The following is a 57,671-nucleotide window of genomic DNA, read 5'->3' as shown; positions in this document are numbered from 1 at the left end:
ACAAATTCCATAATCTCCTTTTTGCCTCCATAAGCACCCACCGGCATACCTCCTCCGATTATTTTTCCTAGAGTGGTCATATCAGGAGTGACACCGAACAATTCCTGGGCTCCCCCTTTGGATAGCCTAAAACCAGTCATCACTTCATCAAAGATAAGAACTATCCCCTCTCTGTCACAGATTTTTCTTAATCCTTCAAGATAGCCTTCTTTTGGAATAACTAGCCCCATGTTTCCTGGTACAGGCTCCAATATCAAGGCTGCAATTTCCCCTTTGTTGGCCGTAACCAACTTTTCTATAGCCTCAAGATCATTATATGGGGCCAAAAGTGTGTCCTTAGCTGTGCCTTTGGTCACGCCAGGCGAATCCGGATTTCCCATAGTAACCGCACCTGATCCTGCTGAAATCAAAAAAGAATCACCATGTCCATGGTAATGACCTTCCATCTTGATGAATTTATCTCTTCCCGTAAAACCTCTGGCAACCCTGATGGCAGACATGGTAGCTTCTGTACCGGAATTTACCATCCTTACTTTTTCAACAGAAGGCACCATAGCAACGATCAGTTCTGCAATTTCCACCTCCCTTGCTGTAGGAGCTCCAAAAGAAGTTCCATTTTCCATTGCTTTGATTACAGCCTCCCGGATCATCGGATGATTGTGTCCCAAAATCATGGGACCCCAGCTGTTGATCAGCTCTATATAGGCATTATCATCTTCGTCGTAAATAAAAGCCCCGTCAGCTTTTTTGATAAATATCGGGTCACCTCCTACTGCACGGAAAGCCCTTACAGGAGAATTGACTCCCCCTGGGATATAGTTTTTCGCCTTTTCAAACAAGGATTTACTTTGGGTAATCTGCATGAATTAAATCTTTATATTATATTTTTTGAATTGATCTTTATGATTGGGAAAGGAAAAATCCCTTCTCTGAATTATTTAATCTGATTCTTTGGGTCAAGTGAAACTTAGTCGTTTTAAAAGGTGGTAGACAAATGATGGTGGGACTTAAGTTAAGTCTTCAGTGAAGCAAAATTATTTGATTTCTACCTTTCCTTTTTCCAGTTTTAACACAGGAACAAACTTATTGCTTGAACTGTTTTTGAAATCCAATCCGTAAGTAACCACTCCATCCCAAAATCCCTTTTTGTCCAAATTTGCTCTAAGGTCAAAGCCGTCTTTGCTATTGATAGCGCTACCTATCCACTGAGCAAGTTCATACCCTAAGTGGGTATTGAATGTGGGGTAGGCGGTATAATTACTATAATACTTATCTCTGAATGAAGTCACTCTTTTGTCTCCAAGTCTGAGGGTATTGTTCCCAATAAAGTGGAAGTTTTCTGCCTTTATCATTTCAAAATTGGCAAAATTAAAATACAGCCAGCTGTCCATCACCAGAATCGGTGTGCTGATATTCTGGGATTCCAAAAAACCCAAAGCTGAAGATCCTATATTGGGATCATCTGTCAGAAGGATTACCAGGTCTGCAGAGGAATTATTTTCGCCATTAAGATGTAGGTTTTTGAAAAAATCTATCACTGATCTTCCATTCACATTTTCAGACCTGATGATATCAAAGCCAAACTTCCTCCCCTCTTCTTGGATTTGCTTAGCAAGTGTCTCGTCTCTCAAGGCTGAAGAATATGCCAAGGCAATCTTTTTACCTGGGATATTTTTTCTGGCAAACTCTACCACACCATCGGTGATGGCACTTACTGAAGGACGGAAAAGATATGCATATTGCATTCCCTGCAGTTTGTCATCTACATTGGAAAGTGGATTGATGAAAGGAATTTTACTGGTTTCAGCAAAATTACTCACAATTTCTACTTCCTCAGGGTATATAGGACCAACAATCACATCTGCCTGTCTAAGGAAGGGATCATTGAGTATGCTTTCCACCTTTTCATTGTCACGGGCGGTATCAAAAGTTTTTAAATTTACTTTGACTCCATTTTTTCTCAATTCTTCCACCCCAAGCAGAATCCCCCGATAGAGTTCAAAGACAAAGTTTCCTGAGCCGAGATTTCTTACGCCACTTGCTCCTGAGTAGTTGAAAGGCAACACTAGGGCGATATCCAAAACCTCTCCATTTTTATCAACTAGGGAGCCTATGTCTCCGGAACGGTTAATTTCAGCATACACTTCCCTTTCTTCAGAAGAAAAAATGGTTTTTCTATCCAATTGAGATTTCAAGGCCAGCATGTACCCGGAGTTATCATTGAATTTTTTCACGTTTCCCATCAAAAAGTCAAGGGGTGCGTCCTTCAAAAACTCAAAACTGGCGTTGGCCACCTCCTGCCTGAGCTTAGAATCGCTTATGGAAGATGCAGTTTCCAAGGCTTCTTTGTATTTCTTTTCCTGAAAGTATGACAGTGCCAAGAGGTATTTTGCATCTTCTGATTTGTTCCAAGCTCTTCGCTCTACCAAAGGCTGAAGTGTATTTCTTGTCAATTCAAATTGCCCATTCTGATATGCCGCAAATGCATAGTGATAGCTGGCATAATTGGAAAGCTGGCCAAAGCTGCTTTTATCCAAAAAAGGTTGAAGCAAATCCATAGCATCCTTGTAATTGCCGTAACCAATCAATGTCTTGGCTCTTTTGTATTCACTCAGTTTATCTTGGGCTGAACTGCTCGCAAAAAATGAGACTAAAAAGAGGAGAAGAAGGAAAACTCGTTTCATAAATAATTTTTTCTATTACTAGGGCAAATTCCGTTCCTTAAACAAGGCCTCGAATTTAACCCATTTCTTGCCAAAAGAAAAGAAAAATGCCACCTACAAGAGGTGGCATCGATTCCATTCTTTTAGATATCTTATTCCCATTCTATGGTAGCCGGTGGCTTGGACGATATGTCATAGACTACTCTATTGACGCCCTTTACCCTATTGATGATCTCATTGGACATTTTGCCCAGGAATTCATAGGGCAAATGGATCCAATCCGCTGTCATCCCATCTACAGATCCTACTGCCCTCAGTGCCACAACCCTTTCATAAGTCCGCTCATCTCCCATCACTCCTACAGATTGGATCGGAAGCAATATTGCTCCTGCCTGCCACACTTGGTCATACAATCCGTGATTTTTTAGCCCTTGGATAAAAATGGCATCTACTTCTTGGAGGGTTTTGACTTTTTCTTCCGTGATATCCCCCAAAATCCTGATTGCCAGACCCGGTCCGGGGAAAGGGTGTCTTCCTATGATGGTTTCCGGTATCTCAAGTGCCCGTCCTACTTCTCTCACTTCATCTTTGAAAAGGGTATTGAGAGGCTCCACTACAGAAAGCTTCATAAAATCAGGCAGTCCGCCCACGTTGTGGTGGGACTTGATGGTAGCCGAAGGACCTTTGACTGAGACGGACTCTATGACATCAGGATAAATGGTTCCCTGCCCGAGCCATTTCACACCATCGATCTTATGTGCTTCGTCATCAAAAACTTCTATAAACACCCTGCCTATAGCCTTTCTTTTTGTTTCCGGATCAGAAATCCCCGCCAAGGCTACATAAAAACGCTGTTTGGCATCTACTCCAATTACATTCAGGCCCAAAGTCTTATAAGACTCCAATACTTCTTCATATTCGTTTTTCCTAAGTAACCCATTGTCCACAAAAACGCAAGTAAGGTTTTCGCCAATGGCTCTGTGGATCAAGGTAGCAGCCACTGAGGAATCCACCCCTCCTGAAAGTCCCATTACAACCTTATCTGATCCGATTTTAGCTTTTAGCTCTGCGACCGTATTGTCGATAAACATGTCAGAAGTCCAGTCCTGAGCACATCCACAGATACCCACTACGAAGTTTCTGAGCAAGTTTTTCCCTTCCAAGGAATGGGTTACTTCAGGATGAAACTGTATCCCATATGTCTCTTCATTCTGAATTTTGAAAGCAGCCACCTTCACAGAAGTAGTACTCGCAATCACATCAAAGCCAACGGGCAACGTTTTTATCGTGTCACCATGAGACATCCAGACCTGTGAACCATGAGTCATTTCTTTCAAAAGATCATAATGTAGGTCTATGTGATCAAGATTTGCCCTTCCATATTCTCTTATTTCAGAAGGAAGCACTTCTCCTCCATATTTTTGTGCCAAAAGTTGAGACCCATAACAAACGCCTAATATGGGCAATTTGCCCCTTAATGCATCCAAATCAAGATCTGGAGAGCCTTCATCTCTCACCGAACAGGGACTTCCTGAAAGGATAATCCCTTTAATATCCGGGGTGATTTCAGGAACATTGTTGTAGGGGTGGATTTCGCAATAAACATTAAGTTCCCTTACCCTGCGGGCAATCAACTGTGTGTATTGGGAACCAAAATCTAGGATGAGTATCTGTTCTGCCATGCGCAAAGGTACATAGGCATCCTAAAAGGAAAAAGGATTGCCGAAAAATTCAGAAGATTATTTTGCCTTCCAAATTCAAACTCAATCAATCCTGACCCTAAACGCCTTTCTTGGGTTGAGGATGAGCATCAGCTCAATGTCGCTTTGGGTAAAACCTTACTCAAATAGACTGGGAATAAGTTCGTCAAAAAGACTTGTATACCCCTTAAACCCGCATTGATCGGCTTCTCTAGGACTGAACCAACATGCATCATGGGAAAAATACCAAAAAGCTCTTAATTATCCTCTAAGTTACTGTTTTCCCCTTCAAAAAGTGTTTCCAATGCCACTGCCTGAATTTTTTCTACTTCTTCCAGATACCTTCCAAAAACAGCCGTACTACCATGAGTGAGGTAAACCTTTTCGGCCTCCGAAGCTTTTATGGCAGTGATCAACCCTTCCCAATCAGCATGATCCGACAAAACAAAGCCTGCATCAGCCGCACGCCTTCTTCTGGCACCTCTGACATTCATCCAACCAGAACAAATAGCGGTGCGATACGGGGAAAATTTCTTCATCCAAGGTGTCCCCATTGCGGAAGGTGGAGCGATAATCAAAGCCCCCTGAAATGCTGATTTAGGAATTTCTTGTGTCACTTTTGGGATATCCGGAATTTCCAGTCCACTTTTCAGAAGTGCCTGATTGGTGTTCCAAATGGCTCCATGAGCATATACTGCACCAATGGAATAATCCAAGTTGGCCAAAATCCTCTGGGCCTTGCCCAAGGAGTAGGCAAAGACCACTGAGTTAAACTCTTTTTCTGCATTTATACTCCACCAAAAATTCATGGCTTCAAAAATCTTTTCCTGTGGTTCCCATTTGTATATCGGCAACCCAAAGGTGCATTCCGAAACAAATTCATGGCACTTCACTGGCTCAAATGGTGTACTTAAAGCATCATTTTCTGTTTTGTAATCCCCGCTAATGACTGCTATTTCTCCTTTATACTCCAACCTGACCATAGCAGATCCCGGAATATGTCCTGCTGGATGAAGTGAGATTTTAACTCCATTTTCCAAAAAATGCTTTCCATAATCCACTGTTTCAATAGAAATATCCTCTCCAAGCCGGAGCTTCATCACTTCTTTGGACAAGTGATGCGCTAAGTAATGCTTCATTCCCCAGCGGGAATGGTCTGCATGCGCATGCGTAATAACTGCTTTGTTGACCGGCCTCCATGGATCAATGTACAAGTCGGCTTTGCTACAATACAGGCCTGCAGGTGTCAGTTCTAGCAGCGACATCAGATTTCCTGTAATGGTTTTCCAGGTTTGGGATAGCTTAGCCTTGCCAATTTTTTCCCAAGGTAATAGGTATCCAAACCTGAACAGGTGACGGTGCCTAATTTTTCAAGATCGAGTGAACCATCTGCGTTCAGCCCTTTGTCTTCTACATATACATGCTCAATGCTTCCTACTACCAAAACTGTCTCATTGACTTGAAGAGTAATGGACTCTAACAGACTACAGGCAACTTTTACCGGACTGGATGCTACGAATGGAGCAAAAAAGTTATCAAAGTATACTTCCTTTAATCCCACCGCCTCAAACTCAGATTCTTCGTACCTGGCCGCTGTCTGATGGGCTTCTTTGTAAAATTCCTCTGTGACATGATTTAGAGTAAAAAAACCGGTTTCGAGGATATTTTCCAGTGTGTGCCTCTCTACAGTGTGCGGCCTGAACAAAACTCCTACTGTAGGTGGTGTAGCACCAATATGAAAAACCTGGCTGAAGGGCGAGAGGTTGGTTGTGCCGATTTTATTTTTTGTCCCAATCAGGTTGAGACTTTTGTAACCTGAAAGAGAATTGATCAGGTCTCTTCTAAAAAATGATTCAGCCTCCAAAATGGAGGCTTTGTCAAAATGTCTGATCATATCAATATCGCTTCTTCAATGGAGTTACAATATTTGATATCCAATCGGTCAATGATATTTTCCGGATTGTTTTTCATGATTTGCTCCTTTGCTATCATTACCATTTTTTCGAACCACTTTTCCTCCGGAAGAATCTTTCTATGCTTGGTTATTCCTTGATCAAGCATTTTGTTTTTCCAATGTAAAAAGTACCATTCCATACTTGGCTGATGGAAGGCTCTTAATGACCTTTTATCAAAAATAAACTTTTCATATTTCCCATTCTCTACTATGGAAGTAATTTGATTAAAAGTTTCCTTAAAATCATCAATAGGAATATAATCTGCCAACAATTCACAAATAATCGTACCTTTTTCCAGGTTGGAGTAGACTTTGGCATATCTGGCCTCAAAAAGCATTTCGAAATTATTGGATTCTATTGCATTTGCAGTGGTATTCATGACACGCTATGATAGATTGGTTAATGAAATGAACGGTTTTTGGTGTTCTTACCATTGGAAACTTCCTCTTTAAAGCTCCCTAGATTTTCTTCTAAACGAATCGCATAGTCCAGGGTTGTCTTAATCAGCTCTTGTTGTGACTGAATCTGCTCTTTTAACCTGGACAATTCTTTGTTCATATCAGCCAATTTGGCCTCATATTCTCTTTTCAGGCGCTCTTTCTCAAGCTTCGCCTTTTCCAATTCTTCCTTGAAAATCAAAAATGATTCCGGTGGAGTCCTCATAATAATCGTACTTTAAACTCTTGGGACTATACCCATACTAATACTACACAATTTTGAGTTCAATTGTTTAAGATACAAGCGGAATGTTTTTTTACTTTTTTTCATTTTACCGAAGACATCCCGCCATCCACATGCAATATCTGACCAGTCATCCAAGCTGAATCTGATCCTAATAAGTACATAGCCGCAGAAGCAATGTCTTCAGGCTGACCATATCTTCCTAGAGGATGCCTTTTGTCAGAGGCAGCTTTTTTTTCCTCTGTCCCTAATAATTGAGAAGCCAACGGGGTCTCTGTGAGAGACGGCGCAATGGCATTCACCCTGATTTTATTAGGTGCCCACTCCGCAGCCAATGACCTTGTGAGTCCTTCAATAGCTCCTTTGGCACTTGCTATAGAAGCGTGAAAACCCAAGCCAACTTGTACGGCTACCGTACTGAAAAGAACTACTGATGCTGATTCAGATTTTTTGAGACCTTTCATAGCTGCTTGAAGAACTTTTACTGCTCCTAAAAAATTTACTTCTAAATCATTCTGGAAGTCAGTTAAAGAAAAACGGTGAAATGGCTTAAGGTTTATAGTTCCGGGACAATATACCAAACCATCAATTTGATCAGGAAACTTACCTGAGAAATCATCCTCTGATGTGACATCTATTTTTTGATCTCCTTCCGCACTTCTTGAAAATGAGAACACATTGGCCCCTGCATTTTGAAGATTTTCTACCAAAGCTTTACCTATACCGGAATTCCCTCCTATGACTATTATATTCTTATTTTTCATAACTTTTCTTTAAGTATAAAATCAAATTGGGAGCATAATTGTTTGTCACATTGGGCACTGATTTCTAAAAAAAATCCAAAAAAAGTATGAAGAATCAAACATAAAAAAAGCCAGACTTTTTAGCCTGACTTTCTGTTGGTTTACTTTTCAATTTAATGTTACAAGCTGATATATTTCATAAACTCAGCCTTGGAATTTTCATCAGTTTCAAACTTACCGCTGTAAAAAGAAGTAACCGTACTGCTATTTACATCCTGAATGCCTCTGCTTGACACACACATGTGATGCGCGTCTATCACAACTGCCACGTCTTCTGTGCCTAGAATCTCCTTTAACTCATTACCGATCTGCATAGTCAGCCTTTCCTGAACTTGTGGACGTTTGGCAAAATACTGTACAATTCTATTGATTTTGGAAAGTCCAATTACATTGCCATTTGAAATGTAGGCCACATGAGCTTTGCCATAAATAGGAACGAAATGGTGCTCGCAATTGGAAAAGAAGGTGATATCTTTTTCCACCAACATCTCTTTGTACTTATATTTATTCTCAAAGAGTTTGACGTCTGGTTTATTTTTTGGATCCAATCCGCTAAAAATCTCTTTGATGTACATCTTGGCCACTCTTCTAGGAGTACCTTTCAAGCTATCATCTGAAAGATCCAGACCTAAAACATGCATGATTTCTTTGAAGTGCTTCTCTATCAACTCCATTTTAAGTTCATCATCCATCTCAAAGGCATCCTCTCTTAGTGGAGTATCATGAGAAGTTCCAATATGTTCATCTCCGATTTCGTCTATGTCGTGGGTCAGATTAATTCCCATCGTATTCAACAAAGTTTCTTTCTGTTTCATATAGTCGTATGATTAACTCAAATTTATTATCAATTTTTTCTCTTAGAATATTCCAAATAACCACCGCAATATTTTCCGCAGTAGGGTTGATATTTTTGAATTCTTTGGTATCCAAATTCAGATTTTTATGATCAAATCTATTCAAAACGTTGTCTTTGATCAGATCGCTGAGGATTTTCATGTCATAAACATATCCTGTATCTGCATCTACCGGCCCTATCAATTTGACAATCAATTCATAATTGTGTCCATGATAATTCGGGTTATTGCATTTTCCAAAAACTTGCTTGTTTTTTTCGTCAGACCAAGAAGGGTTGTGTAATCTATGGGCGGCATTAAAATGCTCTTTTCTATATACTGCTACTTTCATTATCTAACAAACCCTAAGAAAGGATTTTTTGTTTAATTTTTATATTTTTTCTTTAAACAAAATCAATGATCAACTGATTTTGAACACACAACACATCAGAATAATTTATCGACAATTCAGACTGCATAACATGAATTGTTTCTCAAACAGTTCCAATTTAAATATTGGCCAAATCCTTCCATTTAAACCCAAAATTCTTGCCTTCCTAACGATTTGATTTGCAATTCCTTAATCAGAAAGCTTTATTTGAGGTCAAAGTAAAAAAACTTTATGCGGATCACCCTAATTCTGTTTTGTTTTTTCCTAAACCTTTATCATAATAACACTTTATCAATTAGCGTTGAGGAAGAGTTGTCAAGCAGCAATAACTCAGGTTACCTAGATCTGCTAATCTCCAAAAATACAGCCAAAGACACAGCTTTACCACAGTTAAGCGCACTTCAGCTTGCTTTTGAAGGGTATCAAGCCATGATCTCAAGTGAAATAATAAGTAAGAATGCTCCTTTGACTATAATCGACTATTCTCTTCCTTCTACACAAAAAAGATTGTGGGTCATTGCTCCTGCCTCAGGTGAAATAATATTTCATGAATATGTAAGTCATGGAAAAAACTCAGGTGATCTACATGCAGAAAAGTTTTCAAATGCCCCCTCTTCATTTCAAAGCAGCTTAGGTTTTTTTGTCACTGCAGAGACTTATCAAGGCAAACATGGCTATTCCCTTCGTCTGGATGGTATAGAGCTTGGGATTAACGATAAAGCGAGGGAGAGAGCTATTGTGGTCCATGGTGCAACTTATGCCAATGCTGATTTTATCGAAAAAACAGGACGTCTGGGAAGAAGCCTAGGATGTCCCGCCCTTCCAACTGACAGTTCAACAAAATTTATAGATTTGGTAAAAGAAAAATCATGCCTTTTCATCTTTGCCAATGATCCTGAATACCCTGCTGCTTCCAAGATTTTGAAAGGTTAATTTTTTCTTGGCTGCTTTAGTGCTACAAAAATTTCATTGTCTCTGGAATAAATATCTCTACGGTAAAAAAGCTTTCCTTTTGAATCAGACCAATACGTCAGATACAGAATGACTACGGGAATCTTCCTGTTGAGCATTACCGTCCTTTCCCTATCCTGCTTCATGGCAATCCGAATCTGGTCATCCGTCCATTGGGAATCATAAGAAAGGAGCACTTTGGCAAGTTCAAAAGGTTTTTGAATTCTGATACAACCATGACTCAAAGCCCTGTCTTCTCTTACAAAGAGGCTTCTGGAAGGAGTGTCGTGAATGTATACGCTGTACTTATTGGGAAACATAAATTTCACCAATCCCAATGAATTTTGCTCTCCAGGTTCCTGCCTTACTGTGTAAGGAAACTCTCGGGGATTTACCTTACTCCAATCTATTGATGATGGGTCCACCTCCCTGCCTGTGGAAGTCAATAATTTCATATTTTTCTTCCTGAAATATTCCGGATCTTTTTTGGCTGCAGGTATGATTTCCCCTCGGGTGATGGATACAGGTACAGTCCAAGTAGGGCTGAAAACAATGTAAGACATCTCCGCACTGAACTGTGGAGTGGAATGATAAGTCTTTCCTACAATGACCCTAGAAGTCAGTAAAGTGTCTCTACTCTGAATGTAGTCCAGCTGGAAATTGGCTGTATTCACCAAGATCAACTCCCTATCTTTGATATCATCAGGAAGCCACCTTAGCCTTTCAAGATTGACAGAAGCTTGGGCTATCAGGTCTGAAGGGCTTTGATTAAGTGCATGAAGAGTACCCTGACCGATCACTCCATCCGGTTCCATTCCATGGCGAACCTGAAGCTGTTTGATACCATTTTCGGTGAGCTGATCATAAACCTTTTCTTCTGATTCAAAATCATCCAAAAAACCCCAAAAATGGAGTCTCTTTCTGATTTCTGGCAAGGAATTGTGACTTTCACCTAACTTGATGGATTTATCGGCCTTTATGCTTTTCCATTTTCCGAGTTTAGACTGTAAAAATTTAGCCTCATAGTCAAACATATGCCTCAAACCGTCCCGCATTTTTTTGTAAATAGAAAAAGAAGGGTAAAAAGATTCAATTGTTTTCCTCAGTCCACCATCCTGCAAAGCCTCCTGTAACCTGACGTCAAACTCAAGCTCAGGCATATTTCTCTGAATATTCCAAACCGTCTTAAGGGCTTCGGGGTCTACCTTCCCCATACTCAAATGTGATGCAAGCATCATAAATGCATCAGAAAGCAGGACATCAGCTCCAGCCAACAAAATCGAATCCGGTTGATTCCCCAATTTTTGGTCATTCTCCAGTCGACTAAAAAGCTCATTGATCGCTTCCAAATGGTAGTCTTCTGGCTGAAGACCATCAAATTTGGCCTGATGGATTTCGTAGCGCATTTCATAGGCTATTTCCAAAAGTTTACCCCCACTGCTCCAAGCAGCATTAAATTCTCTAAGCGTATAGAACCTATTAAGTACAACGGAACTGAAGAGTTTTTGTCCTCTTACTAGTCTGACCTGCTCAGGATGATCCTTTTCTATCAGACTACGGATCAATTCGGGCAACTCAGTCGGAACTTCATTTGCGTAGCATAAAGAATTACAAAAAATGAATATGGTAATAAAAAGAATTTTAGAACATCTGGCCATTGGATCATGCTGAATTACCTCAACATATTACAAGTATCCTACTAGATTTCAAAGTCTCTGTAATTATTATTCGTTGTCCAGAAATCCATTAACATAGCCAAAAAATCATTCATTCTATGCAATGGAACCATATTAGGCCCATCACTTAGCGCATTAGCAGGTTCTGGATGGGTTTCTATAAAAAAGCCATCCACTCCGGCAGCTGCGGCAGCTCTGGCCAAAAAAGGAATCATTTTTCTATCTCCTCCACTGCTCCCTCCTTGAGCACCTGGACGCTGCACACTATGGGTCACATCAAAAACTACCGGGCAGAAGTCCCTCATAGTTGCAAGATTTCTCATATCAACCACCAATTCATGGTAGCCAAAGCTATTCCCTCTTTCTGTCAAAATCACTTTTTCATTGCCGGTGGATTTCACCTTATCCACAGCATACTTCATGTCAGAAGCCGCCATAAACTGGCCTTTTTTGATTTTCACTGCTTTACCTGATTTACCGGCTTCAAGCAACAGATCTGTTTGGCGGCATAGGAATGCCGGGATCTGAATCACGTCTACTACCTTGGAAGCTTCCTCCACTTGATGGGTTTCATGGACATCTGTTACTATCGGAACTCCTATCTCATTCTTCACTCTGGAAAGAATTTCCAGTCCCTTTTCCCAGCCCAAGCTACGGAAAGAACCAACAGAAGTCCTATTGGCTTTGTCCAAAGAGGCTTTGAAAACATAGTGCATTCCCTGTTTATCACAAATGGCCTTTAGCTTGCCTGCTACATCTATACAAAGTTCTTCATTTTCGATGACACATGGCCCTGAAAAAATCACTGGTAAACCTGCACCGATTTTAATTTCTTGAGATATGTCCACTGATTGAGAAAATCTATCGAGGTTCATTTATCGGCATATTTATCTATGACCATTTGGAGTAAGCCCTTGGATTCCAAAATCAGATCTCCTACTTCCCTGAATACACCATGCCCCCCCTGCTTGGAAGACACAAAATCAACTTCATTCTTGACGTAATCAAAAGTATCAGCCGGACAAATCGAAAAACCCACTTTTTTGAGCAATGGTAAATCTATTAGGTCGTCTCCTATGTAAGCTACTTCATCATAGGATATTTCCAGAACTTCTAAGATCTCCCTGAGTTTTTTATCCTTGTCCCATATCCCATGATAGTGAAAGTCAAATTTCAATTCTTCAAACCTATCTTCCACAACTTTGGATTTTCTGCCGCTAATTGCTCCTACCAAAATCCCATTTTTTTTCAATGGGTGAACCACAAAACCATCTTTGGCATTGAATCTCTTGTACTCCATTCCCGAATTGTCATAAATGATTCCGCTGTCAGTCAGCACTCCATCTACATCGGTCACCAGGAGCTTGATCTTCTCTGCCTTTTCTTTTATTTCAGGATTTAGGCCTGTAAAATATTCCAACATCTTATTTCTTTTTCTTCCATTGAACGGAGTATAGATCCAATCTCCTCTGCTCTAGGTTTCGCACACTTCCTGCTTTTCTTTGCTTGGTCAATAAATCCAAATCCACATCTGCTACAATGGTGGTTTCTGCATTCTCAGCAGCTTGTGCCACAGTGGCGTCATGAGGAAAGGAAAAATCCGAGGGAGAATAAATTGCAGACTGAGAATATTGTATATCCATGTTTTCCACCCTTGGCAAGTTACCAACAGAGCCGGTAATTGCCACATAGCATTCGTTTTCCACTGCCCTGGCCTTAGCACAGGTATTCACCCTAAGAAATGCGTTTTTGGTATCTGTCCAGAAAGGTACGAATAGAATATCCATTTCCTGTTCGGCCAGAATCCTTCCTAATTCAGGAAACTCTACGTCATAACAAATCAGAATACCTATTTTACCGGCATCCGTATCAAAAACTTTAATACCATTACCGCCCTGTAGTCCCCAATAAGCTTGCTCGTCAGGGGTGATATGAAGTTTGTATTGCTTGTCTATAGTACCATCTCTACGGCAAAGGTAGCTGACATTTCTCAACTTTTTTCCGTCATATTCAGGCATACTTCCGGCAATGATATTGACATTGTATGAAAGTGCGAGATCACTCATCCTGCTGATAATTTCATCTGTGTAATCCGCAAGATTCCTGATAGCTTCGGAAGCATCCATGTCATTAAATTCAGCCAAAAGAGGTGCATTAAAAAATTCCGGTAAAAGACAAAAGTCTGACTTATAACCCGAAACGGTATCTACAAAAAATTCTACTTGCTGCATCAGGTCATCCACACTATTGAATCTCCTCATTTTCCACTGGACCAGACCAAGTCTTACGATTGACTTTTTATTACCTATCAGTTTTTCGTCCTTTTCGTAATAAATATTGATCCACTCCAAAAGTGTCGCATACGCCCTTGAGTCAGTATCTTCCGGCAGGTATTTGGTGATTACCTTCCGTACGTGAAATTCATTGGCCAACTGAAAAGACAAAACAGGATCAAATATCTCCTTGCTTTTAACTTGATCAATGTACTTTCTCGGAGTCATTTGATCAAAATATTTGGAATAGCCCGGAATCCTACCTCCTGCAATAATTGATCGGAGGTTGAGGTTTTCACAGAGTTCCTTTCTCGCATCATACAGCCTTCTTCCCAATCTCATCCCTCTGTATTCCTTATCCACAAAAACATCAGTGCCATACAGGGTGTCTCCATTGTCATCATGGGTATCAAATTTCCCATATCCGGTAATTTGATCATAAGTATGATTGTCTCCAAACTTGGAATAATCCACAATAAGACTGAGGGCCGCGGCTACTACTTTTCCATTATCTTCTATACAAATCTGCCCTTCCGGAAAGGCCTTGAGCTGATTTTTGAGTTCCTGCTTGGTCCAGGCACCTCCTTGATCCTTGTAAATAGATACCATTATTTCCCTGATATCCTCATAATCGGACAACTTGATATTTCTTAGCTTTAGTCTATGATCTAATTCTTCTCTTTGCTTACTCATGACACAAAATTAACCAAAATTCAAACAATAATTTTAAAACCATCTTCTTAAGGTCAACAAACGAAACTATATACTGTTTTTCAAACAATTATTTAGCCAAGGGATTAAATAATCTCCAGAAAGTTTAAATTTAAAGCTACTAATAGGAATTCAATACTTATGGGAGAGCAATTTTGGGATTTTAAGAAGGGAAAAATAGGGGAGTTTTTGGAATTTTTCAATGACCTGATGAGTGTCAAGCTTTTTTCAATCGGAGATTCCAGCCTTACCATTGGCTTATTAATTACCTTGATCATTTCTGTCACCATACTTTTTTTACTTTCAGAATGGATCAGAAGGGTTTTGGTCAACAGAGTATTGAAAAGATACAGAATTGAGCGTGGAACTAGGCAGTCCGTTGGAATCATTGTGAAATATATCCTGGTCATTGCTGGGTTATTTTCGATCATGCAGACCAATGGCATTGATCTTAGTGCATTTGGAATTCTGGCAGGTGCATTGGGTGTAGGTATTGGTTTTGGTCTCCAAAACATCACCAATAACTTCATAAGTGGGTTAATCATCTTGTTTGAGCAACCAATAAAGATTGGAGACAGAATTGAGGTGGGAGACATCAATGGGGATGTAATCAAGATTTCGGCAAGGTCAACAACAGTGGTCACCAATGACAATATAAGTGTCATCATACCGAACTCCCAGTTTATTGATAGCCAGGTGATCAACTGGTCACATAATGACCGGAAAGTTAGATTCAATTTTCCAGTAGGGGTGTCTTACAAAGAAAATCCGGAAAAGGTAAAGAAAATCTTACTTGAAGTAGCAGATCAAAACGAGCATATTCTAAAGACTCCAGCCCCAGATGTTCTTTTTGATGAATTTGACGACAGCAGCCTCAATTTCATTCTCAGGGTATGGACCAGTGAATATGTCAACAAGCCCAGGGTACTGAAAAGCCAGCTTTATTTCGAAATATTCAGAAGGTTTGGGGAGGAAAATATAGAAATCCCATTCCCTCAGAGAGATATACATATCATATCCGGAGCAGAAAAATTGAATAATTGATCTTTTTTCCATTTCTTTATTGCGCATTTGTTCCATTTAATTCACCCGGACCTTATGCCTTAATTTCCAAGGGATGAAAAGGGTAATATTTTCGTTGATTTTTGCGCTGCTTTCTTTGGAAGTGGCTTCCCAAAGCTTTTACAGATATCGCTTTGAAACCCCTTGGTCAATTTCTGCCTCAGCTGGTCCTACTCAATATTTTGGAGAACTTTATTCGCTATGGAAATACAATGAAGGCATACAGCCGGACTGGAATGTAAATTTTGCGGTAAGGAGGGTCTTGGGCACACATATCAAGGCAAGAGTGGAAGGCACCTATTATGAAATTTCAGGTCAAGACCCTCCGGCAGATCCACGAAGCCTTAGGCAGCCTAGAAACTTACACTTCAGAGCACGCAACTGGGAAGCATCTGCCATTGGTGAAATATATCTGAAGCCAGTACGTCAATACAACATTACCAGAGACTTTCTCAACTTTTATGCTTTCGCAGGAGTAGGAATTTCTACCAATGATCCCGAAGCCAGGCTGAGAGGGGAATGGGTGCCTTTACGCCCTTTGCAAGTAGAAAACAATCCTTACAATAAATACATTATCGTATTTCCGACAGGCATAGGAATGAAGTACAAAGCCAATGTCTGGGCAGATCTCTTTCTGGAAATTAACTACAGATGGACCCTGACAGATTATATGGATGATATCTCAGCCTTCAATGTAAGTGAATTTTACCTGGACTTGGTAAGGGACTACGGTACTAACGGTGAAGGCCCTAATCCGGACAGGTTGAGGCTGGCCATAAGGAACCCGGATTTTATCCGTGAAAACGGAGAACCCGACGTGGACAAAATCCTAAGAAACAATGGCAGGGTAAGAAGAGGGTCAGGACTTACAGAAAGATATGATGGCTACCTCAGTATCAATGTAGGGGTTGAGCTCTATTTATCACAGGACATCTGGGACAACTGGATCTTCCGAAATAGGATTTACGAAAAAAGATTCAGATTCTGGTAATTACTATACTACCGCTACGCAAAAGAAGAAACCAATCAGGGATTTTTGCACTATTTTGATACTTATTTTTTTATCTTCAAATTCTCAATCACAAACCCGAAAACCTATGAAAAATTTCTCAAAGTACTTTTTTGTATTTTGGTTCTTTGCTTTTCTCCTTTTTGCCTATTGGCAGCTAAATGACCCTGACCCAGAGATCTGGGCTCCAATTTATATTGGTGCGGCTTTGTTTTCTGCTTTGGCAGTCAAAGGCAAGCATCCCTTGATACCACTTTCTATTGCCATTATTGCCTGTATTATCGGTGCCATTTATTTTTTCCCGGATTCAGTGACCGAATGGGTCAGTTATGAAATGGAACAAAAAGACCTTACTATGAAAACCCAAGAATCTGAAGAGGCTAGAGAAACATTTGGCTTGTTGATTGTGGCAGCCGTACTATCTTTCTCTGCTTTCTTAGGTTGGAAAAAACAAAAAACTCAAAGCCAAAAACTATGAAAAAATCACTGTTTATTATCACAGCCATAATGTGTTCATTATTCTGTCATGCCCAAGAAAGTCAATTTTTTGAAATGAGACAATACACCGTGCACGAGGGGAAGATGCAAGATCTAGTAGACCGATTTGAGAACCATACGCTGAAGCTTTTTGAAAAACATGGAATTGAAAATGTAGCCTACTTTCTTCCTCTAGGGGATAATCCTGAATACCTCACCTTCATTCTTGGATATCCTGACAGAGCTGCACGTGATGCTTCATGGGCAAGTTTCGGAAGTGATCCTGAATGGAATCAGGCCCGGGAAGCCTCTGAAGAAAATGGGCCCTTGGTCGCAAAAGTTACGCAGACTTTCATGAATATAGACAAAGAACTCAGCCCCCAAGGTGTACTGATGCTACCAGAAAGCGGTAAAGTATTTGAATTGAGGACTTACTATATGCTGCCCGGAAAAGTAGAAAACATCCATAAAAGATTTCGGGACCACACCAGAAAACTCTTTGAAAATCATGGAATGACCAATATTGCGTATTGGTATACAGATGAAAAAGAAGGAAATCAAAGCCGTCTGGTCTACCTTTTGGCCCATGATTCTGAAGAGGCCGGTAAAAAATCATTCTCGGAATTCGGCAAAGATCCTGAGTGGGTCAAGGTCCGGGATGATTCGGAAAAAGACGGAAAAATAGTCGAAAAGATAGAGTCAGTTTATTTTAAACCTCTGGGTTTTTCTCCCTTAAAGTAAGCTGATTTATTCTTCCAAAAAATATTGAATTTGCGATTAAGCGTTTTTCCCTTTCCCAGACCCCAGGGCACTCATACACAACCAAACTATTTGTATCAGTGACTTAAAAAACCAGAACGGAAAATTGTCAGGGGAAGACAATCCAAGATTCAAAACGAAAAGAGGCTGTCTCTCGATTCAGAGACAGCCTCTTTTACTTTTCATTAGGCTTAGATCACTTGGCTTTGAACTCCACTGAGTAGAAAGCTGCCATTTCACTTTCGCCTTCTTTAGGCTTAGAGATTATAAACAATTTTTGAGGCTTGGAGTCTCCAGATTCATTTAGGTTGAGTTGCAACATACCCATTGGTCTGCCTTCAGGCCCCATTCCTTTTTGTGTTTTGAATGTTCCTTCTGCCAACTTATTTCCAGTTGGAGAATCCTGTCTGATTTCTATCTGATACCCAACTGTAGTCGCTTCCTGACCACCTCCGATCAAAGTCAGAGACTTCACTCCGGTCAAATCTACTTCCGGCAATTCGAAGTAGCCACTTCCTTCTGATGGCGCAATAAGTAAAGTCCTGCCACCAAAAGACACATTGTTAAAGCCTTCGTAATTTTTGACCTGTGAAAAATCCATAGAAGGACTCCTCAAGGTAACAGCAGTATTACCAGTCAATGGCTTAATATTTTCACTTCCTCTATCTGTAAAACTGGCCGATAGCACAAACACACCATTTTCGCTTGCAGGCTTACCCACGAGAGGGTCTACATTACCTTCAGCCGGAAGTGATGGCTTTTCTTCTGCCCCTCTCCTGCCAAGACTGGTGATGTATGCTACTATTTTGCTGGCATCAGAATAAGAAAGTTCCGGGTTGGCAGGCATGACCGTTTCTCCCCAAACACCTCCTCCACCTTTTTGGATTTTATTGACAAGATAATCTGTCACGTTCGGATTTCTCCTGTACTTTCTTGCTACTTCTGTATAGGAAGGACCTATGGAAGCTTCATCTTCTTTGTGACAGGTTTTACAGGTCAGAGAACTGATAAGGCTCTTTCCGGTCATGGCATCTGTCATGATCAAGTGGCCTTTTGAAGCTTCTGCCTGATCAAGTCCAGAAATGTAATCTGCAGATACATAAAGCGTAGACAAATCACTTCCTGCTTCAGGATCGTCAGGATCATTTACGGAAACCGTATATTTGACAGGACTTCCAGGGAAATAAAATGTCTGATTTCCTAGAAGCTTGATATTCACTTCAGGAGCAACGTTACCGGCATAAACCGACACAATACCACTTTTTGCGCTAAGGTTGCTCGGATCCTTCACCTCCACTTGCACATCATAGTCTCCCACTTTGTCAAAAGTGTGTTGCAGTTTAGGTTCTGATGTAGTTTTGACTACTCCGTTACCCAAATCCCACACATAAGTCAGAGGGTCATTTTCAGGATCACTAGCATCTGCTGTAAAAGTAGCGGTGAATGGCAATGAGCCAGAGGTCTTGTCCACAGAAATCCCCGCCACCACTGGAGTTCTATTACCGTCATTGAAATCTACCCTAAACAATCCGGAGTCGGGATTTTTGGTAAACCAGCCATTTCCATACTCCAAAAGGTAAAGTTTACCATCAGGCCCCACTTCCATATCAATCAATCCGTTCAATTTGGTAGTGGACATAAATGGCTCCATTTTATCGAAATCTCCATTCGGCTTCATGGTTACTACCTTAATCCAACCCCTCACCCATTCATAGATGAAGAGCTTTCCATCGTAATAATCAGGATATCTTGTATCCTTCGGAAACATGTCCGTATAATATACCGGACCTGCCATGGCGTTTCTCCCTCCTGTACCTACTTGAGGGAATTCTGCTGAAGCACCATAAGGATACCAGATAAATGCCGGTTCAGTAGGAGGCAGTTCTCTTAACCCTGTATTATTTCTGGAATTATTGATTGGCTTGGCAGGGTCATAGGTAATACCTGAAACACCAGTTCCATAGTCATACTCTACATAAGAGTAATTGTCTGCAATAATATAAGGCCAGCCGAAATTACCTGCCTTTCTGGCCTGATTGACTTCATCATAACCCATGGGCCCTCTTGTATCCAAACTGTCAGCACTGGCATCAGGTCCTACTTCTCCCCAATAAAGAAACCCTGTTTTCTGGTCAACTGTAATCCTATATGGGTTACGGTTGCCCTGCACATATATCTCGGGCCTAGTTTTATCCATACCTTTTGGATACAAGTTCCCATCAGGGATGTCATAAGAACCATCAGGATTGACTTTTATTCTGAGGATTTTACCTCTTAGGTCATTGGAATTACCTGAACTCCTTCTCGCATCAAACTGCTCAAATCCGGGACGATCATCCAAAGGAGCAAACCCTCTGTTGACATAAGTACTATTGGATTGGTCAAAAGGAGTACTGTTGTCACCTGTGGACAAATAAAGTAATCCATCTTTGTCAAATGCTATTGATCCACCGGTATGACAGCAGATGTTTCTCTGGGAGTAAAATTCCAGAACCACCTTCTCAGATTCCATGTCCCAAGTATCATTTTTAAAAGTAAACCTTGACAGCCTGTTGATTTCTTTATCGCCACTAGGAGCATAGAAAACGAAAACGTGCCCGTTGTTTTTAAAATCCGGATCTTTCTGCATTCCCATAAGACCTTCTTCGGCATTGACCCCGCGTATGTCCGTTTTCCAATACACATCCAGCTTGGCTACTTCTCTTGCCGTACTGTCTCCGTTCTTATAGAGTAATACTTCTCCTCTCCTCTGAGCTACTAAAATGTCCAAGTTCGGCAAAATTGTAAATTCCGTTGGCTCGGTGAATTCACCCATTACCAATGCTGTCTTCTCAAACCTATTTTCTTCAGGTACTCTTTTTGTTTTGGCTTTGGAATAATCCAGTTTCTTATTGTCTCCCATCGCATACTTGATGCCTTCCAAAATGTGCTTTAGAAAAAGTTCTTCCTGAAAAGATTCAGAGGTATGACCGCCAGCTGTATAAAATGCCCTTCCACCGTCAAAATCATGATACCAAGCTACCGGGTGATGCCCCATGGCGTAACCTCCCTGATAACTGTCTTCGTCTATATCCATCAAAACATTGACATCAGGGTTCATTTGCTTAAAGCTGTACCACTCATCTCTTCTGTTCCATATTTCAGGTAAAAATCTGGTAGTAGGATGCGTACGGTCCGTCACATTAATGGAACCATCCTGTACATTTGGATGAGGATCTCCCATCCCAGGGTGATTCCAGAAATATGCTCCGGCAAGTCTATTGTACCAACCCCAATGATATTCTGTATCTGTTGCGGCATGAATGCCTACATACCCCCCACCTGACTGAATGTATCGCTCAAAATCAGCTTCCTGATAGTGATTGAGCACATCACCTGTAGTGCTGAGCCAGATCACGGCTGCGTATTGGGCCAGATTTTCTTCGTTGATCAGTTCTGAATTAGTAGTGGTATCCACCTGAAATCCATTCTCTGCACCGAGTTTCATAATAGCAGCTATTCCATCAGGAATAGACTCATGGTAAAAACCGGCCGTTTTGCTGAAAATCAAAACTTTGGGATCTCCGCTTCTTTTATTGCTACAGGAAAAAAACAAAAACGGGAGAAATACAAATGCAAGAATGCATCTTGTTAGGCATTTAGAGGTTATCATAGGTTTAATAGTTTGGGAGAAAGATAATGGGAAATATCCTTTACTAGATAAACTAATCTTATCAAAGGAATATACATATTAGGATTGGTAGTTGTAAACTATTTAATCCCAAATAAATACCCAATTCATTAAATTAACAAACATCATTGTGTGTTTTTTACATTTTGGAATATATTTGAATTCTTTAAACCCTAAAATGATGAAAACAAATAATTTGGCAGCTGTCTTACTGTCTATCATAGCATTTTCTTCCTGTGATTCCAACAATGTTCAAGAACAGGAGTTGGAAGAAGGAATAACTATAATCACACAAAGCAAGGGAGCAACTCTAGGCTACTCGAAAAACTCCGGAATAAATCTTTTGGATAAAGATGGGCTTAAATTTAAAGACCTGAACAAAAACGGAGAAGTTGATCCTTACGAAGATTGGAGACTCAGTTACGAAGAAAGAGCCAAAGACCTGGCTTCAAAGCTTTCAATAGAACAGATCGCAGGCTTGATGCTATATAGCTCCCACCAATCCATCCCTGCAGCATCTGGCGGATTTGGAGCTGGAACCTATGACGGCAAAAACCTGGAAGAAAGTGGTTTGCCATCTTATTCCCTTTCCGACCAACAAAAGAAATTCCTGACTGAAGACAACCTAAGACATGTACTGCTGACAAGGGTGGAAACCCCGGAAGTGGCCGCAAAATGGAACAACCAGGCCCAAGCATTTGTAGAAGCACTTGGAATGGGCATCCCTGCCAACAACAGTTCTGACCCAAGACATGGCCCAGTGGCCAGTACGGAATACAACGCCGGTGCAGGGGGAGCTATCTCCATGTGGCCAGAATCTTTGGGTTTGGCAGCCACGTTTGATCCAAGCTTAGTGGAAAGATTCGGAGAAGTAGCATCAATAGAATACAGAGCTTTAGGTCTGACCACTGCCCTTTCCCCCCAGATTGACTTGGGTACCGAACCAAGATGGAACAGGTTGAAAGGGACTTTTGGTGAGGATCCTACCTTATCCACCGATATGGCGAGGGCATATGTTGACGGGTTCCAGACTTCCAAAGGAGAAAAGGAAACGAACAATGGATGGGGCTTTCACAGTGTCAATGCAATGGTAAAACATTGGCCTGGAGGAGGCCCTGAAGAAGGTGGCAGAGACGGGCATTTTTCCTATGGAAAATTTGCGGTTTACCCAGGTGATAATTTAAAAGATCACCTGAAGCCATTTACGGAGGGAGCATTTAAACTCAATGGTAAAACCAAATCCGCCACAGCAGTCATGCCTTATTACACTATTTCCTATAATCAGGATACTAAAAACAAACTTAACACCGCCAATGCCTTTAATGAATACCTGATCACAGATCTCCTCAGGGGAGAATATGGCTATGAGGGGGTAGTTTGTACCGATTGGGGAGTAACTGGCAACGAAGGCCCAAACCCGGAAGATTTTAGAGGAAAACCTTGGGGAATGGAGGAAAAAACAATTGATGAAAGGCATTATCAAGTCATCATGGCCGGCGCAGATCAATTTGGTGGTAATAATGACATCAAACCTGTCCTAGCGGCATACCAAATGGGAGTTGAAGCGCATGGTGAAGAATGGATGCGAGCACGCTTTGAAAAATCAGCTGTAAGACTTCTCAGAAATATATTTCAGGCCGGGTTATTTGAAAACCCTTATTTGGATCCTGCTGAAACCAAGGCTACAGTAGGTAAAGCAGACTTTATGGAAGAGGGCTATCAGGCCCAGCTAAAGTCTGTAGTGATGTTGAAAAATAAGGAATCCATCCTTCCTCTTAAGGAAAAAACTAAGGTGTATATCCCTCAAAAATTCATCCCTTCCACTACCAATTGGTGGGGAGTAAGGTCAGAAGAAAAATGGGAGGATGCTATCAGCTTGGCCATTGCCAAAAATTATTTTGAATTGGTCAAAAGCCCGGAAGAAGCTGAAGTCGCTTTGGTCTTTATGAGTAATCCGGAATCAGGTACAGGATACGACCCTGAGGACAGAGAAAAAGGAGGAACTGGCTACGTTCCTATCAGCCTTCAATACGGCCCATACAGGGCTGAACATGCAAGAGCCCAGAGCATTGCTGCCGGAGACCCGGTAATTGCCCCAACAGTAACCAACCGAACTTACAAAGGAAAAAACATTACCGCTGCCAATTTCAAAGAATTGGAAACCTTATTGACTACCAAAAAAGCAATGGGAGAAAAGCCAGTAATTACAGTCATCCAAACCGGTAATCCTTTGGTTTTTTCGGAATTTGAAAACCAAGTCGATGGAATTTTATTGCACTTTGGAGTGCAGGACCAAGTGGTATTAGACCTTTTAACGGGAAAGACAGAACCGTCAGGGCTACTACCCATACAAATGCCTGCAAACATGAAAACTGTAGAATTACAATTTGAAGACGTGCCTCATGATATGGAATGCCATGTGGACGAACAAGGCAACAAGTACGACTTTGCCTTTGGACTCAATTGGTCGGGAAAGATTGAAGATGAGCGCGTAAGGAAATACAAGAAAAAATAATCCAAATTGATTTAAAAACCACCAATAATAAAAAGCCGGGATGATTACCCGGCTTCTTCATTTTGCTCTTCTTCCTGTTCGAGATAGACCCTGTTTCCGCAAACTATCCTATCTACACGGATAGGGCGTTCGTTTGTACTCTTTGACCAGTAGTTCCCATCTGCGTCCATCGAGATTGACCAAAGCTTCCCTTCTTCATCCCTGTAGGTAAATACACCTGTTTTTTTGTTCCTTCGAATGTCCTCATTGATTTCATAAAACCATTCAGAACCATCTTCAGTACGCAAAAACACTTCACAGGTAGTATTGATTTTTTCATACTCCATACAGCCAGATAGCATTATCAGGCTGACAAATAAAAAAAACTGTACACTTCTCAACATTCTTACTGACGATTGGGCGATTGATATCCGCGCCTAATTTAGAGAATACTTATGAAGTACAGGTAATTATGGTTCAAATTCCATCATAAATCATAAAAAAACCCGGCAAGCACGTGGCATTACCGGGTTGAAATATAAATGTATTTTGTATTAAGGCATCAGTGCTGCTACACCAGGGAGGGTTTTTCCTTCCATATGTTCCAAAAGTGCTCCTCCGCCCGTAGAAACGTAAGACACTTTATCGGTAAATCCGAACTTATTGACTGCAGCTGCTGAATCACCTCCACCAATCAGTGAGAACGCTCCGTTTTGTGTAGCTTCAGCAATGGCTTCAGCCACAGCAACTGTACCGTGCACAAAGCTGCTCATTTCAAAGACTCCCATAGGTCCGTTCCAAAGTACGGTCTTCGAAGATTTTACTACCTCAGCAAATAGCTTTCTTGTCTCAGGCCCGATATCCAAGCCCATCCATCCATCAGGAATTTCACCAGCTTTGGCCAATCCCTGCTCGGCATCATTGGCAAACGCTTTGGAAATAACAGTATCCAGCGGAAGGATGATCTTTACACCTTTATCTTCTGCCTTTTTCATCAATTCCCTTACATAATCTATTTTGTCTTCCTCACAAAGTGAGTCTCCAATAGTTCCACCTTTGGCCTTGGAAAATGTATATGACATCCCACCACCTATGATAAGGTTATCTACTTTTTCCAGCAAGCGTTCGATGATCAAAATTTTGTCCGAAATCTTGGCACCACCCATAATTGCTGTGTAAGGTCTCTCTGGATTTTCCATTACCTTGTCAGCATTTTCCAGCTCAGATCTCATCAAATAGCCTGCAGCTTTGGTTTCAAAAAACTTGGCAATCACTGCTGTGGAAGCATGTGCTCTGTGCGCAGTTCCAAATGCATCGTTCACATACACATCTCCCAGCTTGGAAAGCTTTTCAGCGAAACCTTCATCTCCTTTTTCCTCTTCTTTATAAAATCTCAGATTTTCCAGAAGTAGCACCTCACCGGGCTTCAATCCAGTTGCAAGATTTACTGCCTCCTGACCGATACAATCTGGAGCAAATTTTACACTTTGATCAAGGTTTTTTTGCAAAGAATTGACCACGTGCTTTAGAGAAAAAATATCCTCCGGACCTGATTTCGGCCTTCCTAAATGGGACATCAAAACGACAGAACCTCCGTCATTCAAAATTTTCTGTATGGTAGGAACCGCAGCCCTTACCCTTGTATCATCTGTGACATTCTGGTGATTGTCCAACGGAACATTAAAGTCTACCCTGATCAGGGCACGTTTTCCACTAAAATCCAGATTGTCTACACTTTTGATTCTTTGATTCATGGTTGTGTTATTATAAGGTTTGATAGTCTATTTTATTTACTATTCTATTTTTTAAAATGAGGACAAAATCAATCTGATTCTGTCGCAGCTGCTCTTCTCAGTCTGTCATTTACTGCACGGCCCAGTCCTTCTTCGGGCAAAAGCTCCGATAAAATTACAGAAACATCCAAGCTATCCAAAGCCCTCATGGCAGCAAATAAATTTTTGGCAGCTTCATGTGTGCTTCCGGTGTCGCTCAGGCTGATTTGTCTATTTTCTGACAATTTTGGAAAATGCTTCCCAAAACTCAATACTCCAAAATCTGTACCCGAGAGAAGATACTTGTCGACCATTTCATTTAATTCTCCCAAAATAAAAGGTTTGGTCGGTGCATAATGGCTCTTCAGCATTCCAGGAGATTTGGGGTTGCTACTGGAATGTAACACCACTTGGACTTTTCCGACCAGGTTTTCAATAGCCTGAATTTCTAACCCCCCAAGTCTGTACACTTTGACCTGACCATCTTCGAGCCCTACAATCGTACTTTCCAGTCCTACTTTGCAGCTTCCTCCATCCAAAATGTAAGGGATTTTTTCTCCTAACTGGCTTTCAACATGTTGGGCAGTAGTGGGACTGATGTAGCCAAAAGGATTGGCGCTTGGTGCTGCCAGCGGAAAATCCAGCGTTTCAAGTAAAGACTTTGTCAAAGGATGGCTTGGAATTCTGACAGCTACGGTTTCCAGACCACTGGTCACCAAATCAGGTATAATGGACTTTTTGGGCAATAATAGGGTCAAGGGACCTGGCCAGAACTTTTCGGCAAGCTTTTCCAAAGGCGCCGGAATATGAGTCACAAATCGACTCACTTTCTCAAGGCTGTCCGTATGAATGATCAAAGGATCAAAGCTAGGTCTGTTTTTAGTCTCAAAAATCCTGGCCACGGCATCTGCATCAAGTGCATTTCCTGCAAGACCGTACACGGTTTCGGTCGGTATTGCCACCAAGTCTCCTTTAAGTAAAAGAGACTTGGCCAGGCTGATATCTTCACCTATTTCCGCCATTAGTCCTGACAAAATTCATCCACCCATTCTTTGGCTTCAGGAAAACCAAGGCTCAAAGCCATTTTGAGGTTGGTACAACCATCCTCTTTTTGACCAAAAGCAGACATTTGTGTGACTCCAAGTAAATAGTAAGCGGCTCCATTTCTGTTATCCAAATTGACAGTGGTCACAAGAGACTCAATTGCCCCTACAGGGTCGTTATTTGCCAATAAAGCCTTGGCTTTATTGAAATGCACCAGTGGTTGTTCCGGATTGGCCTGCAAGACTACATCAAAATCAAAAATGGCATCTTCATATTCTTCGAGGGCCAGAAGCGCCAAACCTCTGTTGTAGTAAATATCACCTTGCTGCGGATCCAAACCGTTGGCTTTGTTATAATCCAGTACCGCATCTTTGAACTCCTTCTTTTCCAAGTAGGCATTGCCCCTATTGAAAAAAGGCTTGTATGAAGTATCATCCAGGTCAATGGACGCAGTAAAAGCCTCGATTGCATCATCATACTTTTTCTGCTGATAAAGGGCAACCCCTTTAGCATTGTACGCAGAAGTATATTCAGGATTTTTATCCAAAGCCCTGTCAAAATATTCAATAGCCTTTTGGTATTCGCCTTCTTCCATCTTTACAATTCCTTCTTCAAAAAGTTCTTCATCAGATGGACTACAAGACATTACTATCAATATGGGCACTAGCCAGCAGAACAGTTTTTTCACAATCAGTTATTTTTTTGCGCAAAGATAAGGAATTAAAAAGCATTGGAGGCAGAGGACTCCATTTTAGCCCTGAACTTTTGAGGAATAGGCACGGGCTTCATATCTTTCATTGAAACCGCTACCATTACTGTCTCAGCATGGGCAAAAATCCTTTCCCCCTGATTTTTGGCCATACCCATGATGACCTGCTCCATTACAAATGAGGTATTGCCTACACTTTTGATTCTCACATATACCAAAGGCTCATCAAATGCATGTATAGGCTGCTTGTAGGCAATGTTGATATTGGCCACCACAGTCCCTATATCCATCACATCCCAGCCACAGACTTCATACAGAAAAGAAGCCCTGGCATGTTCAAAAAAACTGAAATAAATACCATTATTGACATGCATGTATCCATCTATGTCCGAAAAACGTATCTGAACCGGTACTGAAAAAGAAAAAGAGGACTTCACATCCTCCAAGCTATATTTATCCTTCATGTAATCTTTTTTGATTAAAGTAAAATTTCCGACTTACTGGTTTTTTCAAGCATTCTTAAGATGGAGGCATTGTGGTGAACCAGATCTGCCACAGCGTCAAAAGGCACCCAAGCTAAATCCTTGCTTTCTGCCGATATAGTCAATGGCTCCTGAATTTCTGCCTCGATTAAAAACCTTACATCATAATGAAAATGCTCCGGAGTTTCTCCCTTTTGGGGAATGACATGCCTGTCAATATCAAAAATCCCTCTATCCACTAGCCTCAGAGAGGCCAGGCCACTTTCCTCCTCAGCTTCCTTCATGGCTACCAATTGCAGGTTTTCCTCTCCATCTGCATGTCCGCCAAGTTGAAGCCACCTGTTCAATTTGCGATGTAGGGTAAGCAGGGTATGGGTACGTCTTTTATTGACTATCCATGCCGATGCAGTAAAATGTCCATGAAGTCTTTCCCTGCCAAACGCCAGTTCGTCATGGGTCAGATCCACAAAATCCCGGATAAAGGCAGCCTCTTCCTCAAATGGAGTTCTGTACTGCTGGAGGTTTTTTCTTAGAGTAATTCGGTCCATAATCAGGATTGAGATATGAATAGATGGTCTATAAATTCTTCAAAAGGAAATGCATCTTGATAAAGGTGGTCAGAGTAAACGGTGACCAACACTTTCAAGTAGCTGGGTTCATCGTTAATGCTCACCTTTTCTACGCTGACATTTCCGTAGAGTTGGCTGATTTTTTTTGAAAAATCAGCTGCGCTTAAAGGGGGTTTGAAATATTGCTTTTCGGTAGTCCTGACTTTGTCATTTACATCTTCAATCTTACGGTCAAGACTTACCCTAGTGTACCCCAAATCTACTATTCGCCTACCAAAAGCAAAGAAAAGATTGGAAAAAGTTTTTTCTGTAAGAGGTGCATCGAAAGAAACGGCAAATCCATTTGCATAGGGGGAGTTCAGTATGTGTACCTCAGGAGTATTGTTCATTCCGGAAGTTTTGAAATGGTAATTCTTGGAAATCAATGCCATGGTATTTTTCCCTTCCGGGGATTCCATCCACTTTTCTACCGTTTCTTTGTTTTCTTCTGTCTGAACAAAATTTTCCTTTATGTTGAGGTTTTTATCCTTCTTTGGGAAAAGCTTCCCCAACACGTCATCTATAAATGAAGCCATCAATCTCTCAGTTTATATACACCATCAGGTTCACAAAAAATCAGCCCTTCTTCCTCCAATTCTCTCAAAACCCTTAGCGTGTAATTGTCTCCTTTCAATCCCGGTACTTCCCGGATATTCTGTAATGAAAACAGTATTCCTCCCTTTAAAGTTTGAAGGATCTTCTGTTTGAGCTGATCATCCTTTTGACCCAAGGCCTTTTTTTTGGCCAAACACACATCACAGATCCCACAGATAGCTTCTGTATTTTCACCAAAGTAGTTAGAAATCTGGCTTGCCCTGCAGGATTTATCTTCCCGGATATATGCCACCATCGCAGCAGCCTTGGATATGGTATTTTGTCTTCTTTCCTCTATCCTTTTCAAATTGAGCGGCAGCCTGCCGGCATCATATCTTTCGGTCATGAAAGTGATCTGCGGCTGGTCTTTTCTTTTGGAATAAGTCAGAATGCCAAAGCCGTCCAACTGCTCCAAAATCCTGATCAGGTCCTTTTCAGCCAGATTCATCGATTTGGCCAACTTTGACTCCTGAATTTTTATAAACTCTACAAAAAGCTCACCGCCATAGGTTCTGAGCAACATTTTGATTACAGGCTCGAGTTTGGCATTTGCTATCTGAAACTCATACAGCTTACTTTGACTTACATCAAACTTGAGAGAAGAAGGAGAATAGAAACTTTCATTCAATGAAATCAAGCCCTCCTCCTGTAGCACCTTCAGAGAATTATAGGTACTGAGCAGGTCGAGCTGGTAAGTGTCTACAAATTCGGAAATGGCAAAATCAAAACTTGCCATCCCTCCACTGCCAACAGCTATCCGGTAATAATTGGCGAGGCACTGGTACACTCTTTTGAGGAAATCTTGAGGCGGATAAGCCATTGCAGCCCTCTCCTCCAAGGTTTTGATATCCTGCTCATTGGTAAGAAGGACTGCGTAGGCTTTCAGTTCATCTCTTCCGGCCCGACCAGCTTCCTGATAATAATTTTCCAGATTTTCGGGAAGGTCAAGGTGTACCACAGTACGTACATCTGCTTTGTCTATACCCATCCCAAAAGCGTTGGTAGCTACCATCACCCTGATTTTTCCAGATTTCCAGGCGCTCTGTCTCTCTTCCCTCACACTATTGTCCAATCCTGCATGGTAGAAAGTAGCAGAAATACCCACTTGGCTAAGAGCCTGGGCTATATCTTTTGTTCCTTTTCTGTTTCTAACATAAAAAATAGAAGTTCCAGGGACCTTTTTAACTATTTCTATTGCTTTCTCCAGCTTGTTTTCCGCAAACCTCACTGTATAGCTTAGATTCTTTCTTGAAAAGGATTTTACAAAAACCGAGGGGTTCTTTAACTCCAATTTTTCTATGATATCTTCCTTGACTTTAGGAGTAGCAGAAGCTGTAAGTGCCATACAGGGTACAGCTGGATGAAACTCCCGTATTTTGGCGATTTCCAAATACGGAGGCCTAAAGTCATAGCCCCATTGGGAAATACAATGGGACTCATCCACGGCTATCAAATTGACTTTCATCTTTTTGAACCGTTCTATAAAAATCTCTGTTTTGAGCCGCTCAGGGGAAACATACAAAAACTTATAATTGCCGTAAATGCAGTTATCAAGAGCCGTACCTATCTCTCTTTTACCCATGCCGGAATAAATGGCAACGGCCAATATTCCTCTTTTTCGGAGGTTGTCCACTTGATCTTTCATCAAAGCAATCAAAGGACTGATGACCACACAAATTCCGTCCATGGCCAAGGCTGGCACCTGAAAACATATTGATTTGCCTCCACCTGTGGGAAGCAGAGCAAGACAATCCCTACTTTCCAAAGCAGACATGACAATATCCAGCTGCCCAGGTCTAAAGTCGCTGTAACCGAATACGTTTTGGAGAATATGGTATGCCTTGGCCTTCAAATTACCAATCCAATTGTTTTTTGTCCAAAAATGCAGCTATCCCCTTTTTACAATCAGCGCTGCCTCTAGCCTTGGCATTCATCGAAGCAGCGTACTCCAAGCCTTCTTCCAGGCTCTTTTCCTGAACCCTGCCTATCATTTCTTTTGTAAGGGCCATAGACTGACCTGAGTTTTGTCTGATGAGTTTTTGGGCGTATTCGTTCACGGTCTTATCCAAAATGTCAGCCTCCACCACCCAATTGATCATCCCCAGATTTCTGGCCTCTTCCGCAGATACAAGATCTCCATCCAGCAGGAGTTGCTTGGCTTTTCCTTCTCCGATTTTCCGGATCAAAAACACCTTGACAATAGCTGGTATAAAGCCGATTTTCACCTCCGTGTAGCCAAACTTGGCTTTTTGGGCAGCAAATGAAAAGTCACAAACGGTAGCCAAACCACAACCTCCTGCCAATGCATGGCCCTGAATCTGGGCAATGATGACTTTGGGCGAAGTATAAATCCTGTAAAACAACTCTTTCAGGCTTCTGCTGTCTTCCAGATTTTCCTCATAGGTATTTTTCTGCAGCGACTGAAGGTAAGCCAGGTCAGCTCCGGAACAAAAAACCTTCCCTGCAGCTTTGATCACAATCACCTTTACATTAGGGTCTCCTTCCATCAAGTCAAGACTTTCCTTGAGGGAAGCCACCATGACTTCGTTCAATGCATTCCTTTTCTCAGGTCTGTTCAGTTCTATATATCCTATCCTTTCTGCAAAAGAGGTTTTGACCGGTTGATCCATACTATTTGGGTTTAGTTTTCAGATTAATGTGAAAGATAGAATTCCACCCACGCTCTTACAAGTTTAGGATTATTTAAAATAGAATTTTATGGGTGGAAGGTATTTGTTGAAGACTATCAGCATTACCAACTGAAATCCATTGTCCATTTTTCCAGACCATGCGGGCATCTTCTCTCTTAAATTCCAAATCCAGACCAGGAGAAAAAGTTGGCATTTTTTGGTTGGGAAAAGCAAGAATAAGATCACTACTGTAAGAAAGCGCTACCAAAGGGTAAATCTTTTTGGCTCCTGACCTGCTTCTATAGGGTATGATTTTGTAGCCCAGTGTTTTGTCATCCAGTTCGGAATAATGATAAAGGGAATTCCCTTTCCAATAGTCCACCGTGACACCTTGAGGCAGTCTGACAAATACCAGCTCATTTCTGGAATTGTCTTGGAAGAAAAAAACCAGCCTTAGAACCAAAAACAAGGTCAAAGCTCCTACTGTCATGAAGGAAAAGTGCTTTTTTCTGAAATAGAATGCCATAAAAACCAAGGAAAGTAAGATCCAATACATAAAAACTTTCCATCCTGGCAAGTAAATTTCTCTGACTCGGGAATAGGGCAAATCCTGAATCCAAAATACTACCAGATTCACACTCAGAATACAATACTCTGTCATCAATGATAGGAATTGGGAAATAAGCGGAACATCGGCAAGCAGCATCATAGGAACTCCAAAACACATGATCAAAAAGGCGCCGGGTATGGCTATGAGGTTGGAAATCATGAAATAAACCGGAAAAGTATGAAAGTAGTAAGCCGAAATCGGGAAGGTTGCGAGTTGTGCAGCAATACCCACAGCAGTGATTTGCCATAAATATTCTACTGCAGGATACTTAGGAATCCACAATCGTACTATGAGCGGCTGAAAAACAATAATCCCGATCAAGGCCACATAGGACAACTGAAATCCTACCGAATAAATCAAATCAGGATCAAAGACCAAAAGTACAAAGGCAGATAAGGCAATGGCATTGAAAATGGAAGGACTTCTGGACTTCATCTGTGCGAGTGCCATCAGGGTAAACATTGTTGCAGCCCTCATCACAGAGGGAGACATCCCGGTCAACAGGGCATAAACCCAGATCAAAACAATGATAAAAGACAAATAGCCAATTCGTTTTACCTTCTTAAGCCGGTAAGGCTTGATGAAAAGAAAGAAAAAACCATAGATAATGCCCACATGTAATCCTGAAACAGCGAGAATATGCATGGCTCCAGCAGTGGCATATGCTTCACTGACCTCCTTTTCCAGGTTCTTCTTCTGTCCTAAAAGCAATGCTTTTGCAACCTGAGCGGCTTGGGGATTATGGATTTTCTGATCCAGTTTTCCCATTACCGAAGCCCTCACTTTTGCAAAAAACTGATGAACAGGGTATTCATTAAAAAATCCAATTCTTGCAAAATCAGTCCCAACAAAGTGCTGATGCGTGATTTTCTGCCTTCTCATAAACGTCCTGTAATCAAACTCAAAAGGTACTGTAGGCGCAGCTATTTCCTCTGGGCTTCCTTTCACCAATATGACCTCACCACTTTTCATCCCTTCCTCTGACCTGTGGTAAGCAATGATTTCCCCATCTGATCTCACCCATCCTTCATCTGTCAAAATCCTCTTGATTTTAAGCCTGTTGGCGATCGAATTTGGCTTAGGCTCATCCTGATCCAGAACCAAAGCCATATAAGCCAAAATCGGCTTTTCAAGATTGACAATATGCGCTTCTCTATTTCTTAGGTCATTTTTCCCAGTCAAAAACAATCCCAAGAAAACGAGCTGAATGGCCGCCAATACAGGAATCCAAACTTTGTGAAGGTATACTTTTTTGATTTTATTGGACCAAATCAAAAATGAATAAACCATGAAAAAAAAGGCTAAACCATATATCCATGAAGAGGGAGGAAAAAATGCCAGATAGGGGTAAGCAATGATCCCGAGGATCAGGAAAAACACATACCGTAAAAATGGAAATTCAGAAAAAATCATGCTTTGAAAAGTTTGACATAAATTTACTGAATTCCATAAAAAAAGGGAGCCATTCAGCTCCCTCTACCTATAAATTAAACGGATAAGTTTATCAAAATCTGTATCCAACATTAAATCCTGCCTTCAGCTCAACAGCTGAAAACCTGTTGGCCACCTCTGAGGAAAAAGCCCTACTTACGGCTGCAAATGGACCAAAAGCGAAATTGTTCAGGTTCCACCTGTACCCGGCCATCAATCCAATGTGCCCGCTGTTTAGACTGGTCACTGATGTGGTATTGTCTATTGCTTCTGAAAACTCACCGAATCTGTATTTGAAAAATGGAGACACATGCAATTTCGCAATATCATTCCCCGCAAAATAGAAGTTGTAGGAAACCAAAAACGAGGTCGCGGAGAAGTTTCTCCCATCACCTGCAGTTCTGTATCCAAACCTATCATTAAGATGGATCTCGGCACCTATAGACTGGTCATCAGCAAAAAACTGCTCATATCCGACTTCCACAGACCCCAACAGGATGGTATTTAAGAAATTCAGCCGCACTTCTCCCCTAGGGTTTTCCAAGGAGGTCTGTTGTGCAAAAACTGAACTTTGAAATAATGCTAGAACAATTGCAGTAAAGAATAACTTTTTCATAAATAGTTTTAGTTTAAAATCACGGATATCTTACAAATACAGTTCCATTTTGTAGTGAAGGATATTACACTCTTCAAACATGTCACCCACTTGCTTGAATCCAAATTTGGCATATAGGGGTATGGCAGTCAATTGGGCATGGAGATATAGTTTTTTTCCCTTGGCCTCAGGATGTAAAGCAATATCCTCCAGCACCGATTTTACAAGAGCCTGCCCTACTCCCTTACCTCTTTCCTTTTTCAAAACGGCAAAGCGTTCCAATTTGATGCCTTTTTCAGTAAATCTCCACCTAGCCGTCCCCGACGGATTTCCGTCTACTCTAGCCAAGAAGTGGATAGAGGTATCTTCAAACTCGTCATATTCTTCCTCAGGTGCTACCTCCTGCTCAATAACAAATACTTCCTCCCTGATTTTGAATATGGTCTCAAGATCTTCCTTGTTCAGGACCTTTGTCACCACGGTGGTAGTCTCTTCTTTCATTTCTTTGTGATTCGTCTTTTTCGTATGCTTCAATAATGGACTTAACGAGCTTGTGCCTGATGACATCTTTGCCACTGAGATTTACAATTCCGATGCCCTTCACTTCTTTCAAAACATGCAAGGCTTCACTTAATCCTGACTTTTGGCGTCTGGGCAGATCCACCTGCGTCTGATCGCCCGTGATAATAACCTTGGAATTTGGCCCCATTCTGGTCAGAAACATTTTGATCTGCTCTGAAGTGGTATTCTGTGCTTCATCCAGCAAGACAAACGCATCATGCAATGTCCTTCCTCTCATATATGCCAAAGGAGCAATTTCGATTACCCGGGTTTCCTGATAAAATTTAAGTTTTTCGGAAGGAACCATATCGGCAAGTGCATCATATATCGGTCTAAGATACGGATCAAGTTTTTCCTGCAGATCACCTGGAAGAAACCCTAGGTTTTCACCAGCTTCCACCGCAGGACGGGTGATGATGATCCTTTTGACCTCCCTGTTTTTCAAAGCCCTTACAGCCAAAGCTACGGCAATATAGGTTTTCCCGGTGCCTGCAGGACCCAAAGCAAATACAAGGTCATTTTTAAAACAGGCTTCAACAAGCTTTCTTTGGTTGGCTGATTTAGGTTTTACCACTAGGCCTTTGTTTCCGTAAATGATGACATCATCCTTTCTGTTTTCTTCGAAAGGAGTGCCTTCCAAGGCAATGTATTCCTTGACGTTATCGGGGGTCACATGGCCAAATCGGTGAAAATGCTGTAAAAGCATGTTCAGAAGATCATTGATCCTCAAGATCTCAGGTGCACGGCCCTGAATCCTGATTTCATTGCCCCGGGAAACAATTTTGCTCTGTGGAAAAGCTGCTGCGATTTGACGTATATTTTCATTTTCTGCACCTAAAAAGTCCAGCAGCGGAATATTTTCTAAAGTAATTACTTTCTCTACCAACCTGATATATTTGATTTATAATTTGTACCTGCGGCGTAAGGAATAAATTTCTATTTTTGCCCTCACCTAGTACAAAAATATAAAATTTTAACGGACTTGCTTGTATGGCATTGATAACATTCACTTCGGACTTTGGAGACAGAGACTTTTATGTACCCGCTGTAAAGGCCAAGATGTTGTCAATCAATCCCCAACTTACGATTGTAGACATCACACATCAAGTGAAAAACTACGATGTGGCGCATGCTGCTTTTATCCTTAAATCGGTCTACAATGAATTCCCTAAAGGGACCGTTCACCTTGTCGCTATGAATGGAACAAGTAAAACCACAGATGGTTTTATAGGCATCAAACATGATGAACATATTTTCCTTGGACCAAACAATGGGATGCTGTCCTTATTGTTTGATACAGAGCCGGGAATCATAGTGCAGTTTGCTGACATTCACCTCAAGGAAAGCACTTTTCCTGCCAAGGACATTCTTGCCCCTATTGCAGCGAAAGTAGCTTCTGGCGCTGCAATTCATGATTTTGGCGGCCCACTGCCTCAAATCCGTAAAATGATCCCTAGACATGTAAAGGCAACAAAAAAACAGATTATCGGACATGTGGTTCGGGTGGACAATTACGGAAATCTAATCACCAATATAGAAAAGAAAGTTTTTGATATGCTTAACCCGGGGAAATTCACCATTCAGATTGGCCGGGAAACTTTACAGCAGCTCCATCAGTCTTATGATATGGTCGATCCGGGAGATTGCTTTGCTTTTTTCAATAGTCTGGGATTACTGGAAATCGGCCTCAACGAAGGGAATGGTGGAGATTTGTTGGGTTTGAAGCATGATAGTCCGATATTCATTCATTTCGAAACAGAAGAAGGAAAATTGTTATGATCAGGGTAGTAAGAATGATATTTGAGGAAAATCAGGTAGATGCATTTCTGGCAAACTTCCATCTCCACAAGGAAAAAATCAGAAATTTCCCCGGCTGTCATCATTTGGAGCTTTGGCAGGATGAAAATGAAAAAAATATTTTCATGACTTACAGCCACTGGGACAATGAAGAATCCCTGAACCAATACCGTGATTCTGAACTCTTTAAATCTGTCTGGAGCTACACTAAGAAGCTGTTCAAAGAAAAGCCAATGGCCTTTTCAGCAAAAAAAATTGAAGAACTGCCTTAAATAGGCTTGCAGAGAAAAAAAACAATACTCATATTTGCATCCCGTTCAGCAAGGAACGGACAGTTCACCTGCCCAGGTGGCGGAATTGGTAGACGCGTTGGTCTCAAACACCAATGCCTTCGGGCGTGCCGGTTCGACTCCGGCCCTGGGTACAAAATCAATGAAAAAAGGGCTTTACGGTGGCGTAAAGCCCTTTTTTGTTTTGAAATTATTCGGAAGGTGTACCCCGTCAGAATGCACCAAACGCAATGTTTTCTTTTTTCAAGGCTCAAAAATCACCTTTTGTTCAGAAGAATTCATAAAGTCTAAGCCAAACTCCGTACAACTTTATTCTTTCAAAAAGTCCAATGTAAAAAAGGAAACAGAATTTTATTAAAGCAACCCATTTCTTTGCATACAAGACAGGATGTAAACTTCTGTGTTGCCAAATGCCTCCCTTTTTTTTATCCTGTTCCAAAATGGAACCACAAGATCAAAGTTTATTGCTAGACCTTTTCCAAAGTCTTGAACTTTGGAAAAGCACCTGCCACTTTATTTAGTTTAATTTCAAATTACTGATAAACAATCACTTTAATGTAACTTCATCCGGACTTATCGGTTAATAGAGATGTAACCAAACGACCGATAGAAATGGAACAAGTATGTGCTAAATGTAATTATTGGGAGCCTCAGGCACCAGTAGTTGCGAATAAGGAAAATTATGGTGAATGCAACAAATTGAGCCATATAGAATCAAAAATGGATCCTGACTACATCATCCCTGTATTGAATGATGGAAAGCCTTTGGACCCTAACACCAAAAATATAGAATTTATTACTGGTGCTAATTTTGGCTGCAATCAGTTTGCAAGCGCTTAAAAATTTATAACGACCTAAAACTCATAAGAGCCCGGGATTCGCCGGGCTTTTTTATTCTTCAAAATTAAAATCAGCTTCTTTTTTCAATGTGATTACAACTACTCCATTTTTACCTTCTGCACCATACAATTCCCAAGCTGAACTTCCTTTGATCACTGAAACAGTTTCAATACTCTTTTGATCCAATCCTATAGTATCGGATCTTTTAAATTTCTTCTCTTTACTGCCCTGCTTGACTATAATAACTGGCTCACCTTCAATGCCTGAGGTGATAGACACCACACCTGTACCCCCTTGTGCTTTGGAAGTAGCAACAGTTTTTTCATTTCCCTTATTCACAGTCCCAAACAGTTTCCTATCATTTACTGGACTATATCTCAAAATTTTCAATTCCTCCTGCTGACTCTCAGTAAGCTCATTTTTTATGGCTACTAGGGTATTAAGCTGTTTAATTTTTAATTGATTTTCCAAAGACAAGACTAAATCCATTTGCCTTTGAACAGCATTTTGATCTATTCTTTTGGCCGAAAGCATTTTTTTCAGCCTTTCATTTTCATTGTCCAAATCCCATTTCAAACTCTTGAACGCACCTGCATTCTGATTATGGATTTTCTTAATATTTTCTGCTTGCTGGTCTGTAAGAGAAATAAACTCTCTATTGTCCATTACCAAATCAGCTGAGAACAAAGTCTCCTTAAATATATCCTGTGCATGGCCCTGAGCTATGACCAACATCAAACAAATCGTGAGTAATTTTTTCATGGTATATAATAGTTGGTTTAAAATTCTGTCAATAATGAACTGCTGGGAGCTTCCCATTCATCCAGGCTGGATTTGGTCTCTATCACAAAGTGCTGTTCCTGATTCTCATCCTCTACCAGTGTGATGATAAGTGTATCGTATTCCAATTGGTAATCTTTTTCCGAAGGCAGTAAAAACCACAGTCCAAAAACAAAGGTGGCTGCAACGCCAATTGGCAGTAAGCTCCACAAGGTAAATTTCCTTTTTTTACCAAACTCAAATTCAGGAACCCTTATATCCTTGTCTTTTTCTTTCCATTCCGAAAAAAACAACTCCAGTTCTTTTTCTTCTACACTATCCTGCTTGTTCATGAGTATTTTTTTTTAGAATCAATGTCTTGAGGTTTTTCTTTGCCCTGTCGTAATGGGTCCTCACTGTACCGATGTGAAGGCCCATTACTTCAGCAGATTTTTCCAGCGTCAATCCATGGTAAAAAACCAACAAAAGGACTTCTCTTTGTTTTTCCGGAAGCAATTGGATCAGTTTTTCATGATTGTCATCTGACTTCTCATGAACTTCATCTGCTATCAGTTCCGTATTTGTATCCAGAGATGTCAAGAGGCTTTCCGATTTTAAATTCTCCAAAGCGGTATACCTGATTACAGCATAAAGCCATGTTTTGGCACTGGACTGTTCATTAAATCTGGCCTTGCCTTCCAGTATTTTCAAGTACACCTGCTGAAGAACTTCTTTTGCCAGGTCCCCATCGAAGCGACAGCACTGCCTCGCCCAAAGGAAGGCTTCCGTATGCAGTTCTTTGATGACTTGTTCCAGTTGGTTTGGCTTCATATATATCCTTTAGTGTCAAAAAGCTACGGATATATGACATCAACTCCATATTTTTTCAAAATTTTAAAAACTATTTCTTTTGGCTTTGCAATCTCTTGCTAAACACCAAGAACAACAATCCGCAAGCAATCCAGGCAGGCAAAGTAAAGAAAGAGAGAAAAATACCGAAATAAACAGAAATGCTGTAAAATACAGCCATGCTGATCAGCCAAGCGGCCAAAACGGCCCAATTAAATGTTAAGCCTTTATTTATGGCGTAGTCTTTCCCAAACCCCATTTTATCCGCAAAATAATGTTCGAAAAAGATCACCGCGCCTACAGGTGCCAGGATAAAACCATAAACGGCCACGAAGTCCAGCAATTTCATCGCAAAAGCCGGAAAGAGTCCTGCGATAGTCGCGATCCCTCCTGTCACCAAAGTAACTTTCACTGTAGAGCTTCTTGGGAAAATAGCCTGAAATGCCAACCCCGCCCTATATATCGTAGGATTGGCAGTGGTCCACCCAGCAATGACTACACAGATCAGACCTGCAATTCCGACCACTTCATAAGCCAATGGTCCGGGTGCCACAGGTGGTATGCCTCCACTGGTAAATATCGCTGCAGCTTCCGGACTTTTGAGGTACAGCGCAAACATCAGACAGGCCGAAATCCAAGCCATAAAGTGCCCCACATACATCCCCGCAGCAGTGGTCCATCCTACTGAATTTTTATCGGCATAGCGCAATACGGACAGGTCAGACATACCCAAGTGCATGGCCGCATTGCAAAACCAAGCAAAGAACAGTACATGCCAAAAGGTGAATTTTATCTGTCCGGGAAATGGCTCTGAACCCTCTCCCCATACTGCCCAAAGGCTACTCCAAGAATCAACTCCCAAACGGTTGGCGGCTACGATTCCGGCTATCAAAAATACAGCAATCATAAATGGAGCCGCCCAATTGGAGAATTTCGCAACGGTATCATAACCTCTGGCTGCCACAATGGAAATCACCGCCCCAACAGTCAATACCACCAAAACCCAAGAAAGGCTATTGGGAACAGTATCGGTCAAAGCCGGCATGGGCATGTCAAAAGGAATTCCAACCGCCGTGGCTGATACGGTGATCATGGCCCCGGCCAAAAAACAGAATAAGAGTCCATTGGCCAGATTGTAACCTGTCACAAGTTTTTTACCGGCGATTTTTTCCAATTTATAATACAAAGTCAAGCGCTCAGCTGTTGCAAGTGGAGTGGTTACATATCTCCAAGTCAGCACAGCCAAAAAATTCCCCAATAGCAAGCCTACTATCAGGTCAAAAGCAGATACCCCGGCCGTCAAAAACAAAGGCCCTATCACAAACTCCGTCCCCGCAGCGTGTTCCCCGGCATACATGCCCAGAAATTTTTTCCAACTTTTGTGATGGGAAGAAGGGATAGGTTGGCGTTCAAACTCGCCTGAAACAGTCCCTTCCTTTGGGGAAGTAGTTTTTTCCATAGGTAATTTCGGGTTGAAATTGAAAAATACAAAAATCCTATGGGTTATGGTATCCTGTGATGTCCTGTTTGGTGTTTTACCCACTCCAGACAATGGTTCAATTCGTTAAATGGAAGGATTTGGTTACAACCAATGGAATATAATTTTTGCTCTCCAGGCATTTCATTGACCTCTGCCCTTTAATGAGATATTTCAAGATGCTTAGGAAAGGCTAATCAGTATAGGGGATTGACATGACCTAGAAAATTTCAAATTCTCCTTTCAAATCATCCTAAATCTATGGCCTGAAAGGCCAACATAGCAAAGAAATGGGTAAAGCCCATTTCTAAAATCAAACAATCATTTTTCAATCATCACGGGCCTGAAAGGCACGGACAATTCTCAAGCTTGAATTTAAACGGTTAATATCACTTTCAAACTTTTTTTTCTGGACTTCATCTTATAATTTATCCTTACTAACAAATTTCATTTATTAAGAATCTATATGTATTTAATTCTTAATTTTTAAAGTTAATCTTCTATGGGACAATCACTTGCTAAAAATTACTTACACATCATATTCAGCACCAAAAACAGACAACCTTTTATATTGCCAGAATATGAAATTTCTCTATTCCGATATTTGGGAGGAGTATGCAGAAACCTTGAATCTCCATCCTTAATAGTTGGAGGACATCTTGACCATGTACACGTCTTATGCCTGCTCTCCAAAAAATTAGCCCTGATCAAAATGGTGGAAAATCTTAAAACTGAATCTTCAAAATGGATGAAAACGCAGTCCGATTACCTGAAAAATTTTTATTGGCAAGATGGCTATGGTGCATTTTCTGTAAATCCATCACAAGTGGATATTGTAATTGATTATATAAAAAATCAGAAACAGCACCATGAAAAGAAATCGTTTCAAAATGAGTATAGAGCTATTTTAAAAAAATTCAAGGTGGAATATGATGAAAGATATGTTTGGGACTGAATAACTGGAAACTTTAATAGTTATATCGGCCTTTCAGGCCTGGGAAATGTTACTGGTGATAATCCAATTAGCGTTGGGCTGCACCCAACTCTATATTATATTGGCCCTTCAGGCCTAGGAAGAAAAGAGGTTTATTCACCTTAATTCGTAAAGTTTAACTCTATCCGAAGGTATTTTGAACTAATAGTGCAGAATTGATAAGATGTAAGCTTAGCATCAGTCTCATGAAAAATCAACTATTAAAGTATCCTATTCAATTTCTACCCCCCTTTTCTATCAACCAAAACAATTTCTGATCATTTTAAAAATGGCTCAAAAAAAGGTCTATCATCCCAGCCTATTAATTTTTCCCTTTTACTTTCAGGTGGGCCACTAAATCATGGAAGTATTTAGGACTCCATATCTCCAATTTTTTTTGATTTTTGATAAATCGACTGATATCATTTTTAGCATATCGAAAATGTAATAAAAAAATAAGATAATCGAAAAAAAACCGATTATCCTATTCAATTTCTACAAAGACTCCCTTACAATCACCCTAAACCCATTTTTGATCATTTTACCTTCTTTGCTCAGGATCATTTCAGCACAAAGCCTACCCATCACATTAAAATCTGTACTCATCACTGTGATTCCTTTTTGCAAAACCTCCTTTAGCGGAGTCTCATTATAAGACAAAATACCGAGATTTTTACCGATTTCAAGACCTGGGATTTCCCGCACTTTTTTGATGAGATTGACAAGATCTGTCTCTTCAATGACAATATAGGCCTCCTCATTCTGCGGTGAAACTTCATCAGAGATTTCCTGAATCACGTCAAAATCCAGGTTTTCCTCAAACGCATATTTTTTGAAACCGGAAACGATATTTTGCGGATAGGGGTAATTGGAATGGAAAGGAAAAACCAAAATAAGTTTCTTATACTTTCTCAGTTTGGAATTAAGCTTTTTCAAGGCTTCATAAATATCGGTTTTGAAATCCTGATAAATGGCCCCAAAGCAGTCCAAACCATCAGGCTTATTGTCTAATAAAACCAATTTTTCTGAGGGTAGATTTTGCAGCAAAGCGTAAGCCTTCTGCTCTTGCTCTTTTTTGAAATGGGGCATTACAACATAAAAATCGAAGCCCCCCTTCTGTGTCTCCAGGATTTTCCTTAAAAGCTCGTATTCACAATGATGTACTTGAAAATTGATTTCCGCACGTCCTTCTAGGGTGGTCACAAATGAATTGAAAATCTCCTTTTTATAGGCACTCAACTTATTGAACAACAAAAGAACAGTGTATTTAGAAAGGTCATTGTGATGACTGATATAATAGCCTTTCCCTCTCACTGATTCTATGATGCCTTGTTTTTTCAAAATGGCATAAGCCTTTTCGACCGTATCTCTCGAAAGGTAATACTCTGCACTTAAGCTATTGATCGAAGGGATTTTATCTCCAAATCGCAACACTTCTGAAGTAATCAGGCCTTTGATGGCCTTGACGACCTGAATGTATTTGGGAATACTCGAACTATCATCAATGTTTAAATTCAGCTTCATTTAGATTGCAGTTTTAAAAAAGTAAGAATAGGATAATTCATAGGGAAAACAAAACCCTATCCTCTACAAGAATCAGTATAGTACAGGATAGCCTCTTTGACTTGACCCTTTATATTTGATCAAATCTTGAATTTCCATATCCATCTCAAACTAATATGAAAACAAAACCACAAACCTTTAAGCATGTATCCTATTTGTGGGATGAAGAAAAAGCAGCTTCCTTGGGCGATGATGAGGTTGCCTTATTAATATACCGGTCCAATATCCTGGGAGCTGACTTGAGAATTACTAATTACGGAGGTGGAAATACCTCTTGCAAAACCATGGAAAAAGACCCCCTTAGCGGAAAAGAGGTGGAAGTCATGTGGGTAAAAGGATCGGGGGGAGATATCGGTACCTTAACCAAAACCGGTTTGGCTGGGCTTTATGTGAACAAGCTACTTTCACTGGAAGGGATTTACCGTGGCATTGAGCATGAAGACGAGATGGTGGGACTTTTCAACCACTGCATCTACGACCTTGATTCCAAGGCCCCTTCCATAGACACGCCTTTACATGCTTTTTTACCCTTCAAACATATCGATCACCTGCATCCTGATGCAGCCATTGCCATCGCGGCATCCAAAGATGGAGAAAAAATCACTGCAGAATTATTTGAAGGGCAGATTGCCTGGGTACCTTGGCAAAGACCGGGTTTTGATTTGGGACTGCAGTTGCGGGATGCATTGGAAGCCAATCCCGGTATCCGAGGAATCATGTTGGGTGGACATGGACTTTTTACCTGGGGCGATACGGCTCACGAATGCTACATCAACAGCTTGGAAGTCATTGAAAAAGCTTCTGCTTTTCTGGAAGAAAACTATGGCAAGAAAAGACCCGTCTTTGGAGGAGAAAAAGTAAAAGCGCTTGCCCCTGCTCAAAGAAAGGATCAAGCAGCGAAATTAGCTCCCTTACTGAGAGGTTTGGCCTCAAGCTACAACCGCATGATGGGCACATTCAATGATTCAGAAACGGTATTGCAGTTTATCAATTCCCATGATTTGACCAAATTGGCACCTTTGGGAACTTCCTGTCCAGACCACTTTCTAAGGACCAAAATTGCCCCATTGGTATTGGATATTCCGGCAGAGCAGGATTTAAGTGACCTGTCTGCATTGAAAAGTCATATTGAAAAGCTTTTTGCCCAATATAGAGAGGGTTATAAAGACTATTACGAAAAACATAAGCGCAGCAACAGCCCTGCCATGCGTGACCCCAATCCGGTCATCATCCTTTGGCCTGGTGTGGGGATGTTTTCCTATGCCAAGGACAAGCAGACATCAAGGGTCGCTTCAGAATTTTATATCAATGCCATCAATGTGATGCGGGGAGCAGAAGCCATATCGGAATATGTCTCTTTACCACTTCAGGAAGCTTTTGATATAGAATACTGGCTCCTCGAAGAGGCCAAGCTCCAACGTATGCCCAAAGAAAAGGCATTATCAAGAAAAGTGGCTTTGATCACCGGAAGTGCAGGTGGAATAGGAAAAGCCATCGCAGACAAGTTTGCCGCAGAGGGTGCCTGTGTGGTCTTAACAGATATTGATGGAGATCGCTTGGATAAGGCAAGAAAAGATTTCGGAAAAGACGTGGCCATCACTGTAAAACTCGATGTGCTGGATAATGACACGATTGCTCAAGCCTATGCAGCAGCCTGTTTGGCCTTCGGCGGGGTTGACATCATTGTCAACTGCGCCGGATTGGCCATCAGCAAACCCCTACTAGAGACCACCGAAGCCGATTGGGATTTACTCAATGATGTGTTGGTCAAAGGACAATTCAAAGTTTCCCAGGCAGGAGTGGCTGTATTGAGGACTCAGGGAATGGGTGGTGACATTATCAATATTGCATCCAAAAACGCATTGGTTTCCGGACCAAATAATGTAGCCTATGGCACTGCCAAGGCAGCCCAAGTACATATGTCTCGCTTGTTGGCAGCGGAACTCGGCCCAGATAAAATACGGGTCAATGTGGTCAACCCCGATGCGGTGATCGAAGGCTCCAAAATCTGGGAAGGCAAATGGGCAGAGGGAAGGGCCAAAGCCTATGGCGTGACTGTAGAAGAATTGCCAGCATTCTATGCCAAGAGAACTTTGATGAATGAGATCATTTCAACAGAGGATATTGCAAATGGGGTATTTGCATTTGTTGGAGGAATTCTTTCCAAGTCAACCGGAAACATTTTGAATGTGGATGGGGGTGTTGCGGCTGCTTTTGTGAGGTGATTAAAGTTCTCGCAAAGGCGCCAAGACGCTAAGATAAAACAGTGACACCAGTTATCCAGCGTCATTCTGAGTTATTAAAATTGACATCTGCAGACCCGTCATTCTGAGATTTTAACATTTAGGGAATGTTCAGAAAGGGTAATGACAAAATTACGCGTCATGCTGAGCGGAGCTTGCGGAGTCGAAGCATCTCCCACATGGTAGGAGATTCTTCACTGCGTTCAGAATGACGATCCCTCCATATCTGTCATTGGTAGTGAGGAACGAGCGAAGAATCTCCTGCACTCAAGTCCAAAAGACCCTTCGCTTCACTCAGGGTGACGAGCCGCCCCGATTTATATCAATGGTAACCGGAGCTTGCGGAGGTGGAAGCCTGTCCCGCAGCATTGCGGGAGATCTCCTTCCTTTAAAAGTAGGAGACTCTACACTACGTTCAGAGTGACGATCCCTCCACACCTGTCATTGGTAGGCTATAAAATTAAGCATTTAAAGAAAGGAAATGCCAAATGTTAAAATCTCGAAATGTCAAGAAAAGCTATCTTCCAAATAATTCCTTAAATTCAAATTAAAACAATTCTCACTTCGTGCCTTTGGTGTCTTAGTGGCAATAAACAATAACCTATTTCACTTCGTGTCTTTGCGCCTTTGTGGCAAAAAAAATATTCTTAGCGCGCTTTGCGCCTTCACCAGAAACCATGAAAATAACCGCCGATCAAATCCAATCCACCAATAAACCCAGAGAAGTCTCCCATTCCCGTGAGTTTAATTTCCTGGCTGAAAACCTGGAAAAAAAAGGGCTTAATGTGGAGCAACTCATTCAAAAACTTCAGGATTTTCAAATTGCCATTCCTTCTTGGGCTTTGGGCACAGGAGGAACCCGTTTTGGACGTTTCTCAGGAGGAGGAGAACCTGCTACTTTGATTCAAAAAATACAGGACATCGGTATCCTTCATACTCTCAACCGCTCCAGTGATTCTGTCTCCCTGCATATTCCATGGGACATCCCTAAGGACTATGACGCCATTCTGCAAGCAGCAGCTGAAGTAGAAATCGGTTTTGACGCAGTCAATTCAAATACCTTCCAGGACCAGGCTGACCAAAGTCTATCCTACAAATTCGGTTCTCTTGCCAATCAAGACAAATCCATCCGTGAACTGGCTATTGAGCACAACAAGGAAGTAATCCGGATCGGTGAAAAACTGGGTTCCAAGGCCCTGACGGTTTGGTTGGCGGATGGATCATCCTTCCCCGGCCAACACAGTTTCCGCAAAGCCTTACAAAACACCCATGAATGCTTACAGGAGATTTACCAAGATCTTCCAATCGACTGGAAAATGCTGATCGAATATAAGCCTTACGAGCCCTACTTCTACAGTACGGTCATACAGGATTGGGGTACTTCCTTTTTGTTGGCCAATAAGCTTGGAGAAAAAGCTTATACCTTAGTAGATCTGGGCCATCATCTTCCCAATACCAACATTGAGCAGATAGTGGCTACCCTGATGACCGAAGGTAAATTAGGGGGTTTTCATTTCAACGACTCCAAATACGGAGATGATGACCTGACCGTGGGTAGCATCAAGCCTTACCAGCTCTTCCTGATTTTCAATGAACTGGTAGCCGGTTTTGAAGAAACTTCCAATCCTGCGCCGGCATGGATGATTGATGCCAGCCACAACCTGAAAGATCCTTTGGAGGATTTGTTGCAATCCGTTGAAGCCATCAAACTGGCCTATGCACAAGCTTTGATCGTAGATCAAAATTCTCTTCATGCAGCACAAGCATCCCATGATGTGGCTATAGCTCAGGAAATCCTACAGGATGCGTATAGAACTGACCTGAGACCTTTGGTCAGGGAAGCCATCCGACAAAGTGGTGGAGCCATTTCTCCTATCCAAACTTATCGGGACCTGAAAGTAAGGGAAACGCTGATCAAAGAAAGGGGCAAAGACAGTAAAGCCAGCGGATTGTAATATGGAACCCATCAAGGTAACGGCCATATTTGACATTGGAAAGACGAACAAAAAGTTCTTCCTTTTTGATCAGGATTTGAAGGAAGTCTACAAGGTGTACCATCGCCTGGATTACACACAGGATGAAGACGGAGATGATTGCGAATCCATTCAGGCACTGACCCAATGGGTCAAACAAACCTTAAAAGAAGCTTTAGCTTTACCCCAATTTTTGGTCATCAAACTCAATTTTACGACCTATGGGGCTTCATTTGTACATATTGACGAAATGGGAAGTCCTGTAGCGCCGTTGTACAATTACCTGAAAAAGTATCCGGAGAATATTTTAGAACAGTTTTATTCCAAATACGGACCATCTGAAAAGTTCAGCCAGGAAACTTCCTCTCCTGCCTTGGGCATGTTGAATTCCGGGCTTCAGCTCTATTGGCTCAAGTATGCCAAACCTCAAACTTTCAAGAAAATCCACCGCAGCCTTCATCTTCCCCAGTACTTTTCATTTCTTTTTACGGGAAAAGCAGTATCAGAATATACGAGCATAGGCTGTCATACAGGCTTATGGGATTTTGCCAAAGGAGAATATCATCACTGGGTCAAAGCCGAAGGGATCGACAAAATATTACCAGAGGTGGTGGACACTACGACCAGTTTTCCCAAGACCTTTGACAGGCACAGCATGAGTATAGGCGTGGGAGTACATGATTCTTCCTCCGCATTATTGCCATATCTGACCAGTAATACCGAACCTTTTGCCCTGCTGTCCACCGGTACCTGGGCTATCAGCATCAATCCTTTCAACGCGTCTCCCCTGACCACTGAAGAACTCCGAAAAGACTGTCTGCATTTTCTCAGCAAAAAAGGTCAGCCTATCAAAATCAGCCGGTTATTTATAGGAGAAGAGCACAAAGTTCAGATCGAAAAACTATACGCGTATTTCCAATTGGAAAGAGGTTATTACAAAGCATTGTCATTTGAAAAGAAGCTTTACCAAAAAGCTAAATCCAAAAACCGCAAACGGTTTAGGTTTGAATTCTTAAAACCTGACATCTATGGTATTGCCCAAGCCAATGAAACGGACTGGAAAGGTTTTACCGACTTCGAAGATGCCTATTATAGTTTTATCCATGAACTTACTGAACTGCAAGAGGCTTCCCTAAATCTCGTCTTAAAGGGTACTGAGGTAAAAAAACTCTATATAGACGGTGGCTTCAATGCCAATCCAATTTTTGTAGAAACCCTAATGGACAAGCTTCCGGGAATCGAAATTGAAACCACGGATTTTGCTTTAGGGACGGCGTTGGGGGCGGGGATTTTGGTGAATTGAAATCGGAGTGAAGTGTATATACCTAGAGTGATTATGAATAAGGTGGGTATTGTAAAGAAAAATAGTAGTTATTTTTTGGTATTTGAAGAATGCCAAGTTCATTAGATTTTTCATTTTAGGTTTTCTATAATCCATTGTGGAAGAGGGATAAAATTCTCATCCTCCCAAAACTCATCATTGAAATCCGAGGCGAAATCACTTACAAACGGTCTTACCAAACTGCTAGCAGGAAAAAATTGCAAATCAGAGGGGATTTCCTGGGAAATAAAATACATAGTCAACCTTTCCGAGATGCTACCTGTACTAAAGTTAGAACGAGGATATTTTGTGAAGTTTAAATACCATTTATTTTCAATCACTTTTTCCATTAAAGATTTTGGGGTGAAAAATTCCACTGTCACTTCTCCTAAGCTTTGCTCATTCTCTTCAAGATATATGACAGCTTGTTTTTTGAACTCTTCCAAGCTTAAAGTCAATTTTCGATAATTGATGTGGCTAATGGAAATTTGTTCAGCACCCTGAGGAATTCTGAGTACAAACCTTCCATCCTCATTACTAATCGCTATAAATTCGGGAAACTCTGATATATAAATATGCGAAAAGGGAATTCCCTCTTGGGTTTTGCCAGAAAGAATCTGTCCTGTTAACATACTCTGGCAGTGGCCTGACAAACTAAAAATAAAAAGCGATATTATAAGAAATACTTTTTCTCCCATCTTCTAGCAATAGTTGCTTGAAAGAACTATTCAAAAATGAAAATTCTTTCAAGCAACTAATTATTTTAAATTATTACATTATGGCAATAATAACTGTAGCCGCTACGGTTGCCACTGCTCCTGCCCAGCATTGGGCCTTACATCCACCACGCCCTTTTATTTTATTCCCATCACCATCTGTAAAAGTTGAATGACAACTTGCTACGCAACTTGATTGAATGCGGGTAATAATTCCCCCATTTAAATCCTCAGAAAAGGCAAGAAAAAAATCTTCATCTAGAATTGTTTGATCCAGAATATTATTTGTAACCTCTAATAAAATCAATTTTTCATCCTCAATATCAGGTATTACAAACTTAATAAATCCTTTTACAACTTCCCCATTACTATCGATTGAATGAATTTCAAAAATTTCTTCATCTATTTCTATTTCAGAAATCTTAAGATTTTCATGTTTAAATTGAATTTCACCAGGTAAATTAACGCTAACAAAATTTAAATCAACTAAATTCTCTTCGACATTGGTATCCTTTTCCGTGCAAGATCCAATAATTAAGACCAAACCAATCAGCAAAACTAAAATTTTTGAGATTTTCATATCATTAATAATTTCGTCCTATTCCGCAAAATGCAGGGCAGGAACACACTCCCTTGTAAGCCAATGTCCGGATAAAAAATTATTTAAAACTAAGTATTCATTATTTTATTTCCAGAATTAAATGGTGCCATAACAGTATTTTTGGACGCTAATTGTACTTTGCCAAGACATCAAAACCAAACAACATTCTAAAATCTTCGTTTAGCCCCCCAGAACCAAACTGATTTATAAGTAAATATTGTGATTTACAGAATTAAAAACTTTTTTTGTAGTTTTTAAAAAAAGTTGGAGTGCAATTTTAACTGAATAGAAAATAAAGCTTCCTTTTCTAGCGGTTCGTTACCGAACTCAGAAAAAAGGATTTCCAGTCTAATTTTCTTTGGCAAAAGAATGATTTAAAAATTCGTGATAGCTATACTCGAAATTTGTAATTTCGAGTATAGCTCCCTCGGCCTGAAAGGCCGTAATACCCTAGAAATGGGTACAGCCCATTTCATGTATGGAGCGAGGATGGATGCTGGGCCTGAAAGGCACGAATAGTTATTTTAGGCTTGGGCATCATAAGTAGTAATAACATCTTTGGGCAAGCTTTAATCCAATGGCCAATTGCTACTATAATACTTAATCGCAGAAATCATATGAATTCTGCGATTATGATCGCTATTTTTATATAAATTTTGCGATTAGAACTGTTTAACACTCTAAAAAATTTCTTAATCCAGTAAATTTCAACCCGCAAGGCTATCTTCCCCACAAATTGACTCCATGGAGAATTTTTACCTCAACCCGATTCGCCAAAAAATCCTGAAAAATCTCCGGGGCATCAAAATCCAACTTGGTTCCATCACAGTAATACTGGGATTGATTGGTAGAACTCATCAAGGGAGACTGGATTTCAATCACCTCTCTGGAATTGAATTGATACAAAATGATCCCGCTTTCCGGGGTGTCTTTCATCAGTTCATACTGCTCTTTTAACCAAGTGAGCTGGCTTAATGCATCGGAGGTTTCACAGGCAGAAAGCTGATTATCAACGGGCTCCTCTGTCGCGCAACTCCCTAAGCACAAACATGCAATCAGCATGAAAATCAAGATTTTTTCACTTTCAATTGATTTTATCATAGTGTTTTGGAGAAATCTTAAATTATAGACAATATAGCCTTACCTTACCCGCTCTCTGGTAAACCTATTTCCAAATACAATCAAAACTACCACCCCTATCAAGGTTACCATTAAGCCTAGGCCATCTCCTAATCCAGGTTGACCCAACCATTTCCCCAGAAAACACCCTGATATAGAGACCAATCCCATCACTACAAAAACTACACATCCGAAAGTGGGCAAACCATTGGCAATAGCGTTTGCCTTTTCTTTTTGGGACAGTTGATTGTATCCGGCCATTAAATTGGGAAATTTCTTCACCAAAATACCTATCGCAATAAAAAATACTCCTATGTAAACGTTAACCATAATAAAATTTATTTAGACTGCCACAAAGACACAAAGGCACAAAGTATAATCAAATTGATTTCCTTTTACCTCTGAATCATAGGACCAATTAGGATTTTTTAACCTAAGAGAAGTTTAATTTAATCACAAAAAACGAAATACAGAAATGTTAGTTTGAAATATAGGCAATTAATCCGATTTTCTTAAAAAAAGGAAACGCAGAAATTAACAAGCATTGATTTGGGTATGGATCAAAAACCCGACAAATTGATTTGAGTCCAAATCAAAATCACGATATAAATCGAAATTTTAGGCCTAATTTTTCGATTTGGAGAACGCATGACAAAGCTGAAATAGATTACCTGGAGGAAACTGATGGGATATTATATGCCTATGAATTAAAATGGAAAGATCAGAAAGTCAGATTTCCTGCATCTTTTCTCCAAAGCTATCCTGAGCACCAAACAGCAGTGGTCAGCAGACAAAACTTTGAAGGTTTTTTTATTGCACTTATTTCAACTTTACCAAACCAATCACTGGATTGGCTTCTTCCTGTTCACCTGATACATAGGCTGCAGGTTTGACAAAATAGAATAAATCCTCCTCTGCAGACAAAACCCTTAAGTTTAAACTATCCCCATCTTCATCCAAAAACCCACCTTTTACAAGATAACCCTGTCCACTCTCCATATGATAGAGGAATTGGTACAAACTATTATCAAAATCATAAAAATGCGAACTAAGGTAGTTGGCAGTATGAACAACATTTGCGATTAAATACTGTTTAAAGCCCCTATCATCTAAATGAGGTTTAGGAAAATTCAACTTAGCAAAAGGCTTCAACTGCATATCCCTTAGCTGGTACAGCGTGTCTCTTAGGTAATTTTCATTTGTCGTTACAGGTGTATAGATAAAATGCTTGCCATTAAAACTGCTGATGTAATCGGTATAGCCCAAACGACTGGCCATTTTCTTCTCCATAATCACTTTTCTTAAGGGCAGGGTGTCTATGACTGCCATAGCTGCATCAAATCGATACAACTTGGTCTCATTGGCAAAACCTCCTTCAACTACATTTCCATATTCCTGAGAAATACAGAACCTTTCCCCTCCGAGTATCCTAAAGAAGTCAAAGCCGAAATCCAAGGAGGAATCTATCCTCTTTTCCTCTATTAATTCATGCTCAGGAGAATACCTCATGATTTTTTTGCCAGCAAACAGATAAATCTCTCCAGAACTATCATCTACAGCCATGGCAGAAACAGACCTGTATTCCCCAGGACCATCACCTTGTTTTCCAAGCGCCCCTAAAAATTTTCCATCCAGATCGAAAACAAGAATTTTTTGAAATAAATACCAGATATACAATTTATTATCATGAAGGAACACTTCATTGATTCTCGAAATAAAAGCATCAGGGCGGGTTTCAAGTTGGATATATTGTATGGATTCGGCAATGTCATTTAATGTGACTTCTGTATTTACCTTGTTAGGCACATTAATTTCAATCAGCTCCGACTTGGGCTTTTCGGTACACGCGAAAAATCCTGAAACTATGGAAGAAAATAAAATAAATCTCCAAAATAAATCCCCCATGCTTTAATTGTTTATTCCTTTTTGAACATCCACCTGCTTTTTGATGGCTCGGTTTCCCTTGGTACAATCAACTGTAAGTGAAGCTCTTTATTATCCAACTTGGAAATGAAATATTTCTGAGTACTGATTTTATCCAAACGTCCAATAATTAAGGTGTCTCCTTCCGTCCACCATATCCCTTTAAGCTCATGAATCTCGAAATTACTGTAATTAGTGAAAATGACAGTATCTTTCTTAAAGTCATAAAAATATCCATTGATTACTTTACTGAAAGTTTCTGCGACAGCTTGTTGCTGTTCTTCATCCTAGAGTTGAAAGTTTTTTGAAGTCAGGATATTTTCAAATGATTCACTTCTATACATTTTCCATTTGCCTTCCAAGGGATGCTCAGTTTGCAAAAACCAAAAAAGGGGTATCAGATAAAAGAGCGAATGTATCATAGTTTTACCTTCTGACGAATGTTAAGATAATATACCAAGATTACAGTTTTAATTCAAGAAATTTTTAGTGGATTCCACAACAAGGTGGAATCAAGAGCTCTGTTAAGGTCATTAAAGCCTTTTATCAGATTGATTTAGGGTTATTTTCATTTGGAAAAATGTAGCCATACACATTTTTTACTTTGAAAAAGTATAATAAATCACATTTTTTCGTTTGAAAAAGTGTGTGATTGATAAGTTTTTCCTTTGAACTTTAGGCTACAATAGAACGATCAAAAAATCAACCATCCTATTGCAAAAATTACCCCATCCCTTAAAACCCGATACTACAGGATATCTTTCCGTAATTATTTTTAGAAATTGGAAATTGAATCCTGTGATCATTTGCTTCATCAAATTGCTAAGTTATATTGATTGATGTTTGTTGATATTTTAGCTTTCAATGTACAAGCCAATATCTTTCAGTATCTTAATATCCATAAATACCGAATCCATAAAATGCCTTTAAATAAGAAGATTGGTTTATTCATCCCCTGCTACGTAGATCAATTCTACCCTAATGTAGGCATTGCCACTTTGGAACTATTGGAAAAGCTGGGTTGCCAGGTCAGCTACCCCATGGGACAGACTTGCTGCGGGCAACCCATGGCCAATGCAGGATATGAGTGGGATACAATTGGCACCACCAAACATTTTTTAAAGACCTTTCTTGATTACGATTACATAGTAGCACCCTCAGGGAGTTGTGTACTGCATATCAAAGACCATGCACCGGCCATTCCTGGAATGGAAAAAGAACAGGAAAGCCTACACCAAAAAATCTTTGAACTGACAGAATTCCTTACCGATATCTTGAAAGTGGAAACACTCCACGGATCCTTTCCGCACAGAGTGGGCTTTCATGCCTCCTGCCATGGACATCGTGGCCTAAGATTGGGTTCCTGTTCAGAACGCAACGAACCTTTTTATAGCAAGGGCAAACAACTCTTGGAACAGCTTGACGGATTGGAATGGGTGGAATTGACGAGGACAGATGAATGCTGCGGATTTGGGGGAACTTTTGCTGTTACAGAAGAAGCCTTGTCAGTTCAGATGGGCAAAGACCGCCTGGAAGACCATCTCACCCATGGTGTAGAAATCCTCACCGGGGGAGATATTTCCTGTATCATGCATCTGGAAGGAATTGCCAAGAGAAATCAGCAGCCATTGGAATTTATGCATATTGCCGAGATTCTAAACCAAGCCATCTCATGAGCCATCCAACCAAAGCATCGGAATTTTTACAGGACGCTGCTAAAGCCAAATGGCATGACGAGACTTTATGGTTTGTCAGAGACAAGCGGGACAACATCAGCAAAACCATTCCGGAATGGGAAGAATTGAGAGAATTGGCTTCCCAGATCAAAGACAATGTACTTGCCAATCTAGAAACTTACTTGGTTGAATTCGAAAAAAATGCCAAAGCAAATAACATACACGTACATTGGGCGAAGAATGCCGAGGAACACAATCAGATTGTCTTGGGAATATTACAGAATCACCAGTGCAAAGCCATTGTAAAAAGCAAATCCATCCTCACCGAGGAGTGCCACCTGAACCCATTTTTGGAAAACAATGGCATTGAAGTGGTGGATACGGATTTGGGAGAGCGGATTGTGCAGTTCTTAAATCAACCCCCTAGCCATATCGTGCTACCTGCCATTCACCTGAAGAAAAGGGATATCTCTGAGCTTTTCCATGAAAAACTTCAAACCGAAAAAGGCAACGAAGACCCCACTTATCTCACTCATGCTGCAAGGATTCACCTTCGGGAAAAATTCCTTGGGGCCAAAGTAGCCATTACCGGAGTAAATTTTGGTGTTGCGGAAACAGGGGAATTTGTGGTCTGTACCAATGAAGGTAATGCCGATATGGGCGTGCATTTGGCAGATGTACACATTGCCTGTATGGGAATTGAAAAGATCATTCCCAGAAGAAAGGATCTGGGGATATTCCTGCGCCTGTTAGCCCGGTCTGCTACCGGTCAACCCATTACCAATTACAATTCCCATTTTCGGTCTCCAGCACCGGGTAAGGAGATCCATATAGTCTTGGTAGACAATGGCCGGACAGAACAACTAGGAAGAGAAAAATTCAAAAATTCCCTTAAGTGCATCCGTTGCGGTGCCTGTATGAATACCTGTCCCATTTATAGAAGAAGTGGAGGTTACAGTTATGGTTCAGTAGTTCCTGGACCCATAGGATCTATTCTATCACCTGGCTTGGATGTCAAAAAATACAGTACCCTTCCTTTTGCCTCAACCCTTTGTGGTTCTTGCACGGATGTCTGCCCGGTCAAAATCAATATCCATGAGCAACTCTATGAATGGAGACAGGAAATCACCAAAGCCCAGGGCACCAATACCAAAAGCATTTCCATGAAAATCGCCAATGGAATTTTTGCAGTTCCTTTTGCTTATAAAATAACCGGAGCCATGATGCGGGGAGCCTTGAAAATCCTACCTGACAGCATTACTTATTCAGGCTTAAACATTTGGGGAAAGCAAAGGGATTTACCCGAAACACCCAAAGAAACTTTCAAAGATTGGTACAAAAAGAACAGGAAATGAGCAGCAGAGAGCATATTTTAGCTAAAATCAAAGCCATTCCCAAAGAGGCCAGCCCGCTTCCAGAAATCCCTTCATTTGAATCTCCTTTGGGTCACAAAGCAGCCTTTATACTATCCATTCAAGCCAACAAGGGGGAAGTCATCACTGAGTCCGAATTGAAGGATTTTATAGCCATCAACCGTTTTGAAAAGATTCTCAACCTGACCAAGGGAATGGAGAGCCTTTCGACTCAGCCTTTACCTTCTGACGCCCATGAATTAAATGAGTTGGAAGTAGCCATCATTCAAGGTCAATTTGGGGTAGCCGAAAACGGGGCGATATGGTTGACCGATGAAAACATGGGCTTAAGGGTATTGCCCTTTATCACCGAGCATTTGGTGATAGTGCTGAATGAGAAATCTTTGGTTTCCAATATGCATGAAGCCTATAATAAAATAGGAATCCAGCATTCCGGTTTTGGACTTTTTATTGCTGGGCCATCTAAAACTGCTGATATTGAGCAGTCTTTGGTGATCGGGGCCCACGGGGCAAAGAGTTTGAGGGTGGTTCTGACCAACCTTTGAGGTTTTTTTCAATCCTCAAAGGTTTATGATTTAAATTAGGGCTTCTTGCTCAATTCTTAACTGACTGATATTCAATTAAATAATTAACAAAAACATAACACAAAAACCCCGAAATCGGCTGTTTTAAGCTTTTTTCGGGGTTTTCTTTTTTGTATTTTAAGGTTGCAGAATAAAATACATCTGAAGATATGGCACAACTTTCTCTTTTCAAAAATTTCGAAGGATATTCTCCAAAATATAACTTTTTCAAGAATTCATTGTTGGGCAGAATCCACGACAGCATTCCCTGGGACGAACTTATCGACTGTCTTCCGGACGAACGGGTGGGCAGGGGTGCACCAAGCTGGTTTGGTGCAAAGGGTATGTTTGCACTCATGTTTTTGAAGGCCTACTTTAATATCAGTGACAGGCAATTGCTGGAGCGTTTCAATACGGATTGGTCACTTCAGTATTTCTGCGGCAAAGTACTTGCCGAAGACCAGCAGATAA

At 40.8% G+C, this 57,671-nt stretch carries 55 protein-coding genes and 1 tRNA gene (1 of these 56 running past the window's edge); 18 read left to right on the top strand and 38 right to left on the bottom strand.

All coding sequences use genetic code 11. The annotated features are described in order from the left end of the window. The 10 genes from hemL to EGN73_RS19050 all read right to left on the bottom strand — a co-directional run. Positions 1-863, bottom strand: partial view of a glutamate-1-semialdehyde 2,1-aminomutase gene (gene hemL, locus EGN73_RS19095; protein ID WP_219293335.1) — the 5' portion only. It extends 430 nt beyond the left edge of the window; only the first 863 of its 1,293 coding nucleotides appear in the window; the start codon lies at positions 861-863; the stop codon falls past the left edge of the window. 171 nt (positions 864-1,034) lie between these two features. Continuing rightward, positions 1,035-2,684: an ABC transporter substrate-binding protein gene (locus EGN73_RS19090; RefSeq protein ID WP_219293333.1), complete on the bottom strand. Its 1,650-nt coding sequence runs from the start codon at positions 2,682-2,684 to the stop codon at positions 1,035-1,037. Positions 2,685-2,815: 131 nt separating this feature from the next. After that, entirely contained in the window at positions 2,816-4,345 is a 1,530-nt protein-coding gene (gene guaA / locus EGN73_RS19085) for a glutamine-hydrolyzing GMP synthase (protein ID WP_219293332.1), read from the bottom strand. 275 nt (positions 4,346-4,620) lie between these two features. Continuing rightward, entirely contained in the window at positions 4,621-5,628 is a 1,008-nt protein-coding gene (locus tag EGN73_RS19080; RefSeq protein ID WP_219293331.1) for a ligase-associated DNA damage response exonuclease, read from the bottom strand. Next, positions 5,628-6,257, bottom strand: a complete 630-nt coding sequence (locus tag EGN73_RS19075) for a flavin reductase family protein (RefSeq protein WP_219293330.1) — start codon at positions 6,255-6,257, stop codon at positions 5,628-5,630. The genes EGN73_RS19080 and EGN73_RS19075 overlap by 1 nt, the downstream gene beginning before the upstream one ends. Beyond that, positions 6,254-6,697 (bottom strand): hypothetical protein, encoded by a 444-nt coding sequence (locus tag EGN73_RS19070; RefSeq protein WP_219293329.1) that lies wholly within the window; start codon positions 6,695-6,697, stop codon positions 6,254-6,256. The genes EGN73_RS19075 and EGN73_RS19070 overlap by 4 nt, the downstream gene beginning before the upstream one ends. Before the next feature lie 20 nt (positions 6,698-6,717). Further along, positions 6,718-6,981, bottom strand: a complete 264-nt coding sequence (locus EGN73_RS19065) for a hypothetical protein (RefSeq protein WP_219293328.1) — start codon at positions 6,979-6,981, stop codon at positions 6,718-6,720. A gap of 101 nt (positions 6,982-7,082) precedes the next feature. Then, positions 7,083-7,763, bottom strand: coding sequence for an SDR family NAD(P)-dependent oxidoreductase (locus EGN73_RS19060; RefSeq protein WP_219293327.1), 681 nt, complete (start codon positions 7,761-7,763; stop codon positions 7,083-7,085). Between the two features lie 158 nt (positions 7,764-7,921). After that, entirely contained in the window at positions 7,922-8,617 is a 696-nt protein-coding gene (gene folE / locus EGN73_RS19055) for a GTP cyclohydrolase I FolE (RefSeq protein WP_219293326.1), read from the bottom strand. Continuing rightward, entirely contained in the window at positions 8,577-8,987 is a 411-nt protein-coding gene (locus EGN73_RS19050) for a 6-pyruvoyl trahydropterin synthase family protein (RefSeq protein WP_219293325.1), read from the bottom strand. The genes folE and EGN73_RS19050 overlap by 41 nt, the downstream gene beginning before the upstream one ends. A gap of 270 nt (positions 8,988-9,257) precedes the next feature. Here EGN73_RS19050 and EGN73_RS19045 point away from each other — a divergent pair, with 270 nt between their 5' ends. Beyond that, positions 9,258-9,959: a murein L,D-transpeptidase catalytic domain family protein gene (locus EGN73_RS19045; protein ID WP_219293323.1), complete on the top strand. Its 702-nt coding sequence runs from the start codon at positions 9,258-9,260 to the stop codon at positions 9,957-9,959. Here EGN73_RS19045 and EGN73_RS19040 read toward each other — a convergent pair. The 4 genes from EGN73_RS19040 to EGN73_RS19025 form a co-directional block, all read right to left on the bottom strand. After that, positions 9,956-11,551 (bottom strand): L,D-transpeptidase family protein, encoded by a 1,596-nt coding sequence (locus EGN73_RS19040; protein WP_246611669.1) that lies wholly within the window; start codon positions 11,549-11,551, stop codon positions 9,956-9,958. The genes EGN73_RS19045 and EGN73_RS19040 overlap by 4 nt on opposite strands. Positions 11,552-11,676: 125 nt before the next feature. Next, on the bottom strand, positions 11,677-12,528 hold the full coding sequence (kdsA, locus tag EGN73_RS19035; RefSeq protein ID WP_219293319.1) for a 3-deoxy-8-phosphooctulonate synthase: 852 nt from the start codon (positions 12,526-12,528) through the stop codon (positions 11,677-11,679). Further along, positions 12,525-13,076, bottom strand: coding sequence for a KdsC family phosphatase (locus EGN73_RS19030; protein WP_219293317.1), 552 nt, complete (start codon positions 13,074-13,076; stop codon positions 12,525-12,527). Before EGN73_RS19030 ends, kdsA begins: the two co-directional genes overlap by 4 nt. 1 nt (position 13,077) lies before the next feature. Further along, positions 13,078-14,619: a bifunctional GNAT family N-acetyltransferase/carbon-nitrogen hydrolase family protein gene (locus EGN73_RS19025; protein ID WP_219293315.1), complete on the bottom strand. Its 1,542-nt coding sequence runs from the start codon at positions 14,617-14,619 to the stop codon at positions 13,078-13,080. Positions 14,620-14,778: 159 nt separating this feature from the next. On the opposite strand from EGN73_RS19025, the gene EGN73_RS19020 reads away from it, so the two are divergent. From EGN73_RS19020 to EGN73_RS19005, 4 genes are all read left to right on the top strand, one after another. Next, a complete protein-coding gene (locus EGN73_RS19020) occupies positions 14,779-15,681 on the top strand; it encodes a mechanosensitive ion channel family protein (RefSeq protein WP_219293313.1) in 903 nt (300 codons plus the stop codon). 73 nt (positions 15,682-15,754) lie between these two features. Continuing rightward, a complete protein-coding gene (locus tag EGN73_RS19015) occupies positions 15,755-16,690 on the top strand; it encodes a hypothetical protein (RefSeq protein WP_219293311.1) in 936 nt (311 codons plus the stop codon). Positions 16,691-16,796: 106 nt separating this feature from the next. After that, a complete protein-coding gene (locus tag EGN73_RS19010; protein WP_219293309.1) occupies positions 16,797-17,186 on the top strand; it encodes a transmembrane 220 family protein in 390 nt (129 codons plus the stop codon). Next, positions 17,183-17,926, top strand: a complete 744-nt coding sequence (locus EGN73_RS19005; protein ID WP_219293307.1) for an NIPSNAP family protein — start codon at positions 17,183-17,185, stop codon at positions 17,924-17,926. Before EGN73_RS19010 ends, EGN73_RS19005 begins: the two co-directional genes overlap by 4 nt. A 214-nt stretch (positions 17,927-18,140) precedes the next feature. On the opposite strand, the gene EGN73_RS19000 is transcribed toward EGN73_RS19005, so the two are convergent. Beyond that, on the bottom strand, positions 18,141-21,596 hold the full coding sequence (locus tag EGN73_RS19000) for a ThuA domain-containing protein (protein WP_219293305.1): 3,456 nt from the start codon (positions 21,594-21,596) through the stop codon (positions 18,141-18,143). Between the two features lie 199 nt (positions 21,597-21,795). On the opposite strand from EGN73_RS19000, the gene EGN73_RS18995 reads away from it, so the two are divergent. Next, a complete protein-coding gene (locus EGN73_RS18995) occupies positions 21,796-24,129 on the top strand; it encodes a glycoside hydrolase family 3 protein (protein WP_219293303.1) in 2,334 nt (777 codons plus the stop codon). Positions 24,130-24,173: 44 nt separating this feature from the next. Here EGN73_RS18995 and EGN73_RS18990 read toward each other — a convergent pair whose 3' ends face one another. The 13 genes from EGN73_RS18990 to EGN73_RS18930 all read right to left on the bottom strand — a co-directional run bounded on the left by EGN73_RS18990 (position 24,174) and on the right by EGN73_RS18930 (position 36,030). Next, positions 24,174-24,512: a hypothetical protein gene (locus EGN73_RS18990; protein WP_219293301.1), complete on the bottom strand. Its 339-nt coding sequence runs from the start codon at positions 24,510-24,512 to the stop codon at positions 24,174-24,176. A gap of 150 nt (positions 24,513-24,662) precedes the next feature. Then, complete coding sequence (locus EGN73_RS18985; protein ID WP_219293300.1) at positions 24,663-25,862, bottom strand: phosphoglycerate kinase; 1,200 nt, start codon at positions 25,860-25,862, stop codon at positions 24,663-24,665. Between the two features lie 68 nt (positions 25,863-25,930). Further along, complete coding sequence (locus tag EGN73_RS18980; protein ID WP_219293298.1) at positions 25,931-26,902, bottom strand: L-threonylcarbamoyladenylate synthase; 972 nt, start codon at positions 26,900-26,902, stop codon at positions 25,931-25,933. Then, positions 26,902-27,570: a tetratricopeptide repeat protein gene (locus tag EGN73_RS18975; RefSeq protein ID WP_219293537.1), complete on the bottom strand. Its 669-nt coding sequence runs from the start codon at positions 27,568-27,570 to the stop codon at positions 26,902-26,904. The genes EGN73_RS18980 and EGN73_RS18975 overlap by 1 nt, the downstream gene beginning before the upstream one ends. A 74-nt stretch (positions 27,571-27,644) precedes the next feature. Then, positions 27,645-28,097 (bottom strand): acyl-CoA thioesterase, encoded by a 453-nt coding sequence (locus EGN73_RS18970; protein ID WP_219293296.1) that lies wholly within the window; start codon positions 28,095-28,097, stop codon positions 27,645-27,647. A 14-nt stretch (positions 28,098-28,111) separates the two neighbouring features. Continuing rightward, on the bottom strand, positions 28,112-28,663 hold the full coding sequence (locus tag EGN73_RS18965; RefSeq protein ID WP_219293294.1) for an NUDIX hydrolase: 552 nt from the start codon (positions 28,661-28,663) through the stop codon (positions 28,112-28,114). A gap of 2 nt (positions 28,664-28,665) precedes the next feature. Further along, entirely contained in the window at positions 28,666-29,259 is a 594-nt protein-coding gene (locus EGN73_RS18960) for a hypothetical protein (protein ID WP_219293292.1), read from the bottom strand. Continuing rightward, entirely contained in the window at positions 29,259-31,169 is a 1,911-nt protein-coding gene (locus tag EGN73_RS18955; protein ID WP_219293290.1) for a RecQ family ATP-dependent DNA helicase, read from the bottom strand. The genes EGN73_RS18960 and EGN73_RS18955 overlap by 1 nt, the downstream gene beginning before the upstream one ends. 1 nt (position 31,170) lies before the next feature. Further along, positions 31,171-31,947, bottom strand: coding sequence for an enoyl-CoA hydratase/isomerase family protein (locus tag EGN73_RS18950; protein WP_219293288.1), 777 nt, complete (start codon positions 31,945-31,947; stop codon positions 31,171-31,173). Positions 31,948-32,020: 73 nt separating this feature from the next. Next, positions 32,021-33,970: a ComEC/Rec2 family competence protein gene (locus tag EGN73_RS18945; RefSeq protein ID WP_219293286.1), complete on the bottom strand. Its 1,950-nt coding sequence runs from the start codon at positions 33,968-33,970 to the stop codon at positions 32,021-32,023. A 91-nt stretch (positions 33,971-34,061) separates the two neighbouring features. Further along, complete coding sequence (locus EGN73_RS18940) at positions 34,062-34,604, bottom strand: DUF3575 domain-containing protein (protein WP_219293284.1); 543 nt, start codon at positions 34,602-34,604, stop codon at positions 34,062-34,064. Positions 34,605-34,634: 30 nt separating this feature from the next. After that, on the bottom strand, positions 34,635-35,084 hold the full coding sequence (locus EGN73_RS18935) for a GNAT family N-acetyltransferase (protein ID WP_219293282.1): 450 nt from the start codon (positions 35,082-35,084) through the stop codon (positions 34,635-34,637). Continuing rightward, positions 35,029-36,030, bottom strand: coding sequence for a PhoH family protein (locus EGN73_RS18930; RefSeq protein WP_219293280.1), 1,002 nt, complete (start codon positions 36,028-36,030; stop codon positions 35,029-35,031). Before EGN73_RS18930 ends, EGN73_RS18935 begins: the two co-directional genes overlap by 56 nt. A gap of 104 nt (positions 36,031-36,134) precedes the next feature. Here EGN73_RS18930 and EGN73_RS18925 point away from each other — a divergent pair, with 104 nt between their 5' ends. The 4 genes from EGN73_RS18925 (at position 36,135) to EGN73_RS18910 (ending at position 38,071) form a co-directional block, all read left to right on the top strand. Continuing rightward, the gene (locus EGN73_RS18925; protein ID WP_219293278.1) at positions 36,135-36,923 is read left to right on the top strand and encodes an SAM hydrolase/SAM-dependent halogenase family protein; all 789 of its coding nucleotides are present in this window, start codon (positions 36,135-36,137) and stop codon (positions 36,921-36,923) included. Continuing rightward, positions 36,920-37,213, top strand: a complete 294-nt coding sequence (locus EGN73_RS18920) for a putative quinol monooxygenase (RefSeq protein ID WP_425515039.1) — start codon at positions 36,920-36,922, stop codon at positions 37,211-37,213. The genes EGN73_RS18925 and EGN73_RS18920 overlap by 4 nt, the downstream gene beginning before the upstream one ends. A gap of 70 nt (positions 37,214-37,283) precedes the next feature. Further along, a tRNA-Leu gene (locus EGN73_RS18915) sits at positions 37,284-37,365 on the top strand. Between the two features lie 478 nt (positions 37,366-37,843). Then, a complete protein-coding gene (locus EGN73_RS18910) occupies positions 37,844-38,071 on the top strand; it encodes a hypothetical protein (RefSeq protein ID WP_219293276.1) in 228 nt (75 codons plus the stop codon). A gap of 51 nt (positions 38,072-38,122) precedes the next feature. Here EGN73_RS18910 and EGN73_RS18905 read toward each other — a convergent pair whose 3' ends face one another. From EGN73_RS18905 to EGN73_RS18890, 4 genes are all read right to left on the bottom strand, one after another. Further along, positions 38,123-38,833: a Spy/CpxP family protein refolding chaperone gene (locus EGN73_RS18905; RefSeq protein ID WP_219293274.1), complete on the bottom strand. Its 711-nt coding sequence runs from the start codon at positions 38,831-38,833 to the stop codon at positions 38,123-38,125. 17 nt (positions 38,834-38,850) lie between these two features. Next, positions 38,851-39,183: a hypothetical protein gene (locus tag EGN73_RS18900; RefSeq protein ID WP_219293272.1), complete on the bottom strand. Its 333-nt coding sequence runs from the start codon at positions 39,181-39,183 to the stop codon at positions 38,851-38,853. Beyond that, positions 39,167-39,661 (bottom strand): RNA polymerase sigma factor, encoded by a 495-nt coding sequence (locus EGN73_RS18895; RefSeq protein ID WP_219293270.1) that lies wholly within the window; start codon positions 39,659-39,661, stop codon positions 39,167-39,169. The genes EGN73_RS18900 and EGN73_RS18895 overlap by 17 nt, the downstream gene beginning before the upstream one ends. 70 nt (positions 39,662-39,731) lie before the next feature. Beyond that, positions 39,732-41,138: a purine-cytosine permease family protein gene (locus EGN73_RS18890; RefSeq protein WP_219293268.1), complete on the bottom strand. Its 1,407-nt coding sequence runs from the start codon at positions 41,136-41,138 to the stop codon at positions 39,732-39,734. A 520-nt stretch (positions 41,139-41,658) separates the two neighbouring features. On the opposite strand from EGN73_RS18890, the gene EGN73_RS18885 reads away from it, so the two are divergent. Next, positions 41,659-42,111: a transposase gene (locus EGN73_RS18885; RefSeq protein WP_219293266.1), complete on the top strand. Its 453-nt coding sequence runs from the start codon at positions 41,659-41,661 to the stop codon at positions 42,109-42,111. A gap of 513 nt (positions 42,112-42,624) precedes the next feature. On the opposite strand, the gene EGN73_RS18880 is transcribed toward EGN73_RS18885, so the two are convergent. Further along, the gene (locus EGN73_RS18880; protein ID WP_219293264.1) at positions 42,625-43,653 is read right to left on the bottom strand and encodes a GntR family transcriptional regulator; all 1,029 of its coding nucleotides are present in this window, start codon (positions 43,651-43,653) and stop codon (positions 42,625-42,627) included. A 155-nt stretch (positions 43,654-43,808) separates the two neighbouring features. On the opposite strand from EGN73_RS18880, the gene EGN73_RS18875 reads away from it, so the two are divergent. The 3 genes from EGN73_RS18875 to EGN73_RS18865 all read left to right on the top strand — a co-directional run bounded on the left by EGN73_RS18875 (position 43,809) and on the right by EGN73_RS18865 (position 49,211). Continuing rightward, a complete protein-coding gene (locus EGN73_RS18875) occupies positions 43,809-45,917 on the top strand; it encodes a bifunctional aldolase/short-chain dehydrogenase (protein WP_219293262.1) in 2,109 nt (702 codons plus the stop codon). 695 nt (positions 45,918-46,612) lie between these two features. Then, complete coding sequence (locus EGN73_RS18870; protein WP_219293260.1) at positions 46,613-47,890, top strand: sugar isomerase; 1,278 nt, start codon at positions 46,613-46,615, stop codon at positions 47,888-47,890. Position 47,891: 1 nt separating this feature from the next. Continuing rightward, positions 47,892-49,211, top strand: a complete 1,320-nt coding sequence (locus tag EGN73_RS18865) for an FGGY-family carbohydrate kinase (RefSeq protein WP_219293258.1) — start codon at positions 47,892-47,894, stop codon at positions 49,209-49,211. Between the two features lie 110 nt (positions 49,212-49,321). Here EGN73_RS18865 and EGN73_RS18860 read toward each other — a convergent pair whose 3' ends face one another. From EGN73_RS18860 to EGN73_RS18840, 5 genes are all read right to left on the bottom strand, one after another. Continuing rightward, on the bottom strand, positions 49,322-49,861 hold the full coding sequence (locus EGN73_RS18860; RefSeq protein WP_219293256.1) for a carboxypeptidase-like regulatory domain-containing protein: 540 nt from the start codon (positions 49,859-49,861) through the stop codon (positions 49,322-49,324). 139 nt (positions 49,862-50,000) lie between these two features. Further along, complete coding sequence (locus EGN73_RS18855) at positions 50,001-50,525, bottom strand: hypothetical protein (RefSeq protein WP_219293254.1); 525 nt, start codon at positions 50,523-50,525, stop codon at positions 50,001-50,003. A 741-nt stretch (positions 50,526-51,266) separates the two neighbouring features. Then, positions 51,267-51,647: a hypothetical protein gene (locus tag EGN73_RS18850; protein ID WP_219293252.1), complete on the bottom strand. Its 381-nt coding sequence runs from the start codon at positions 51,645-51,647 to the stop codon at positions 51,267-51,269. 39 nt (positions 51,648-51,686) lie between these two features. Continuing rightward, positions 51,687-51,995: a DUF3784 domain-containing protein gene (locus EGN73_RS18845; protein ID WP_219293250.1), complete on the bottom strand. Its 309-nt coding sequence runs from the start codon at positions 51,993-51,995 to the stop codon at positions 51,687-51,689. Positions 51,996-52,484: 489 nt separating this feature from the next. Then, positions 52,485-53,570 carry a 6-bladed beta-propeller gene (locus EGN73_RS18840; RefSeq protein WP_219293248.1) on the bottom strand — a complete coding sequence of 362 codons (1,086 nt, stop codon included), beginning with the start codon at positions 53,568-53,570 and terminating at the stop codon, positions 52,485-52,487. 938 nt (positions 53,571-54,508) lie between these two features. Between EGN73_RS18840 and EGN73_RS18835 the strand changes: the two genes are divergently transcribed. The 4 genes from EGN73_RS18835 to EGN73_RS18820 form a co-directional block, all read left to right on the top strand. Next, complete coding sequence (locus EGN73_RS18835; RefSeq protein WP_219293533.1) at positions 54,509-55,264, top strand: (Fe-S)-binding protein; 756 nt, start codon at positions 54,509-54,511, stop codon at positions 55,262-55,264. Beyond that, positions 55,261-56,619, top strand: a complete 1,359-nt coding sequence (locus EGN73_RS18830; RefSeq protein ID WP_219293246.1) for a lactate utilization protein B — start codon at positions 55,261-55,263, stop codon at positions 56,617-56,619. The genes EGN73_RS18835 and EGN73_RS18830 overlap by 4 nt, the downstream gene beginning before the upstream one ends. Further along, positions 56,616-57,182, top strand: a complete 567-nt coding sequence (locus EGN73_RS18825; RefSeq protein ID WP_219293244.1) for a LutC/YkgG family protein — start codon at positions 56,616-56,618, stop codon at positions 57,180-57,182. Before EGN73_RS18830 ends, EGN73_RS18825 begins: the two co-directional genes overlap by 4 nt. Before the next feature lie 188 nt (positions 57,183-57,370). Then, a partial coding sequence (locus EGN73_RS18820) for a transposase (protein ID WP_219293242.1) occupies positions 57,371-57,671 on the top strand: 301 nt, incomplete at its 3' end.

The organism is Arthrospiribacter ruber (genome assembly GCF_019343195.1).
In the GTDB taxonomy this organism is placed as follows: Bacteria; Bacteroidota; Bacteroidia; order Cytophagales; family Cyclobacteriaceae; genus Arthrospiribacter; species Arthrospiribacter ruber.
The sequence above is the reverse complement of the archived record's forward strand: the minus strand, read 5'-3'. Positions and strand labels throughout refer to the sequence as shown.

Coding starts and splice junctions, on each gene's coding strand:
- EGN73_RS19090 (WP_219293333.1), bottom strand. CDS start 2,684: ATGAAACGAGTTTTCCTTCTTCTCCTCTTTTTAGTCTCATTTTTTGCG.
- guaA (WP_219293332.1), bottom strand. CDS start 4,345: ATGGCAGAACAGATACTCATCCTAGATTTTGGTTCCCAATACACACAG.
- EGN73_RS19080 (WP_219293331.1), bottom strand. CDS start 5,628: ATGTCGCTGCTAGAACTGACACCTGCAGGCCTGTATTGTAGCAAAGCC.
- EGN73_RS19075 (WP_219293330.1), bottom strand. CDS start 6,257: ATGATCAGACATTTTGACAAAGCCTCCATTTTGGAGGCTGAATCATTT.
- EGN73_RS19070 (WP_219293329.1), bottom strand. CDS start 6,697: ATGAATACCACTGCAAATGCAATAGAATCCAATAATTTCGAAATGCTT.
- EGN73_RS19065 (WP_219293328.1), bottom strand. CDS start 6,981: ATGAGGACTCCACCGGAATCATTTTTGATTTTCAAGGAAGAATTGGAA.
- EGN73_RS19060 (WP_219293327.1), bottom strand. CDS start 7,763: ATGAAAAATAAGAATATAATAGTCATAGGAGGGAATTCCGGTATAGGT.
- folE (WP_219293326.1), bottom strand. CDS start 8,617: ATGAAACAGAAAGAAACTTTGTTGAATACGATGGGAATTAATCTGACC.
- EGN73_RS19050 (WP_219293325.1), bottom strand. CDS start 8,987: ATGAAAGTAGCAGTATATAGAAAAGAGCATTTTAATGCCGCCCATAGA.
- EGN73_RS19045 (WP_219293323.1), top strand. CDS start 9,258: ATGCGGATCACCCTAATTCTGTTTTGTTTTTTCCTAAACCTTTATCAT.
- kdsA (WP_219293319.1), bottom strand. CDS start 12,528: ATGAACCTCGATAGATTTTCTCAATCAGTGGACATATCTCAAGAAATT.
- EGN73_RS19030 (WP_219293317.1), bottom strand. CDS start 13,076: ATGTTGGAATATTTTACAGGCCTAAATCCTGAAATAAAAGAAAAGGCA.
- EGN73_RS19025 (WP_219293315.1), bottom strand. CDS start 14,619: ATGAGTAAGCAAAGAGAAGAATTAGATCATAGACTAAAGCTAAGAAAT.
- EGN73_RS19020 (WP_219293313.1), top strand. CDS start 14,779: ATGGGAGAGCAATTTTGGGATTTTAAGAAGGGAAAAATAGGGGAGTTT.
- EGN73_RS19015 (WP_219293311.1), top strand. CDS start 15,755: ATGAAAAGGGTAATATTTTCGTTGATTTTTGCGCTGCTTTCTTTGGAA.
- EGN73_RS19010 (WP_219293309.1), top strand. CDS start 16,797: ATGAAAAATTTCTCAAAGTACTTTTTTGTATTTTGGTTCTTTGCTTTT.
- EGN73_RS19005 (WP_219293307.1), top strand. CDS start 17,183: ATGAAAAAATCACTGTTTATTATCACAGCCATAATGTGTTCATTATTC.
- EGN73_RS19000 (WP_219293305.1), bottom strand. CDS start 21,596: ATGATAACCTCTAAATGCCTAACAAGATGCATTCTTGCATTTGTATTT.
- EGN73_RS18995 (WP_219293303.1), top strand. CDS start 21,796: ATGAAAACAAATAATTTGGCAGCTGTCTTACTGTCTATCATAGCATTT.
- EGN73_RS18990 (WP_219293301.1), bottom strand. CDS start 24,512: ATGTTGAGAAGTGTACAGTTTTTTTTATTTGTCAGCCTGATAATGCTA.
- EGN73_RS18985 (WP_219293300.1), bottom strand. CDS start 25,862: ATGAATCAAAGAATCAAAAGTGTAGACAATCTGGATTTTAGTGGAAAA.
- EGN73_RS18980 (WP_219293298.1), bottom strand. CDS start 26,902: ATGGCGGAAATAGGTGAAGATATCAGCCTGGCCAAGTCTCTTTTACTT.
- EGN73_RS18975 (WP_219293537.1), bottom strand. CDS start 27,570: ATGTCTTGTAGTCCATCTGATGAAGAACTTTTTGAAGAAGGAATTGTA.
- EGN73_RS18970 (WP_219293296.1), bottom strand. CDS start 28,097: ATGAAGGATAAATATAGCTTGGAGGATGTGAAGTCCTCTTTTTCTTTT.
- EGN73_RS18965 (WP_219293294.1), bottom strand. CDS start 28,663: ATGGACCGAATTACTCTAAGAAAAAACCTCCAGCAGTACAGAACTCCA.
- EGN73_RS18960 (WP_219293292.1), bottom strand. CDS start 29,259: ATGGCTTCATTTATAGATGACGTGTTGGGGAAGCTTTTCCCAAAGAAG.
- EGN73_RS18950 (WP_219293288.1), bottom strand. CDS start 31,947: ATGGATCAACCGGTCAAAACCTCTTTTGCAGAAAGGATAGGATATATA.
- EGN73_RS18945 (WP_219293286.1), bottom strand. CDS start 33,970: ATGATTTTTTCTGAATTTCCATTTTTACGGTATGTGTTTTTCCTGATC.
- EGN73_RS18940 (WP_219293284.1), bottom strand. CDS start 34,604: ATGAAAAAGTTATTCTTTACTGCAATTGTTCTAGCATTATTTCAAAGT.
- EGN73_RS18935 (WP_219293282.1), bottom strand. CDS start 35,084: ATGAAAGAAGAGACTACCACCGTGGTGACAAAGGTCCTGAACAAGGAA.
- EGN73_RS18925 (WP_219293278.1), top strand. CDS start 36,135: ATGGCATTGATAACATTCACTTCGGACTTTGGAGACAGAGACTTTTAT.
- EGN73_RS18920 (WP_425515039.1), top strand. CDS start 36,920: ATGATCAGGGTAGTAAGAATGATATTTGAGGAAAATCAGGTAGATGCA.
- EGN73_RS18910 (WP_219293276.1), top strand. CDS start 37,844: ATGGAACAAGTATGTGCTAAATGTAATTATTGGGAGCCTCAGGCACCA.
- EGN73_RS18905 (WP_219293274.1), bottom strand. CDS start 38,833: ATGAAAAAATTACTCACGATTTGTTTGATGTTGGTCATAGCTCAGGGC.
- EGN73_RS18900 (WP_219293272.1), bottom strand. CDS start 39,183: ATGAACAAGCAGGATAGTGTAGAAGAAAAAGAACTGGAGTTGTTTTTT.
- EGN73_RS18895 (WP_219293270.1), bottom strand. CDS start 39,661: ATGAAGCCAAACCAACTGGAACAAGTCATCAAAGAACTGCATACGGAA.
- EGN73_RS18890 (WP_219293268.1), bottom strand. CDS start 41,138: ATGGAAAAAACTACTTCCCCAAAGGAAGGGACTGTTTCAGGCGAGTTT.
- EGN73_RS18885 (WP_219293266.1), top strand. CDS start 41,659: ATGGGACAATCACTTGCTAAAAATTACTTACACATCATATTCAGCACC.
- EGN73_RS18880 (WP_219293264.1), bottom strand. CDS start 43,653: ATGAAGCTGAATTTAAACATTGATGATAGTTCGAGTATTCCCAAATAC.
- EGN73_RS18875 (WP_219293262.1), top strand. CDS start 43,809: ATGAAAACAAAACCACAAACCTTTAAGCATGTATCCTATTTGTGGGAT.
- EGN73_RS18870 (WP_219293260.1), top strand. CDS start 46,613: ATGAAAATAACCGCCGATCAAATCCAATCCACCAATAAACCCAGAGAA.
- EGN73_RS18865 (WP_219293258.1), top strand. CDS start 47,892: ATGGAACCCATCAAGGTAACGGCCATATTTGACATTGGAAAGACGAAC.
- EGN73_RS18860 (WP_219293256.1), bottom strand. CDS start 49,861: ATGTTAACAGGACAGATTCTTTCTGGCAAAACCCAAGAGGGAATTCCC.
- EGN73_RS18855 (WP_219293254.1), bottom strand. CDS start 50,525: ATGAAAATCTCAAAAATTTTAGTTTTGCTGATTGGTTTGGTCTTAATT.
- EGN73_RS18850 (WP_219293252.1), bottom strand. CDS start 51,647: ATGATAAAATCAATTGAAAGTGAAAAAATCTTGATTTTCATGCTGATT.
- EGN73_RS18845 (WP_219293250.1), bottom strand. CDS start 51,995: ATGGTTAACGTTTACATAGGAGTATTTTTTATTGCGATAGGTATTTTG.
- EGN73_RS18840 (WP_219293248.1), bottom strand. CDS start 53,570: ATGGGGGATTTATTTTGGAGATTTATTTTATTTTCTTCCATAGTTTCA.
- EGN73_RS18835 (WP_219293533.1), top strand. CDS start 54,509: ATGCCTTTAAATAAGAAGATTGGTTTATTCATCCCCTGCTACGTAGAT.
- EGN73_RS18830 (WP_219293246.1), top strand. CDS start 55,261: ATGAGCCATCCAACCAAAGCATCGGAATTTTTACAGGACGCTGCTAAA.
- EGN73_RS18825 (WP_219293244.1), top strand. CDS start 56,616: ATGAGCAGCAGAGAGCATATTTTAGCTAAAATCAAAGCCATTCCCAAA.